Here is a 57311-nt window from a genome sequence, read left to right as displayed (position 1 = left end):
CTGATCGCCGACCGGGCGGCCGTGCGCGAGGCCGCCCTCTCCGGGGAGGCGGGCACGCCCGTCGCCGACCTGGTCGTCCTCTCGCCGGTAACCACTCCCTGCCGGGTGGTCGCCCAGATGGTCAACTACCGCAGCCACGCCCGCGACTCGGGCTTCACCGGCGACATCCCGCCCGCCTTCTTCCGCAAGGCGTCCGGGTCGGTGAGTGGCCCGGGAGAGGCGATCGTCCGGCCGTCGCACGTGAGGTTCCTCGACTACGAGGTCGAACTCGGGCTCGTCATGGGCGCACCCCTGCCCGTCGGCACCGTGGTCGAGGAGCGTGACCTGCCGTCGTACGTCGCGGGGCTGGTGATCACGAACGACGTCAGCGCGCGCGACGTCCAGCTGACCAAGACGCAGTTCTACGAGAGCAAGTCGTACCCGACCTTCACGCCGACCGGGCCCTACCTGGCGCTGCTGGAGCCCGAGGATTTCGTCCATCTCCTCGATCTGCGGCTGAAGCTGTCGGTCAACGGCGAGCTGCGTCAGGACCGCACCCTCGCCGACATGATCGTCCGCCCGGCACAGGCGCTGACCTTGCTGGCCCGCTTCCAGACCCTCGACCCCGGCGACCTGCTGCTCACCGGCACCCCCGGCGGCACGGCCCTCAAGGCCCCGCCCAAAGCGGTCGAGAAGATCGGCGCGCTGCTGCCGCCCGCCGTGAAGTGGAAGGCGTTCTTCAAGAGCCAGGCCCGTAACCCGCACTACCTGCACCCGGGTGACGTGATCACGGCGACCATCTCTACCGCCGACGGGCGGATCGACCTCGGCGAGCAGCGCACGCCCGTCACGGACGCCGGGGGTACCCCCTGCTCGAAGAGCTTGGGGGAAGGACCCGAGGTGAGCCGCACATGACCGCCGACCAGGCCGGACCCCGGAGCACCCCATCCGCGTCCGCACGGACAGACCCTGCACGGACAGACCCCGCACGGACAGACCCCGCACGGACAGACCCCGCACGGACAGACCCCGTACCCGTCGTGATCATCGGCGCCGGGCCGGTGGGTGTGACCGCCGCCCTCCTCCTCGCCCGGCGCGGTATCCGCACCGTCGTCCTGGAACGCCACCAGGACGTCTACCCCCTCCCGCGCGCCGTCGCCACCGACGACGAGGTGCGCCGCATCCTCCAGGCCGCGGGCGTGGGAGAGGAGTTCGCCGCGATCGCCCGCCCCGCGCACGGACTTCGGCTGCTGGACGCCCGGCACCGGGTCATGGCCGAGTTCCGGCGCTCCGAGCACGGCCACCACGGCTACCCGCAGACCAGCATGTTCGACCAGCCCGAGCTGGAACGACTGCTGCGCGACGCCCTCGCCCAGCGCCCGGAGTGCGAGCTGCGGGGCGGTGTCGAGGTCACCGGCGTCGGCCCGGACCTGGCCGGCCCCGTGCGCGTGACCTACCGCGACGACGACGGTGAGCATCAGCTGTGGGCCGAGGCGGTCCTCGGCTGCGACGGCGCGGGCAGCCTCACCCGTGCCGCCGTCGGCGCCGCATGGGAGGACCTGCGCTTCGAGGAACGCTGGACCGTCATCGACGTCCGCACGAAGGCCGACGTCCGCTGCTGGGAAGGCGTCGACCAGGTCTGCGACCCGCACCGGCCGACGACGTTCATGCGCGTCGGTGAGGACCGCTACCGCTGGGAGTTCCGGCTGCAAGAAGGGCAGCAACCGGTCCGCGAACTGATCGCCCCGTGGCTGTCGCCCTCGTACGACGGGGACTTCGACGTCGTACGGGAGACGCACTACACCTTCCGGGCGCGGGTGGCCGACCGTTGGCGCAGCGGACGCGTCTTCCTCCTCGGCGACGCCGCCCACCTCACCCCGCCGTTCATCGGGCAGGGGCTGTGCTCGGGCCTGCGTGATGCCTACAACCTCACCTGGAAGCTGGCCCGCGTCCTGGGCCAGGGCGGCGACGAGCGCCTGCTGGACACGTACGAGAGCGAGCGCAAGCCGCACGCACGGCAGCTGATCCGGCTCGCGGTCGCCATGGGCTGGGCCATGACCGGCGGCCAGGACGGCGCCGCCGCACTGCGCCGCAGGACCCTGGCCGCGGCCTGCCGCATACCCGGCCTCACCGCGGCGGCGGGCCGCGACCTCAGCCCACGCCTGACCGCCGGGCCCCTCGTACGGCGCCGTATGCGCAGGAGCCTTGGGGGCACCCACTGCCCGCAACCATGGGTGGTGGGCGCTGACGCCCGGCGTTCCCGTCTCGACGAACTGCTCGGCGAAGGCTTCACCGTCCTGACCGCCGCCGAACCCTGGCCCTCGCTGCGCGCCCTCGCCCACGGGCTCGGCGTCCCCGCGATCCCCGTGGCCGACCTCCGTGACGACGGCACGCTCGCCGCCTGGCTGCGCGCCGGCCGGGTGGACGCCGTCCTGCTGCGCCCCGACCGCGTCGTCATGGACGTCGTCCCGGCCGGAAGGAACGACTTCACCGACACCGCCGCCTGGGCGTCTCTCCTGCACACCACGCGCAGCCCCGCCCCTTCCCCACGGACCGTGGAGAACAGCCTGCCGAGGAGCGCCACACGATGACCATCCCGGAACCCTTCACTACGCCCGATCCGCAGGCCGTCGCCGACAGCCGCATCATGGACTTCGCCCGCCACGCCGGCGTGGACGGCACCGACTACGCCACCCTGCACCGCTGGTCGGTCACCGACCTGGAAGGCTTCTGGGGCGCGGTGTGGGACTACTTCGGCATCGACGCGGACTCCCCGTACGAGCAGGTGCTCGCGGAGGAGCGGATGCCGGGCGCCCGCTGGTTCCCCGGCGCCACCCTCAACTACACCCATCACGCCCTGCGCAACCTCACCGACGACACCGTGGCGATCATCGCCCTCGACGAGACCGGCTCCAGCCACGAGGTGACGGGCAACCGGCTGCGTGCCCAGGTCGCCTCCGTCGCCACCACCCTGCGCGAGCTGGGCGTCGGCAAGGGGGACCGGGTCGTCGGCTACCTCCCGAACACCCCGCACGCGATCGTCGCTTTCCTCGCCGCCGCGAGCCTGGGCGCGGTGTGGTCGGTGTGCGGGCAGGACTACGCCCCCAAGGCCGCCGCCGACCGCTTCGCCCAGCTCGAACCCACCGTCCTGATATCCGCCGACGGCTACCTCTTCAACGGCACCACCCACGACCGCCGCGAGGCCACCCTCGAACTCGCCGGCGAGCTGCCGACACTGAAGGCCACCCTGCTGGTGGACCACGTGGGCCTGCCGTGGCCATCCCAGGCGTACCCGTCGCCGGCGGTGCCGTGGGAAGAGGCCGCCACCCGCACCGAGGAACTCACCTGCACTCCGGTGCCGTTCGACCACCCCCTGTGGGTCGTGTTCTCCTCGGGCACCACGGGCCTGCCCAAGGGCATCGTCCACGGCCACGGCGGCGTCCTGCTCGAACACCTCAAGACCCTCGGCCTCCACTCCGACCTCGGCCCCGGCGACCGCCTCCTGTGGTACACCACCACCCACTGGATGATGTGGAACCTGGTCGCCTCCACACTGCTCACCGGCGCCACCACGTGCACCTACGACGGCAGTCCGGCGCCCTTCGCCAAGCTCGACGTCCTGTGGGAGCTGGCCGCGCGCCACCAGGTGACCGTCTTCGGCACCAGCCCCCAGTACCTGCTGGGCATGGCCAAGTACGGCATCGACCCCTCGGCGCACGACCTGTCGTCGATCCGCGTGGTCGGCTGCACCGGCTCCGCACTGCCGGCCTCCGCCTATCCCTGGGTCCGCCACCACGTCGGCGACCACGTCCTGCTCGCTTCCATCAGCGGCGGCACGGACGTCGTCTCCGGTTTCGCCGGAAGCGCCCCCAACACACCGGTGTGGGCAGGAGAGCTCTCAGCACCCCACCTGGGCGTGGCCCTGGCCGCGTACGACGCCGAGGGCCTCCGGACCGTGGACCAGGTCGGCGAACTGGTCGTCACCCGACCGATGCCGTCCATGCCGCTGTACTTCTGGAACGACCCCGACGGCACCCGCTACCGCGACGCCTACTTCTCCTCCCACCCCGGCGTGTGGCGGCACGGCGACTGGATCACCGTCACCGGACACGGCTCCGTGATCGTCCACGGCCGATCCGACAGCACCCTGAACCGCAACGGTGTACGCCTGGGCAGCGCCGACATCCACGACGTCGTCGAACGCCTCCCCGAGATCACCGAGGCCCTCGTCATCGGTGCGGAAGAACCCGAGGGCGGCTACTGGATGCCCCTTTTCGTGGTCCTCACCGCCGGCGCGGTCCTGGACGACCCGCTCCGCGAGAAGATCAAGGAGGCGATCCGGACCGGGGCCTCACCCCGCCACGTCCCCGACGAGATCCTCGAAGTCCCCGGCATCCCGCACACCCGTACCGGCAAGAAACTCGAAGTCCCCGTCAAGCGCCTCCTGCAGGGCGCCCCCGTCGAGCAGGTCGTGAACCCGGCGGCCGTGGACGCCCCCGACCTCATCGACCACTTCGCCCGCCTGGGTGCCGAACGCCGGGGCCGGTCGACATGACAGCCGCGGAGCTCCGACCCGCCGCTGACCGCCGTCGACCTCCGCCCCGCCGAGTACGGCAGGACCTGTGCCGAGCTCCTGTGCTCTCGTCGGGCGCGGCCGCCCCGACACGGCCCGCCGCCACGACGGGGCCCTCGAAACCCGGGCCTCCACCCGTCTCGGCGCATGACGGGGAGGGCACCGGCGCGGTCGGCCGGTGCCCGGCTCAGCGCTTGGAGATGCGGACCACTCCGGTTTCGGTGCCCTGGTAGAGGGTGCCGTCCGGGGCGGCCGTCCCTCGCATCTGGAGCGGGTTGTAGACCAGCCCGATGCCCAGGAAGGAGCTGGTGAGCTGGGCGCCGGTGGCCGGATCGATGACGGAGTGGTGGTACTGGGCGAAGGTGTTCAGCCCGGCGCTGCCCGTCGGCCCGGTCACGGAGACGGTGTAGATCTTCCCGTCGGCCAGGGAGAGCCGGGGCAGAGCGGCGGACTTGACCGGGCTGTCCCACACCACCGAGCACCCCGTTCCCCCGGCGTTGACGTCGATCCGGCTGAGACCGCCCTCGAAGCTCGCTGAGGAGGGCTGGCTCGCCGGAGCGCCCTCGGGGAGGGCCGGGTAGGGGTAGCCGTAGGTGTTGGTGACGAAGACGCTGCGGCCGGAGGCGATGACGGCGTCCTCGGTGCCGCTGCGGGCGTACCGGGTGAGCACGGGGATCCGGCAGATCGGGTCCGGTCCGCCGGCCACCCGGTAGACGAGCAGGTTCCCGTGCGGGTCGGCGTTGTCGACGATGGTGACGTACTCGGTGCCGCTGCCCGGCCCGAAGAAGCTCGGGGTGGTGCCGGTGCCCCAACTGAGCTGGCCGGGCTTGCGGGCCGGACCCCGGTCGTACGGCGCCCGCCAGTCCACCACGGGGGTACCGTCCGGGCCGGCCGACAGCAGGTAGAGCGCGTGGTCGGTGGCGACGGCGGTCCGGCCGGGGACGGTGGAGATGCTGTTCTGGACGCCCTCGCCGGTGCTGATGCTGCGCACCGCCCCGGTGTCGGTGTCCACGGTCCCGATCACACCGCCGCTGGTGGCGAACCAGACCCTGCCCTCCCAGTCGGGGGTCAGGCCGACGATGTTGTCCCCGGCGGGGACGGCGTTGCCGAGCGGGGTGGACTGCTCGATCCGGAGGGTCCATCCGGAGCCGGCGCGGCGGTGGCCGACGCGCACGAGGTTGTTGTTGCCGTCGACCACGACCAGCCGGTCACCGTTGTCGAGGTAGGCGTACACGCCGCCGAAGAGGCTGCCCTTGGGCAGGGCCAGGGAGGCGAGGTCGGCCCCGCTGGCGGGGTCGAGCAGGTGCACGGTCGGCGTCTGGCCGAAGATGGTGGTGCAGAGCGTGATCACGTAGCCGTCGCTGCCCACGACCACGGTCGGGCAGGCCGAAGCCAGCGCCGTGCGGGAGTAGTCGATGGCGGACGTCCCGGGCCCCGGGTGGGGCGTGGTACCGCTCGAGGCACTGTCGCCATGCATGGTCGCGGCGCCGTTGGCCGCGGTGGCCGGGTTCTGCGGCGCCTGCGGACCGAACGGGGAAGCCGGGTCGGCGGCGGCGGGGGCGCTGCCGAGCGCAACGGTGAGGGAGAGGGCGAGCACGGCAAGGCGCCCGCCCGCGGGCAGGGAGAACGGCATCAGGGGGTCCTCGTGACTGGAGGGGGAGGGAACTGCTGCGGAGCGAGGAGCCGGCTGCCTCACCGGGTGCCGCGGCTCCCCAGGGGTCGGCCGGCGTGATGAGAACGGCCGACGGGGCGGCTGCCGATGGTGCGGCCCGGCCCTTGCTTCCGTGGAGCGGTTGCTCCCCGGAACGGCTCTGACCGCGACGCTATCCGCTGCCCCCGCGGGACGGATCTTTCCCTTGCGGCCCGCCACAGCTTGTTCACGCAGTTCACGTTCCCGCAGTACGCGGGCAACCCGCGGCGGGGGCGTACGGACCTCCGCCGGTGTCGCGGCCGGTCTCGCGATCAGCCGTCACGGGCCGGGAACGGCTCCGCCGCGCATGATCTCGGTGAGACGGCCGCGCAGCCGGGCGAACTCGGGTGAGGCCCGCAGCGCGGACACGTCCGTGCCGGGCCCCCTGTCCAGGTCCACCGGCAGCTCCGCCACCACCCGGCCGGGCCCCGCGGCCATGACCAGCACCCGGGAGCCCAACAGCACCGCCTCCTCCGCCGAGTGCGTCACGAACAGCACCGTCGTGCCGAGCCGCCCGGCCAAGGCCCGCACCTCCTCCTGGAGCCGCTCCCGGGTCAGGGCGTCGAGCGCGGCGAACGGCTCGTCCATGAGCAGGAGTTCGGGCTCTGCGGCCAGCGCCCTGGCCAGCGCCACCCGCTGCTGCTGACCGCCCGAAAGCTCCCACGTGCGCCGGCCCGCCATCCCGGGCAGTCCCACCCCCTCCAGAAGCCCGGCGATCCGGTCGGGCCGGTCGGATCGCGGCACGCCCAGCCGGGCCAGCGCGAAGGCGAGGTTCCCGCCCACCGTGCGCCAAGGGAACAGCCGGGGCTGCTGGAACACCACCCCCGCCCCCGCGCCCGGCCGGGGAAGCGCGCCCCGGACCCGGGCATGGCCCGCGGCGGGCCGCTCGAAGCCCGCCACCACGCGCAGCAGGCTCGTCTTCCCGCAGCCGGACGGCCCGACCAGGACGACGAACTCGCCCGCGTGGACCCGTACGTCCACGCCGGCGAGCGCTGTCACCGGCGCCTTCGCCGACCCGTACCGGACCGACACGCCCGCCAGCTCGACGACCGCGGTCCGCGCGTCAGGCTCGTCAGTTCGCGGCACGGCCGAGCTCCTCCACCGCGAGCGCCCGCCCGAAGACCGCCTCGTCCGGCACGGTGTCGACCGCCTTCTGCCCCTTCAGGAACACGGCGGCGTCGTGCAGGTTCGCCGCGAGCTTGCCGGGGGCGCCCGGCGTACCCAGGTAGTCGGGTCCGGTCTGCTCCTTCGCGCTGAGCAGCACCAGTTCCGACAGCTGCCGCTTCGCCTCCTCCGTCGGCAGCCCGAGCTCCGCCCCGATGGACTTCGCGGCCTGGTCCGGTGCGGTACGCGCCTGTGCGACGGCCGTGTCCTGCGCCTTGATCCAGGCCGTGACCACTTCCGGGTGCTTGGCCGCGAACGCGTTCGTCACCACGCCCAGGTCGGCCGTCGGCTTGCCCTGCTTGGCCAGTTCACGGCTGGTGACGAGCACCTTGCCGTCCTTGGTCAGTTCGCTCAGCGTCGGCGTCCACACGTAGGCGGCGTCGATGTCCCCGCGCTTCCACGCGGCGAGCGCGTCCTGCGGCTGGAGGTCGATGATCCGCACGGACGACGGCTCGACACCCGCCGTCGTCAGCGCGGCGAGCAGCGAATAGTGGGCCGTCGACCCGAAGGGAGCGGCCACCTTCTTGCCCACCAGGTCCTTCACCGAACCGATCCCGGGCTTGGCGACGAGCGCCTCGTTGTCCCCGATCAGGTCGTGGATCCACACCACCTTGTACGGGATGTTCAGGGGCGCGGACAGCCCCTTGGTGACGGGGCTCGACCCGGCCAGACCCAGGTCGACCGACCCGGCGATGACGGCCGTGTTGACGTCGCCACCGGACTCGAACTTCACCCATTCCACGTCGACTCCGGGAAGGGCCTGCTCCAGCAGCCGCTGGTTCTTCACCACCAGGTCGGCGTTGGGTATCGCCTGGTAGGCGATCCGTACGGTGGTCCGCCCCGAGGATCCGCCGGCCGTGTCGCCGTCACCTCCGCAGGCGGTGGTGACGGAGGCCGTCAGGGCGACGGCCGCGGTGAGCAGGAGGGTGCGGCGGGACAGACGTGCGGGCATGGACGATCTCCGGTCTGAGGTCGGACGGCGAAGGAATGAGGGAAGAAGGGGAACGACGGGAAAGCGGCGGGAATCAGGCGCGGCCGCGCCACGGCACGGCGATCCGCTCGACGAGCCGCAGCAGCGCGTCCAGCACGATCCCGGACAGGCCGATGGCGAGGATGCCCGCAATCACCAGCGCGGTCTGGTTGTAGCGCTGCGCATCGCGGATCATGCCGCCGATCCCGGGCACACCGTTGATGGTCTCCGCCGCGACGACCGAGGTGTAGGCGACACCGACGGCGATGCGGACACCGGTGAGGATCTCGGGTAGGGCGGAGGGCAGCCGTACGGACAGCAGCAGCGCCGTCGGCCCCGACCCCAGCGCCCGTGCGGCCTCGACGAGCCGGTCGGGCACCGTGCGTACGGCCGCCGCGGTGGCCGCGGCGATCGGTGGCAGGGCCGCGATGACCAGCAGCCAGATCTTCGGTGCCTCGTCGATGCCGAACCAGATGACGAGCAGCGAGAGGTACGCCAGCGGCGGTAGCGTCCGCAGGAACGTCACCGCGGGCTCCAGCACGACGGCCAGCGGCCGGACCGTACCGATCAGCAGCCCCAGCGGCACCCCGGCCAGCACGGCGTACGCGGAGCCGGTGCCGATCCTGCCCAGGCTGACGCCCAGATGCTCGATCAGCAGATGGCCGCCGTAGCCGCGCACCCCGTCGTGCACCGTGGAGGCGAGGACGAACTGCCGCCACACGTCGCCGGGCGAGGGAACCAGGACCCGCGGCCACACCTCGGCGGAGACCGCCGCCTGCCAGGCGCCGAGGAGCACGGCGAGGGCGACGAGCCGCAGCCCGCCCCACCGGAAGGCTTCGCGCAGGCGGTCCCGTCGCGGGGAATCGGCCCTGGCCCCGGCCACGGGCCCGGTTCCGGTACCGGACGGTTCGGGGGCGGTGTGCGGGAGCCGGTCCGGACCGGCTCCCGCCGCCGTGGGCGTCGTGGGAGCGCTCACGGGGCTTCCGCCCCGGTCAGGGCGCGCAGCCGCGGGGCCACTTCCTCGCCGACCCGGTACGCCTCTTCGAGGTGCGGGTAGCCGGAGAGGACGAACTCGTCGATGCCCAGGGCGTGGTACTCGGCGAGCCGTGAGGCCACCTCGTCGTGCGAGCCGACCAGCGCGGTCCCGGCGCCTTCGCGGACCAGGCCGATGCCCGCCCACAGGTTCGGCGCCACCGTGAGGCGGGCGGCGTCCGCGACCCCGCCGTGCAGCGCGGTCATCCGGGCCTGCCCGGTGGAGTCCATGCCGGCGAACCGCTCCTGGCTCGCCCGTACGGCCTCCGGGTCGAACCCGGCGAGGACCCGGTCCGCCTCGGACCAGGCCTCGGCGGCGGTGTCCCGGCTGATGACGTGCAGCCGCAGGCCGAACCGGACGGTGCGGCCCGCCGCCCGGGCCCGCTCCCGCAGCCGGGTGACGCGTGCGGCGACGGCGGCGGGCGGCTCGCCCCACAGCAGTTGTACGTCGGCCTGCCGCGCGGCGACCTCCTCGGCGGCGGGGGAGGCCCCGCCGAAATACAGGGGCACGGGGTGGCGCAGGTCCGGATCGGTGAGCCGGGCGCCTGAGATCCGAAGGTGGGCCCCGTGGTGGTCGGCGGTCTTGCCGTCCAACAGGGTGCGGAGGACCGCCATCACCTCCTCGGTCCGGGCGTACCGCGCGTCGTGCTCCAACCAGTCACCGTACGACCGCTGTTCGGCCGGGTCGCCGCCGGTCACCACGTTGAGCGCGAGCCTGCCTCCCGCGAACCGGCGGAAGGCGTCGGCCTGCTGGGCGAGCAGTGTCGGACTGGCGAATCCGGCGCGGAACGCCACCAGGAACGCGATCCGGGTGGTGTGCTGTGCGAGCGCGGCGGTGAGGATCCAGGGATCCACGCAACCGAGCCCCACGGGCGTGAGCAGCGAGTGGAACCCGGCCTGCTCGGCGGCACGGGCCACCTGGGCCAGGTAAGGGATGTCCGCGGGCCGCCGGGTGGCGGATCCGGTACGGCCCTGGACGGCGGTTACACCGCCGGGGTCGCGGCCGTCCCCGCCGGTGGGCAGGAACCAGTGGAGCAGGAGGGGGTTTTCCGGCATGAGGGGACCTCGTCGAAGCAGCAGCACGGCACGCGCCACCACCGAGGGGAGGTGACACGTGTACGTGAGCAGAGGGGAAGACGGAAGGAGGCGCGAAGGGGGGCGCGGTTGTTCCGTGCGGCATCAGGAGCGGCGGACCGCCTGGTCCTCAGCGGACCTGCGGATCAACAGCCGCGCGCACGAGGGAAATCGGCCCGACACAGCATGGTCGAGACACGCAGCAGATCTACGTGACGACGCGATACGAGTACGGGGGCCATGGCCGCATCCTGTCGGGGCGGCTCCGGAGCGTGCAAGCGGTGTTCGAATGCTGGATTACCCCGTTCCGCATGCCGAGATGCGTCGCCACGGCGGCCACGCCCGCCACGGCGGCCGGTGCCGCGGAGTTGTGGCCGCAGCATGGCGAACGGACCGTCGTGGACCTCCGCACCACGGGCGAGTTTGCGCAGGGGACCGTGGGACGAGGGGGACGAGTTTTCCGGTCCCTGGGGTGGCCTGGGCGGCTGGCTGTGCAACGGGGGACAACGTACTGAATGTCCGATTCTCTTATGATGGCCAGAGGGCGAAGCCAGAAATGGACCGATGCCGATGAGCGGACCCGTGAACGCCGAGGGGGCCGGTGCGGGAGAAGGAGGCCTGTCGCAGGATCCCTGTCCCGCCACCGCCTGGGTGGACCGGGTGGGCACCCTCCAGCTGTGGAGTGCGGAGGCGGAAGCCCTCCTCGGATACCCGGCGAGCGAAGTCTGCGGCACACCGGCGGTGGAGCTGCTGACCACGCGCGGGGACCGCGAAGCGGCGCTGGCCGGGCGCGACCGGCCTGAGACCGGCCAGAGCTGGGACGGCGTTCTCGCCCTGCGGCACCGTGACGGACACGAGGTGAGGGTCGGGCTGCGCGTGCGCCCGCTCACGGACCGGGAGGGCCCGGCGGGATGGGCGGTCTCCGCAGGAGACGCCCGGCGGATCGAGCGGGAAGACATCGACCGGGCGATGATGCGGGCCCTGTTCGAGCAGTATCCCGCCCCCATCGCCATCATGGACGACGCTGCGCGGTACCGGTTGCTGAACGAGGCGGCGGAGCGGGCCCTCGGCCACCCCGGAAACCAGCTCATCGGCCGGCACGTCGGCACGGACACCTCCCACGTCGACTCCGGAACGATCGACCGGGTGCTGCGGCAGGTGCGGGAAACCGGTGAGTCCGTCCTCGGCCTTCCGGTGCGCGGGAGCCGCCCGTCCGGGCCGGACCGTGACCGGATGTGGTCGCTGTCCACGTTCCGACTGACCGACCCGACCGACCGTCCCCTCGGCACGTGCCAGACGTACGTCGACATCACGGACGGGTACCGGGCCGAGCGGCGACTGGAACTGCTGACCAAGGCCGGAGCGGGCATCGGTGCCACGCTGGACGTGGCGCGCACCGCGCAGGAGCTGGCGGACGTCCTCGTGCCGGCCCTCGGTGACGTGGCCTGGGTGGCCCTGTCCGAGGCCGTGCTCGAGGGGGACGAGCCCCCGAAGATGTCCGGCCCCGGGCAGTGGAACCTGCGCCGGATCGGCGTGGCCCCGCCGGGTGAGGGCTGGCCCACCGGCCTCCTGGCCGCGGGCGCGCTCCCGCCCGCACTGCCGAACCACCCGCTCCTACGGAGGATCGGGCAGGGGGAGACCGTCCTGCTGCCCGACCGTGACAGCGTGATCGCCGCGGCCGAGGGGTACTCGGAGCTGGCTCCTCTGTTCGTCCCCGAGCACGGCCACTCGGCGATCGCGGCTCCGCTGTTCGCCCGGGGCCTCGTCCTCGGCACCGTGGTCGTCTGGCGCACCCGCCGACCAGGCCCCTTCGGCCAGGAGGACGCCGACCTGCTGACGGAGATAGCGTCCCGGGCCGCACTCGGCGTGGACAACGCCCGCCGTTACACGCGCGAGCACCGGGCGGCCGTCGCCCTGCAGCAGCGCCTGCTCCCCGCGGCCACCACCGACACTTCCGCGGCGGAGACCGTGGGGTTCTACGTGCCCGCGGGAGGCGGGGCGGAGATCGGCGGCGACTGGTACGACGTCATAGCCCTCCCGTCCTTCCGCGTCGCCCTCGTCGCGGGCGACGTCACGGGACACGGTCTGCCCGCCACCGCCACGATGGGCCGGCTGCGCACGGCCGTCGACACCCTGGCCGATCTGGAACTGGACCCGGACGAACTCCTCACCCATCTCGACGATCTCGTCCAGCAGCTTCAGGGCGAGGCACCCCACCAAGGGGACACCGTCGGGGCCGGCTGTCTGTACGCCGTCTACGACCCCGTCACCTGCCAGTGCACCCTGGCCAGCGCCGGACACCCGCCACCCCTCGTGATCCGGCCCGACGGCAGCGTCGAATCCGTCGAGGTCTCGCCCGGACCGCTGCTCGGTGTGGGCGGGATGCCGTTCGAGGCGACCACGTTCGACCTCGAGCCCGGGAGCGTCATCGCGGTGTACACGAAGGGCGTCATCTACCGAGACGACCACGATCCCGACGCCGGCCTGCGGCGGCTGACCGACCGTCTCGCGCGGTCCGCCGCCCCCGGCCGTGATCTGGACGGCGTGGGACACGAGCTTCTCCGGAGCCTGGGCGATGCTCCGGCCCGCGACGACATGGCCCTGCTCCTGGCGCGCACGCGTGCCGTCGCTCCGGAGAACACCGCGACCTGGGAATTCCCCGCGGACGTGTCCGTCGCCGCCGCCGCACGCAAGGCGGCGGCCGGGCAGCTGGCCGCGTGGGGACTGGACGAGCTGTCCTTCACCACCGAGCTGGTCGTCAGCGAACTCGTCACCAACGCCGTCCGGTACGCGGGCGGCCCCATCGGCCTGCGACTCATCCGGGGAGACGTGCTGGTCTGCGAGGTCAACGACCCCAGCAACACCCAGCCACGGCTGCGCCGGGCCCGTTGGTCCGACGAGGGGGGCCGAGGTCTGTTCCTCATCGCCCAGCTCACCGACCGTTGGGGCAGCCGCTACACCCGGAGCGGAAAGACCATCTGGACCGAACAATCCCTCACCGCCGGTCTCGGCCTGCTCGACCTGCCGCCGTGATCGCGGCCGGAGTCGGCTTCTAGGCGATGCGGGGCTGGAGCCCGACGTCATGCCCGGACATGAGGGCAACGATGCCCTGGTCGGTGACGGACACGGACCGGAGTGCGAGCCCTTCGGGCAGGTTGTCGAGCGGGGCCTGACGCTCCAAGGCCTTCTCCAGCAGGGTGCGTGCCGCAGGAGGCACGTTCCCGGAGAGCCGGACGTCGTCGACTCCGATGGCTCTCGAGCCGGCGACGCCGACGTGCGCGGAGGCCGAGACCTGCCCAAGCAGCGGGACATGAGTGGTCGCTATCACTTGGTCGTCGCCGTTGCCTCGGTTGATGTCGACCCCGTAGAAGGCCGAGAGGTCTTCGTACGCAATGGTCGCCGTGACCTCGGCTTCGTCAGCCTGCTCCCGCCCGCCCTGCGTTTGGCGTATTCCGTGCAGATGGATGGCGAGATCCTGAATGGTCAGGACGCGGCCGTTCAGGGCGGCTGGAACCTGTGCGGCGTCGATGTCCGCCTCGGTGATCACCTTTCGAGCCAGCTGAAGTGACACGGGAAAGCCGTTCACGTGCACCTGGGGAGCGGAGTCGAGGCCGATGTCCCGCCGAACCGAATCGGCGATGCGGTCCTGCGCGTACTGCGTGGCCAACACCTCGCTGCCAGTGGCGGCGAGCAGCGTCAGGGCGGCCGCCATCAACCCGTTCCGGCGACGCCTGCGCCGCATTGCCCGGCCGTTCTCTGGTCCGTTCATGCTCTCTCCTTCTCGAGACCCCGCAGCCTTGTGCCGCGCGTCTACGTGAGCCGTCATAGGATCTGATTGCCCATCAGGCGAGTGCCGCGGGACATGACGGTTGGTCGCGGCGGCGTCGGCCTGTCAGCGGTGGATCAGCGGCCTGCGGATCACCGGGTCGGTGCTGGTGGTCGTGGGTGACGCCGAGGAGCTGGGGCTGCTGCTTGGCGACTCGCTCGTCGGAGTGGCACTGGCGGATGCCTCGGTGTCGGTCCGGGTGGCGAGGAGAACGGTGTCGCCGCGGTTCAACTGCGTACCGGCAGATGGGAGGGTTGCGATCACGGTGCTGGTGCCGGCGGCACTGGAGCGGGGAGTGAGTGCGATGTTCAGGCCCAGCTCGGCCAGGTCTGCTCTGGCTTGTGCGAGGGTCTTTCCGACCAGGTTTCCCGGGACGGCGACGGTTGGGGTCGTGGGCTCCGTCGATGCATGAGGGCTCATCGGGCCGGCGCCGCTGCTGGGGCGGGTGGTGCCTACCAGACCACTGGCGGAGGGCTCTGGCTCGGGCGAAGGGCTTGCGGAGGAGGAAGGCGAGGTCTGCGTGCTGGGACCGGTGGCGTGGGTCGCATCCGGAGCCGCAGCGATGACAGCAGTGACGACTGCGCCTGCGCCGAGAAGGGCCAACGCGACGAGGGCCGTCCGCTGGGGACCGCGGGACCCCCTGGAGGCCCTGAGCGCCGCTGTCGCCTGTTTCTCCGAAAAGGTGGGCGCTCCCGGGAGCGTAGTGTCCTGAGAAGGCGCGAAGTCGTGACTTCCAGGGGTGAGCAATGCGTCACGCATGGCCGCCGCGTCGGCGAACCGGTCGTCGGGGCTCTTGGCCATGGCGCGGACAAGAGCCGCCTGGACGTGCGGGGGCAGTTCCACCCCGAGGTCCCTCGGGGCCGGCGGGTCCTCGCACATGTGCTGGTAGGCGATGGCGAACGGGCTGTCCCCGGTGAAGGGCAGGCGGCCGGTGAGGAGCTCGTAGAGCATGCAGCCGGTCGAGTAGAGGTCGGAGCGGGCGTCGACGGGCCGGCCCTGGGCCTGCTCGGGGGACATGTACGCGGTGGTGCCGACCGAGATGCCCGTGCCGGTCACGCTCGTGTCGTGCCCGTCGGAGATGTGGGCGATCCCGAAGTCCATGACCTTGACCGACCCGTCGGCGGTGATCATGACATTGGCCGGTTTGATGTCCCGGTGGACCAGCCCGGCCGCGTGGGCGCAGGCGAGTGCTTCCAGCGTTCCCGCGACCCAGGCGACCGCTTCCTGCGTCGAGGGTGGGGCCGACCTCAGCCGTTCGGCGGCCGTGTGTCCGGGAACGTACTCCATGACCAGGAAGGGACGCGGGGGCGCTGTCGGAAGCCAGCCGGCGTCGTAGACGGCTGCGACGCACGGGTGGTTGAGGGAGGCGGCCGCGCGGACCTCGCGCTGGAAGCGGCTCTGGGCGACGGCGTCGAGGGCGAGCTGGGTGTGCAGCAGCTTCACGGCGACCGCGCGGCGCAGGACCAGGTCGTCGGCCAACCAGACCTCGCCCATGCCGCCGCGGCCGATCATCTCGCGCAGCGCGTACCGGTCGCCGATCAGGCCGGCCCACGCGTCGTAGAGGGGGTACTGCATGACGGTACCTGCGGTCCTTCGGAGGGTCGGGCTGACGGGGAGGGTTGCGGTGGTGCCCGGCACGGACTGCCGGAAGCCGCGTGGGGCTGTCTCCCACTCGGCGACGGGAGGAGATCGCACGGGTCCACCGACTCTCGTGCGACGCCTCGGACAGCGCCATCCGGGTGAACGAGAGCGGCTGAGGTGCGCCCTTGCTGCGGCGGGCGGCACCGTTCGGAGCCGAAGGCCTTGTGCGACCAGAGGTCTGCGGGACATCCGGTCGCCGGCGATTCAGTCCGACGTCGGCGGTGTCTTCGGCGCGCGGAACAGACACCCGACGGCTGCGGCGAGAACGATGACGCCGACGGCGACGAGCGAGGCGGACAGGCCGTCCATGAAGGCGGACTTGACGCCGTCCGCCAGTGCCGCGCCCCGGGCACCGAGCTGATCGGCGACGTGCAGGCCCGCCGCGGCGGAGTCGCGTGCGGCCTCGGCGGCTTCGGGGGGAAGCCGGTCGAGGGAGTCGGGCAGGTTCGAGCGGTAGTGGCTCCCGTAGATCGAGCCCATCAGGGCGATGCCGACGGCCGAGCCGACCTCGCGGGTGGTGTCGTTCATCGCGGAGGCGACTCCCTGCTGGCCGCGGCCGAGCGAGCCGGTGATGGCGGAGGTGCCCACGGCTCCGGACAGGCCGATGCCGAAGCCCGCCAGGACGAGTCCGCCGAGGAACGGCAGGTAACCGGAGCCGACGTCCAGCCGGGAGATGACGAACAGTCCGGCGCTCAGCAGGAGCAGCCCGACGGTCATGGTGACCTTCATCCCGACCCGTCGCACCAGGTGGGGGGTGGCTTGGGAGGTGGGGAGGACGACGACGGCGACGGGTACGAGGGCCGCGGCGGCCTTGAGCGGGCTGTAGCCGAGGATGAGTTGCAGGTACTGCAGGCCGACGAAGAAGAACCCGAAGACGGCCATGAACTGTACGAGGACGACGATCGCCCCGGCCCGGAAGCCGCGGATGCCGAACAGCGCGGGATCGAGCAAAGGGTGCTCACGCCGCAGGCCGAGCCAGGCGTACGCGGTGAAGGCCAGCACCGTGACCACGAGGGCGGCGATCACGACAGGCTCCGTCCAGCCCCGCTCGTTGCCTTCGATGATGGCGAAGACGAGGGTGCCGATCCCGACGGCGGTGCAGACGGCCCCGGGCACGTCGGGCGGGGAGGGGTGTTCGTCCTTGGTGTCGGGCGCCAGGAGGAGGGCGGCGACGGCGGCCAGGAGGGCGACCGCGGCGCTGGTGACGAAGATCGACCGCCATGAGAACCACTCCAGCAGGGCCCCCGCGGCGAGCATGCCGATGATGGCTCCGGCGGCGGCGAATCCGGACCAGGTGGCCACGCCCTTGACGCGCTGCTCGGGAGGGAAGGCGGCGGTGATCGTGGACAGGGTGCCCGGCATGATCATCGCGGCCCCCAGGCCCATGACGACTCGCCAGACGATGAGCGTGGTCGTGGAGTCGGCGAAGGAAGCGGCCAGGGATGCGGCGCCGAAGACGACGGTGCCCGCGACGAGGACGTTGCGGCGCCCGATGCGGTCGCCGATGGCACCGAGGGGCAGGACGAGCGCGGCCAGGGCGACGGTGTAGCCGTCGGCGATCCAGGTCAGCGAGGCGTTGGTGGCCGACAGGTCGATGGCGAGGTCGGGCAGGGCGAGGTTGAGCGCGGAGACGGAGGCGACGACGAGGACCAGGGACAGGCACATGGCGAAGAGGACGCCGTTGTGGCCGGCCCGGCCGGTCGCGACGGCGTCCTGCCGGCCTTCGGGCTGGTCGTCGGAGGTGCGGTGGGGGCTGGTGGACATGAGGAACTCGTCTCAGTCGTTGCCGGGCTGGAGCAGTTTGAAGACCAGGCGCGCGGCGGAGCGCTGCACCGCGTGGCGCAGGCGCACCGGGGCCGGCAGGGCCGGGGGCGGCGTCGGGGGAGTGGCCGCCAGGCGGGGGAAGAGCGCTTCGGCGTTGGTGCGGTTGACGGCCTTGAGCGTGGCCGTGTCGACGTTGCCGTCGAGGCCGCCCGCGAAGTACTGCCCGGCGGGAGTGGGGGCGAAGGGCCAGTCGCTGCCGAAGAGCACGTGTCCGGGGCGGGCGAAGGCGAGCAGGGTGGGCAGGGCGGCAGGGCTGGAGGACAGGGCGGTGTCGAAGTGGAAGGAGCGGAAGTCGTCCAGTACGTCGAGCGGGCTGCGCGCGGTGTCATTGGCGATGGTGAGGGCCATGCGGTGTGAGGAGTACGGCACGAAGCCACCGGCGTGGCTGAGGATGAACCGAATCCTCGGGTAACGCCGCAGGATGCCGTTGCGGACCAGGAGATAGGCGGCGCGGGTGGTGTCCAGAAGGAAGTCGGCGGCGAAGGCGGGAATGCCGTCGACCGGGGGAGCGGGCAGCTCGGCCGGGTGTATGAAGACCACCGCGCCACGGTCGTTGAGCGTCTGCCACAGCGCGTCCTGGCCGTCCACGCCGAGGTAGGTGCCCCGGTTGTTGGCGAGCAGGGTGACGCCGTCGGCGCGCAGCTCGTCCAGTGCGCGCGCGGCCTCGGTGGCCGAGGCCGCGGCGTCGGGCATGGGCAGGGTGGCGAAGAAGCCGAAGCGGCCGGGGTGGTCGGAGACCAGGGCCGCGGAGTGGTCGTTGAGGCGTCGGGCCAGGTCGGCGGCCTCGGCGGGTGCAGTGAGAAAGCCGGTGCCGGGCGTGGAAACGGAGAGGATCGACGTGGTAGTGCCGAGCAGGTCCATCAGTTGCAGGGCGGACTCGGGGTTCCAGGCGGGCAGGGCGCGGCCGCCGGCGTCGGCGATGCCGGCCTCGGCGAGCTCGTCGCGGTAGAAGTCGGGCACCACATGCTGGTGGACGTCGATGCGCTGTGCCGAAGGGGACATGAAGGGGCCTTTCATGCGTTCTACGGGTTATGGCGGGGAGTGCTTCCGGCCGGCGCCCGTGCACTGTCGACCCACCCGGCGCTCCGGGCATCGGGGTCCAGGGCGGCGAAGGAGTCCGGTCCGGCGGTGGCGCAGGGCCTGTGGATGACCGGAAGAAGAGATCGGGGAGGGATCGGACGGTCAGGGAGTCGCCAGTGTGGTTCGCGACGTCTCAGAGGGGACGGGCCGTCGTCAGATGAAAGACACCGACACGGAGCCGAGCGCTCCGAAACCTGCCTCTGCCTTCTGGCCGACGCCGATGAAGGGGGCTGTGGTTAGCGCCGGGCAGGATCGCGTACCCGGCCTCCAGTCTTTTGCCGTAGGCGGCGAGAGCGTTGGCCGGCCAGGCGACTGCGGCGGCCGGATGGCCCATGACTTCCTTGCTGCTGCCGGTCGCCACGCGGCTTCCGTCGACGAGCAGGTCCACGTTCACCGCCGCGAGGTCGGGTGCGTAGGCCATCGGCGTCCAGGAGCCGCGGACCGGTCCCGCGGAGCCGGCGTTGTCCGCGAGGGCGTCGGCCGGAGCGATCCGCCAGTCGCGGATGCGGCTGTCGACGATCTCCAGGGCGGGCGCGACCGCATCGGTGGCGGTCAGGACGTCACTGATGGTCACGCCGGGGCCGCGCAGCGTCCGGGCGAGGCGGAAGCAGATCTCGGGTTCGACGCGTGGGGCACAGTACCGGGCGGCGCGTACCGTCCCGCCGTCGCGATGGACCATGTCGTCCAGCAGATGACCGAAGTCCGGCTCGTATACGCCGAGGAGCTCCCGCATCGGGACCGAGGTGAGACCGACCTTGTGGCCGATCACCGTCGACCCGGAGGTCAGGTGGCGGGCGACGTTGTCCTGCTGGACGGCGTAGGCATCGGCGCGATCGAGACCGGGCCACGTCGTGGTGAGCGGTTCGACGGGCGCCGTGCGGTGTTCGGCCTCGCGTAGGAGTCGGGCGGCCTCCATGCGTCGCCGGGTGGCCGTCGGCCTCATGTCCTGCTCCTCGCCGCCAGACGTGTCGCCGCCTCGTAGACCAGCTGGGCGTGCAGTTCGAACATCGCCACGAGGTCGACGTCGTCACCATTGATCTCCCGCTGGACGAAGAGCCCGTCGGCGCCCGCGACGGCGTAGGTCGTCAGGGCGTGCACGGACTCCTCGTCGAGGTCCGGGACGAGTGCCTGGGCCATTTCGGCGATCTTGGCGCGCGCGATGTCGCGGACCTGGAGGAACACCGTCCGGCCGCGGGGTTCGGCAGGACGCCGTTCCAGCGCGAGCATCAGGCCGAGACGGAGGAAGTCGGGGGCGTCGATCAGCGACTTCCCCACGTTTCCCGCCATGGCGGTGACCCGTTCCAGCGGGGTCCCCGTCTCTTCGCTCGGAAGCTCCACGGCGGCGAGCCACGTCTCGAAGCTGCGCTCGATGACTGCGGCGATCAAGTCGTCCTTGTCCTTGAAATGCCAGTAGATCGAGCTGGCGGGCAGTCCGCATTTGGCGCTGACGGCCGCGATGGAGGTGCCTTCGTACCCTCGCTCGCCCGCGATCTCCACGGCGGCGTCGAGGATGCGCTGCCGCGACTCCACTCCGTTCGCGCGCTTCTTGCGGGTCGTCTGCGGCTTCGTCATGGCAGGTGCCCCTCTGGTGTGCGCTTCTCGCCGGCTGCTTGACCCTATCCGGCAATGAGCCTACCGTAGCACTCGTTCCAATTGGAGTGAACACTACGGTAAGAATCGTGCAGCGCGATCGACAGTGAGGTGGCCTGATGAGCGAGACCGCGGCCGGGGTAGAGGCCGAGGACAGTGCCTACGACGTGGCGGTGATCGGTTACGGGCCCACGGGCGTGACCGCGGCGAACCTGCTGGGCGCGATGGGGCTGCGCGTCGTCGTCCTGGAGCGGGATGCCGAGATCTTCACGCGCGCCCGGGCCATCTCCACCGACGAGGAGGTCGTCCGCATCTGGCAGCGGATCGGACTGGCCGAACGCCTCAAGCAGGACATGCTGACCGAGCGGCCGGTGGACTTCGTCGACGCCGACGGCCGTACGTTCCTCAGCGCCTCCCCCACATCACGCGGCCACGGCCACCCACCGCAGATGTTCATCTACCAGCCGGCCCTCGAGCAGGTCCTGCGTGACGGTGTCGACCGCTACCCGAACGTGAAGATCCTGCTGCGCCACGAGTGCCTGCGCCTGCGCCAGGACGCCGCCGGGGTGGAGCTGACCGTGGTCGGCACGGCCGACGACTCGGTCCACCGGCTGCGCGCCTCCTACGTGATCGCGGCCGACGGCGGCTCCAGCCTCACCCGCGCGCAGCTGAACGTCGGGTACGAGGGGCGGACGTACGAGGACCGCTGGATCGTCATCGACACCAAGATGCTCCAGCCCTGGCCCGACCACGACAAGCTGCGCTTCCACTGCGACCCGGCCCGCCCGGCCGTCGACTGCCCGACCCCACTGGACCACCACCGCTACGAGTTCCCCCTCCTGCCCGGGGACGACGAGAAGCAGCTGGTCACCGAAGACGCCGTGTACCGGCTGATCTCCCGGTACGGGATCGGCCGCGACAGCATCAAGGTCCTGCGCGCCACCGTCTACAGCCACCACGTCCGGTTCGCCTCGCGCTTCCGCGTCGGCCGGGTGTTCCTCGCCGGTGACGCCGCGCACGCCATGCCGCCGTGGATCGGCCAGGGCATGGCCGCCGGCGTGCGGGACGTGGCCAACCTCTGCTGGAAGCTGAACTCCGTCATCCACGGTGAACTGCCCGAAAGCGTCCTCGACAGCTATGAGACCGAGCGCAAACCGCACGTCAGGGAGGTCACCAGGCGAGCGGTGTTCGTCGGCCGCATGATCACTGAACGTCGGCGCCCGGTCGCCCGTGTCCGCAACGGTGCCCTGCGCGCCCTGGACCGCATACCGGGCTTCGGCGACTGGCTGCAGGACTCGAACTGGATCCCCGTGGCCCGCTACGACGACGGCCTGCAGGCCGGCCCCCGTACCAAGGCGACCGGGCACCAGATTCCGCAGCCCTGGGTGACCGGTTCCGACGGGAAACGCGTACGGCTGGACGACGCGCTCGGCGGCCGCTGGCTGCTGCTGCATCTCGGGCTGCCCACCACACAGCGCGCGTGGGAGCGCCTCGGCGTCGAGTCGCTGGCCGTTCTGCCGGTGGGCTCGCGCCCGGCCGACGGCGCGGTCGTCGACAGTGAGGGCGTCCTGCTCCCCTGGCTGGCCGAGCGCGGTGTCACCACCGTGGCCCTGCGCCCCGACGCCTACGTCTACGCCGCCGCCCCCGCCGGTGCCCCGCTCCCGCCTCCTCCGGCCGGATTCGCCCCCGCGTCACGGCCGGCCACGACCACCGCTCAGTGAGGACCACCATGACCGCACCCACCGAAGTCCCCGCGATGCGCGAGCGCCTGCTCGATGTCGACGGCAAGAAGATCTTCGTCGCCGAGGCGGGGCAGGGAGCGCCCGTCCTGCTGCTGCACGGCGGCGGCCCCGGCGCATCCGGCGTCTCCAACTACAGCCGCAACATCGCGGAGCTGGCCAAGGAGTTCCGGGTCATCGTGCCCGACCTGCCCGGTTACGGCCGCAGCAGCAAGGGCATCGACCTCGCCGACCCCTTCGGCGCCCTGGCCGTCGGCATCCGCGGCGTGCTCGACCAGCTCGGCCTGGAGAAGGCCCACTTCGTCGGCAACTCCTACGGCGGTGCCTGCGCCCTGCGCCTCGCGCTTGACACCCCCCAGCGGGTCGACCGCATGGTGCTCATGGGCCCCGGCGGCATCGGTACCACCCGCGCGCTGCCCACGCCCGGCCTGAACAGTCTCCTGAACTACTACACGGGGGACGGGCCCTCGCGGCCGAAGCTGGAGAAGTTCATCCGCGACTACCTGGTCTTCAACGCCGCCCACGTACCCGACTCGATCATCGACGCGCGCTACCGGGACAGCATCGACCCCGAGGTCGTCGCCGCCCCGCCGCTCAGGCGCCCGAAGTCGCCGCGCGCGCTGTGGAAGATGGACTTCACCCGCGACAAGCGCCTGAACCGGCTGGCCGTGCCCACCCTGGTGCTGTGGGGCGCCGCGGACAAGGTCAACCGGCCGTCGGGGGGCCGGATGCTGGCCGAGCGCATGCCCAACTGCGACCTGTACGAGGTCGCCAACACGGGGCACTGGGTGCAGTGGGAGCGCGCAGAGCTGTTCAACCAGCTCTGCGCCGACTTCCTGGCGGGCCGCCGATGAACACCACCCCCTCGGTCTTCGGCTCCGTCCACCTCGGGTACGTCGTCGTCGAGTCCAACCGCTTCGCCGACTGGCGCCGGTTCGGCACCGACGCCATCGGCATGCACCACGACGACATCTCCCGTGACGTGATGCGCTTTCGCCTCGACGACCACGAGTGCCGCTTCCTGTTCCGGCGCGGCCCCGCCGAGGACGTGGTGGCGATCGGCTGGCACATCGACGACCACGCCTCCTTCGAGCAGATCGAGACCCGCATCCGGGCCCACGGCGTCCCTGTCGTGCGGGGTTCCGACGAAGAGGCGGCCCTGCGCGGCGTGGAACGCCTGCTGCGTTTCCCCGGCCCCAAGGGCCTCGTGCAGGAGATCTACACCACCCCGGTCGTCTCGTCCGAGCCACTGCGGATGCTCGCCTCCGGCTGGGTCACCGGCGACTCGGGCATGGGACACGTCGCGATCACCTCCGCCAAGCCCACCCTGATGCGCGGCTACTACCACACGGTCTTCGACGCCCGCCTGACCGACTACATCGACGAGACGATCAGCGGCGTCAAGCTCAAGATCCGCTTCCTGCGCGTCAACGAACGCCATCACTCCATCGCGATCGCCGCCGTCCGAGGCCTGCCGATCGACCCGATCCGCACCCGCGTCCAGCACCTCAACATCCAGGCCGACAGCCTGGACGACCTGGCCCACAGCTACGAGCGCGTGCACGAACTCGGCTTCGACATGGCCCTGTCGGTGGGCCAGCACACCAACGACAAGGAACTCTCCTACTACGCCCGCACTCCCTCGGGCTTCGAGTGGGAGGTCGGCTGGAACCCCCTCGTCATCGACGAGAGCACCTGGGAGCCCTCCACCCACCAGGGCATCAGCATCTGGGGCCACAAGCCCGTCGGCCAGACGATCGTCGACAAGCTCGACCAGTTCCGGCTCGGCGCCCGTTCCCTCGTCCGGCCGGAGAAAACCGTCCCCGCGCTCAGCGGCGCCGGCATCCCCGACGACTGACCCGGCACGGTCACCCCGCCGCCCGGCGGGGTGACCGTCCTCGCTCGATCCACGGCAGCGCGGCGGAACACCGCCGCCGGCCCTCTCGCCCGGTCGCACATCCCTCGCACTGGGGTTTCAACAGGCACCTGGCCTCGCGGCCTGATCACGGGCGAACTCCTGCGGGTCCGGCAATCCCGGACGCCCGCGGTTCCTCGTGCCTGCCCGTCGCCGTCCCGCACTGCTCCGGTCCGTCCGGCACGCCGCCCGTCGTGCTTCCCGTCACGGGACGCCGGGAACCGTGCTGCCGGGCCCCGGTGAGTGACCATCCACCTCGCGAGAGGATCCCCTTCATGTCCGTCCCGCCTCTCCGGCCCGGCAGCGGGCCCCCACCGTACGACCGGCCCCATGAGGCCGCCGGGAGCGCCCCGCGGCAAGTGCCCCGCACACTTTCCGAAGCGCGTCGGCGGTTCCTGGCAGCCAATGGCGCCGCCTTCCTGGTCTCCGCCGTGCTGTCCGGCACGGCCGGCGAGCTGTTCGCCACCCGTCCGGCGGGCACGATGCCCTTGGGCATCGTGTTCGGCGCTCTGCAGCTGACGGTGCTGCTGCTGTCCTCCTGGTGGTACGACCGCGCGCTCAGCCGCCATGTCGATCCACTCCTCGACCTGATGCGACGTCGTGCCGAACTCGCACACCCGTCACCGCCTCGGCCGGGCCCGGCAGGGGGCATGTCCCGATGGCCGCACTCGTCGCAGGGGAGGCGGAGATGACCGGGCTGTCGCTCGCCGCGGGGTTCACGTCGGTCTCGGGCAGTTCCGACGACCGGACGATGGTGCTGATCGGCTTCATGGCGTTCATCGTCCTGTCCCTGTTGTTGTGCGTTCTGGCCGGCCCCGAGGACGACACCGCGGCCGACTTCTACACCGGCAACCGGTCACTGACGCCGGTGCAGAACGCGCTGGCGCTCACCGGGGACTACATATCGGCCGCCACGCTCCTGGGCGTGTCCGGCCTGGTGGCCGTGGTCGGATACGACGGCATCTCCCTGGCGGTCAGCAGCTGCCTGGCCGTCGGGGTGTTCCTGCTCCTCGCCGGTCCGCTGCGCAATGCCGGCCGCTACACCCTGGGCGACGTCTTCGCGCTGCGTTCGCCGGGTTCGTCGTCCCGTATCGCCGCCGCCACGGCCACCTTGGCCGTCTGCCTGCCCTTTCTCGTCCTTCAACTGGCCGGAGCCGGCAGTGCCACGGCGCTGCTGCTCGGACTGACCAGTCTGGGAGCCGAACAGGTGTGTACCGTCTTCGTCGGAGCGCTGATGATCTGCTACGCGGTGCTCGGCGGCATGAGAGGGACGAGCCTCGTCCAGATCGTCAAGGTGGCCGTGGTGTTCACCACCATGGTGCTCCTCGCCCTTCTGGTACTGCGGCACCACGACTTCGACCCGGGCGCCCTGCTGACCGCGGCCGAGCGGGGGAGCGGGCTTCACGACCGCTACTTCGAACCGGGTCACGCCCTGGGGGACAGCGCGGTCGGCCGCCTCGACTTCCTGAGCCTGCAACTGTCCGTGGTCCTGGGCGGCGCGTGCATGCCACACGTCCTGATGAGGATCAACTCGGCCGCCGACGGTGCCACCGCCCGCCGAGCCACCCGCTACGCCATCGCCATCATGGCCGTCTTCTTCCTCTGCGTCGTCATCGCGGGACTCGGCGCCGCCGGCATCGTGGGAGGCCAGAAGATCCGCGCCGTCGACAGCACCGGCCAGACGGCCCTTTTCCTCCTGGCCGGGGAGCTGGGCGGCGGTACCTCCGGCCTCGCGGGCAACGTGCTGTACACCGCTGTCGCGTGCTCCGTCTTCGTCACCGTACTGGCGGTGGTCGCCGGCATCGCACTGAGCGCCGCGGCCGCCCTGGCGCACGACCTGCACGCGCACGTGGCACGCGGGGGACGCATGTCCGAGCGTCGGGAATTCCGATCGGCCAGATGGGCGGTAGGAGCCGTGGGCGGGCTCGGCATCTTCCTGGCGGCAATGGCCCAGGGACGGGACCTTCAGTCCCTGACCTATCTGGCACTCGCTCTCGCCGCCTCCACGGTCCTGCCCGCCTGTCTGTACGGACTGTTCTGGAGCCGGTACAACCGGACCGGGCTGCTGTGGACCGTGTACGGCGGCATTTTCTGCACGACCGTCCTGTACGCGTGCTCCCTCTCCTTCTCGGGCACGCCCACCTCGCTGCTGTCGGGACACGACTTCCACCTCATCGGGCTGCAGTCGACCGCCGTGATGGCCATTCCCGCGGGTTTCCTGCTCGGGTGGGTCGGCAGCGCCGTCGGACGGCGTGCACGGCCCGTGGAAGAAGCCGGGGCGGACCTCGGATGGCGTGAACGGGTTCTCGTCGGAGCGCGAGAGTAATGACGTGTGCCGCGGCCCGGCAGTTCGGCCGGGCCGCGGCCCATGCCGCGCACTCACCTACGGCAACAGAAGGGGCTCACCGTCGCCGGGCCCGGGCTCAAACCTGCTCGGCCCCGATCCTGGCGGCCAGTGCGGGGAACTGGGCCAGCGCGTTGGACCGCTCGACGGCCAGTCGCTCAGCAGGCGAGAAGGTCTCGTCCAGCTGTGGCGCGGGGTCTCCGGCCGCGAGGAACAGGGCGCTGGTGAACGGCCAGTCGGTGGCGAAGAGGACGTGCTCGGTTCCGGCCAGCTCGCGCACGGACTTCATCGCCTGGGGTGCCGGGGACAAGGCGGTGTCGTAGAAGAGCCTGCGGAAGGACGGGCTGCTGTCGTCCAGGCCGGCGGCCCCCACCTGCTGCGCGATCGCCGGGGTCAGGGTCAGCAGGCTGGTGCGGTAGGAGATGTACGGCAGGGTGCCGCCGGCGTGCGCGGCCAGCCACCGGATGCGCGGGTAGCGCCGGTAGACGCCCTTGTAGAGCATGTTGACCAGTGCGCGGGTGGTGTCGAACGTGAACTCGTACAAGAACGGCGGCAACCCGAGGTCCGGGTAGGTCTGCGGGGTCGAGGGGTGGATGAACACCATGGCGCCCAGGTCGTCGAGCGCCTTCATCAGCGGCGCGAACACGGGATCCCCCAGGTACTTTCCGCCGTAGCTGCTGAAGATGCCCACGCCGTCCATCTTCAGCTCTCGTACGGCTCGTCGAACCTCGGTGACGGCGTGGGAGACGTCCTGCTCGTCGACGGTGTCGCCCAGGGGCAGGACGGCGAATCCGCCGAAGCGGCCCTTCAGGCGCGCGGACGTCGTGTGGACCAGGTCCCGGCTCGTGTAGGTGTTCAGACGCTGTGCCATCGCCACCCGGTCCGCCGCGGAGGACAGGTAGGTGACGCCCGGCTCGGAGACGGAGACCACCTGGGTCTGGATGCCGTAGCGGTTCATGAAGTTCACCGCGAGGTCCGGGCTCCACGTGGGGACCGGCACGCCTCCGATGTCGGTGATGCCGTGCGCCGCCAGGTCCCGGCGGTAGAAGTCCGGAATCAGATGACAGTGCACGTCGATGCGGTCTCTGCCGCGGCGTACCGGAGCGCCGGAAGGGGCGTTGCCGGTCGCGGTCGCGGTCGCGGTCGCGGCCGCGGTCGCCGGCCAAGCGCCGAGGGCTGTCGCGGTGGCTCCCAGCGGCAACGCCGCCTTGAGCAGTCCGCGCCGTCTCATGCCGCGTGAGTCGGCTTGTCCTGGAGCAGCCATGAAAACACCTCACCGAAGGGGGGATGGGGGAAGGTGCGTCCGCTGGAGGATCCACGCGGACACCGGGCAGCCACAGGTGACCGGAGCGGCGGCGGTGGCCGCACCGGCTTCTTGTAGTGTTCACTACGGTGGCTGGAATGACCGCTACGGTAAGAGGGGCGGGGGTGGGCGTCAAGGATCGCGGCAGTGGTGATTCACGGAGGTGCGGGCCTGCCGGGTCCGCCTGCCACCCACGGGCCGGTAGCACTGTGCCCGGCTCAGGAGGAGGTGCCGCCCACCGATCCGCTGCCCGAGCGCAGCACGCGGGACAGGCCCAGAGCGGCTGTCCGCACGGCGGGTGCCAGTTGGGCGGGGTGGAACCGGCCACGCGGTACGGCGACGGACAGGGCGGCCACCGCCGTCGGCCCGTCGAAGACCGGCGAGGCGATGCAGTTGACGCCGAGGGCGGCCTCCTGCTCCTCGTACGCGAGACCGGAGACCTGGATCTGCTCCAGGGTGGTACGCAGCCGTGCCGGGTCGGTGACCGAGTGCGGGGTGAGACGGGGCAGGGGCCCGGCCAGCACCTCGTCCGCCAGCTCGGAGCCGGAGAAGGCCAGCAGTGCCTTGCCGACGCCCGTGCAGGTCAGGGGGAGGCGCCCCCCGATGCGTGAGGGCAGCGTCAGGGTCTGGTGGCCGTGGATCCGCTCGACGTAGACCACGTCGTGCCCTTCCCGGATGCCGAGGTGCACGGTTTCGTGGGTTGCCTCGAAGAGGTCCTGGAGGTACGGCAGCGCGGCCTCCCGCAGATCGAGCCGGCGTGGCACCAGTGAACCCAGCTCGAATAGCTTGCCGCCGAGCCGGTAGGTCTCTCCGGTGCGTTCGAGCAGACCGAGGCGCACCAGGTCGGCGCAGAGGCGGAACGCGGTCGTCTTGGTCAGTCCCGTGCGGGCGGTGATTTCCGTGAGACGGAACGTACCGCCGTCCGGGCGGAAGCAGTCGAGGACGGCAGCCGCCTTGTCGAGCATGTTCCCCTGCGCGCTGTTCCGTGTCATGGAACGTATTTTGCCGCCGCTCGAACCGTACGCCTATACCTGTCGTGGATCGACGGACGGCCACCGCCGCCTCTCCGACAGCCCACCACTCTCCGCCCGGAGGTACCCGCATGTTCGCTCCGCACCGACCCACCAGTGCCCGCCGGGGGCGACCGTGAGCCCACACAAGCCCGCCGACGCCGTGACCGAGGCGGCCGCCGTCCTGGAGGAGGCCGCCCGCACCGGCGTCCCATGCGCACCGGTGCGCTCGCTCCTGCCCGAAGCGGACATCGAAGCCGCGTACGCCGTGCAGCGTCTGCACGTGGAACGCGGGATCACCGCCGGGCGGCGGCTGGTGGGCCGCAAGATCGGCCTGACCTCACCCGCCGTGCAGCGGCAGCTCGGCGTGGACCGGCCGGACTTCGGCGCGCTGTTCGCCGACATGGCGGTGCCCGAGGGACAGCCGATCGCCCCCGGCCGACTCCTCCAGCCCAAGGTCGAAGCCGAGGTCGCCCTGGTCCTTGGCGCGGACCTGCCGCATCGCGACCCGACCGTCGCCGACCTGCTGCGCGCCACGGCGTTCGCGCTGCCCGCGCTGGAGATCGTCGACAGCCGCATCGCCGACTGGGACATCACCATCGTCGACACCGTCGCCGACAACGCCTCCTGCGGCCTGTACGTCCTGGGCGGCACCCCCGTCCCCCTGGACCGCGTCGACCTGCGGGCCGTGACGATGACCCTCGCCAAGAACGGCGAGACGGTCTCCGAGGGCACCGGATCCGACTGCCTGGGCAGCCCGCTCACAGCCGCCCTCTGGCTCGCCTCCACCCTCGCCGGCCTCGGCGACCCGCTGCGGGCCGGCGACATCGTCCTGACCGGTGCGCTCGGTCCGATGGCCGTCGCCGGCGAGGGAGACGAGTTCACCGCGCACATCGAAGGGCTCGGCACGGTCACGACCACGTTCGCGTCCACCGCCACGGAAGGAGCCGCGGCATGAGCACGAAGGTCGCCGTCATCGGATCGGGCAACATCGGCACCGACCTGATGATCAAGATCCTGCGGCTCTCCGACTCCTTGGAGATCGCCGCCATGGCCGGGATCGATCCCGACTCCGACGGCCTGGCCCGCGCCCGCCGCCTGAAGGTCGCCACCACCCACGAGGGCGTCGACGGCCTGGTGGAGCTGGACGAGTTCGCGGACGTCGAGATCGTCTTCGACGCCACCTCGGCCGGTGCGCACCGCCGCCACGACGAGGTACTGCGCTCGCTGGGACGCAGGGTCGTGGACCTGACGCCCGCCGCGCTCGGCCCGTACGTCGTCCCGCCGGTCAACGGCGACGACCACCTCGACGCACCGAACGTCAACATGGTCACCTGCGGCGGCCAGGCCACCATTCCGATCGTGGCCGCCGTCGCGGCCGTGACGCCCGTCCACTACGGCGAGATCGTCGCCTCGATCTCCTCCCGTTCGGCCGGCCCCGGCACCCGGGCCAACATCGACGAGTTCACCGAGACGACCTCGTCCGCCATCGAGAAGGTGGGCGGCGCCGCCCGGGGCAAGGCGATCATCGTCCTGAACCCGGCCGAACCCCCGCTGATCATGCGCGACACCGTGTACTGCCTGGTCGGCGAGTGCGACGACGCCGCGGTGACCGCTTCGGTGGAGGAGATGGTCGCCCGAGTCCAGGCGTACGTGCCCGGATACCGCCTCAAGCAGAAGGTCCAGTTCGAGCGCGTCGCCGGCGACGACCCCCTGCGCTCGCTGCTGCCCGCCGGCGCGCGGTCCACCGCAGCGAAGGTCTCGGTCTTCCTGGAGGTCGAGGGCGCCGCCCACTACCTGCCCGCCTACGCCGGGAACCTCGACATCATGACCTCGGCCGCCCTGCGCACCGCCGAGCGCATGGCCGCCGCGCAGCCCCTCACGGAGGTGGTCTCCCGATGACCGCGAACCAGCCCCCCGCCCTGTACGTACAGGACGTGACCCTGCGGGACGGAATGCACGCCGTACGCCACCGCTACACCGTCGACCAGGCCCGCACCATCGCCTCCGCGCTGGACGACGCCGGGGTCGCCGCCATCGAAATCGCCCACGGCGACGGCCTGTCCGGCTCCAGCATCACCTACGGCGTCGGCGCGCACACCGACTGGGAGTGGATCGAAGCCGTCTGCGACAGCGTGCGCCACGCGGTGCCCACCACGCTCCTCCTGCCCGGCATCGGCACCCTGCACGACCTGCGACAGGCCCACGCCCTCGGCATCCGCTCGGTCCGTGTCGCCACCCACTGCACCGAGGCCGACATCTCCGCCCAGCACATCGGGGCCGCCCGCGACCTGGGCATGGACGTGGCCGGGTTCCTGATGATGTCCCACATGGCCGAACCCGCCGAACTGGCCCGCCAGGCCCAGCTGATGGAGTCCTACGGAGCCCGGTGCGTCTACGTCACCGACTCCGGTGGCCGCCTGACCATGGACGGCGTCCGCGATCGCGTCCGCGCCTATCGCGACGTCCTCGCCCCCGACACGGGGATCGGCATCCACGCCCACCACAACCTGGGCCTGGGCGTCGCCAACTCCGTCGTCGCCGTCGAGAACGGTGTCACCCGCGTCGACGCCTCCCTCGCGGGTCAGGGCGCCGGAGCCGGAAACTGCCCGCTGGAGGCGTTCATCGCGGTCGCCGACCTGATCGGCTGGGAGCACGGCTGCGACCTGTTCCCCCTGATGGACGCCGCCGACGACGTCGTACGCCCCCTGCAGGACCGTGAAGTCCGCGTCGACCGCGAGACCCTCACCCTCGGCTACGCGGGCGTGTACTCCAGCTTCCTGCGCCACGCCGAGGCCGCCGCCCGCCGACACGGCCTCGACACGCGCGCGATCCTCGTCGAGGTCGGCCGGCGCAAGATGGTCGGCGGTCAGGAGGACATGATCACGGACATCGCCCTCGACCTCGCGGCCGGCTCCGCCGGCTGACCGGGAGTGGTCGGCGCCGATGACCCGTCGCCGTTCGACGGAGACGGCGCGAGCGCATTCGGCAGGGGGCGAGCCCCGCCGCACCACCAGCGGGAGGCGCCTGCCGGGCCTGAACCCGGGTCAGACGTCCCTCTGTGCCGCTAGAAGAACCCGAGCTTCTTGGGACTGTAGCTCTGCAGGATGTTCTTCGTCTGCTGGTAGTGGTCCAGCATCATCTTGTGGGTCTCGCGGCCCACGCCCGACTGCTTGTAGCCGCCGAAGGCCGCGTGGGCCGGGTAGGCGTGGTAGCAGTTGGTCCAGACACGGCCGGCCTGGATGGCGCGGCCGGCCCGGTAGGCGGTGGTGGTGTCGCGGGTCCAGACGCCGGCGCCGAGGCCGTAGAGGGTGTCGTTGGCCGTGTGGACGGCGTCGTCGAAGTCCGCGAAGGAGGTGACGGCGACGACCGGGCCGAAGATCTCCTCCTGGAAAACGCGCATCCGGTTGTCGCCCTCGAAGATCGTGGGCTGGACGTAGTACCCGCCCGCCAGATCGCCGTCGTACTCGATACGCTGACCTCCCGTCAGGACCTTCGCGCCCTCCTGCCGGCCGATCTCCAGGTACGACAGGATCTTCTTCAGCTGGTCGCCGGAGGCCTGGGCGCCGATCATCGTGTCGGTGTCCAGCGGGTGGCCGGGGACGATGCGTTCCGTACGGGCGATCGCCGCCTCCAGGAACTCGTGGTAGATGCCGCGCTGGACCAGGGCGCGGGAGGGGCACGTGCACACCTCGCCCTGGTTGAGCGCGAACATCGTGAAGCCCTCCAGGGCCTTGTCGCGGAAGTCGTCGTCCGCCGCCCACACGTCGTCGAAGAAGATGTTCGGCGACTTGCCGCCCAGCTCCAGGGTGACCGGCTTGATGTTCTCCGCCGCGTACTTCATGATCAGCCGGCCCGTCGACGTCTCGCCCGTGAAGGCGATCTTCGCCACGCGGGGGGAGGAGGCCAGGGGCTTGCCCGCCTCCTCGCCGAAGCCGTTCACGATGTTGACGACGCCCGGCGGCAGCAGGTCGGCCACCAGGCTCATCCAGAAGTGGACGGAGGCCGGCGTCTGCTCGGCGGGCTTCAGGACGACCGCGTTGCCCGCCGCCAGGGCGGGCGCCAGCTTCCAGACGGCCATCAGGATCGGGAAGTTCCACGGGATGATCTGCGCGACCACGCCCAGCGGCTCGTGGAAGTGATAGGCGACGGTGTCCTCGTCGATCTCGCTGAGCGCGCCCTCCTGGGCGCGCAGCGCGCCCGCGAAGTAGCGGAAGTGGTCGATGGCCAGCGGGATGTCGGCGGCCAGCGTCTCGCGCACCGGCTTGCCGTTCTCCCAGCTCTCCGCGACCGCCAGCGCCTCCAGCGACGCCTCCATGCGGTCCGCGATCCGGAGCAGGACCTGGGCGCGGTCCGCGGGAGGCGTGCGGCCCCAGCCGGGTGCCGCCGCATGCGCCGCGTCGAGCGCGCGCTCCACGTCCTCCTCGGTGCCGCGGGCCATCTCCGTGAACGGACGGCCGTCGACCGGGCTCGGGTTCTCGAAGTACCGCCCGCGGGCCGGCGCGACGTACGCACCACCGATCCAGTGGTCGTAGCGGGCAACGTACGACATGGGCGAACCCTCGGTACCTGGTGCGGCGTAACGGGTCATGAGCATGGCCTCCCTCGGACCGCGCCCGCCGTCCCTGGCCGGCGCTCAGCGGCGAGTGTGCGCCGCCCGACGTTGCAACCCCGTTGCACCCGAGGTCAGTTCGGCGTCGAGAGCGGCCAGCCCGGCCCGCGCGACCGCGGCCCGGTCCGCCGGCACCGCCATGGCCAGCGCCCGCCACACCGGCAGGTCGTCCTCGCCCCACGCGCTGTACGCCCAGTCCGCGAGCAGCCCCGGGTCCCCCCGGTCCACCAGGGCCGCCCGCAGCCGCCCGGCGAGCCGCTCGCGCAGCCGCACCACCCCCGGTGCCCGCGAACCGGGCAGCAGGGGGCCCGCGTAGCCGGCGAGCGCCGTCGCCAGCGCCCCGGAGGCCAAGCGCCGGTCCACGGTCGCGAAGTCCGCGTCCACGTCCTCCGTCAGCCGGTAGGGGCGCGAGGCCAGCAGCTCCGCGCCGAGGATGCCGCGCAGCCGGGACAGTTCCGCCCGCAGCGTCACCGGGGTCACCGACTCGTCCTCGTAGAGCAGGGTGAGGAGCTCGTCGCCGCCGATCCCCTCCGGCCGGTGCGCCAGGACCACCAGGATCTCGCTGTGCCGACGGCTCAGCCGCAGCCGCCGTCCCGCGAGGTGCAGCAGCGCCTCGTCCCTGCCGAGTGCCGTGAGCCGCGGCCGGCCGGTGGCGGGCGGGGCGGGGGAGATGAGGGCGAGCTGCGACTCGGCGGCCCGCGCCACCGCCTGCACGAACGCCAGGCTGTGCGGGTGGGCGAGCCCGTCCCCGCCGGTGATGTCCACCGCCCCGAGCAGGCGACCGCTGTGCGGGTCGTGCACCGGCGCCGCCGCGCAGGTCCACTCCCGCACCGGCCGTCGGAAGTGCTCCGCCGCACACACCTGCACCGGCCGGCCGACGGCGAGGGCGGTCCCCGGCGCGTTCGTCCCGGCCGCCGTCTCGGACCAGCGCGCCCCCGCGACGAAGTTCATCCCGCGCGCCTTCCGCAGCGTGCCCGGATGCCCTTCCACCCACAGCATCCGCCCGGCCGCGTCGCACACGGCGAGCAGGTGCTCGCCGTCCCGCGCGTACGCCCCCACCAGCTCGCGGATCAGCGGCATCACCGCTGCCAGCGGATGGCCCTCCCGGTGCCCGGCCAGCTCCTCCTCGTCCAGCTCGACCCGCGCCGCGCCGTCCGGGCTCACCCGCGCCCTCTCGGAGCGCCGCCACGACTCGGCGACCAGCGGCCGGACGGGCGCCTGCGCCGGCCGCGCGGCCGTTCCGGCCCGGCCTCGACCCACCGGGAACGCCTCGTGCGCCGACCGCACAGCGGCCCGCCCCGTTCCGGTCCGTGTACCGGTTTTTGCCCTGACATCTCCGGGATTCCCGGTGTCGCCCGTCGCCCCGGCCTCTTGCGCTCCGGTCCGTGTCGTACCGGTTCTCGCCCTGGCCTCTCCCGTTCCGGTCCGTGTCGTACCGGCTTCCGCCCCGGCTCCTCCCGCTTTCCCGGTGTCGCCCGTCGCTCCGGCCGCTCCGGCGGCTCCCGCCGTCCCGGCGGCTTCCGTGCCTGCCGCCCATCCGTCGCTCAACTCGGCCTCCCCGGCGAGGTCGTTCGTCACATGGGCGTCATCGTCGTGCCCCCGCGGCCCGTCGACAAGCCGCCGGACAGGCCCGCGCACGCGCCCTGACCGGTACCGGCCGGACCCGGTCACGTACAGTGGTGCCCGGGCCGTGACTGGCGCTTGAGGTGGATCACCACCGGGGAGCGGCCCGGCGGACGCGCGGCTCCCGCGTGAACGTGTCGCAGCCGTGCGCCTGGGCGAACCACCGTTCCTCGACGACGCCCAGGAGTGGCCCATGTCCACCAGCACCGCACGCCTCATGGACGGCACCGCGCTCGCCCGCCGCACGGTCGAGGAGACCGCCGTACGCGCCGCCGAGATCACCCGCCGCACCGGCGTCACCCCCTGCCTCGCGACCGTCCTCGTCGGCGCCGACCCGGCCTCCGTCACGTACGTCAAGATGAAGCAGAACCGCTGCGCGAAGGCCGGAATCCGCTCCCAGCACGTCGAACTGCCGGCCGAGACGACGACCGAGGAGCTCGTCGCCGCGATCAGCGCCCTGTCCGCGGACCCCGAGGTCCACGGCATCCTGCTCCAGCACCCGGTCGGCCCGCACATCGACGAGCGCGCCGCCTTCGAGGCCATCGCACCGGAGAAGGACGTCGACGGCGTCACCATGGCCTCGTTCGCCGCCATGGGCTTCGGCCTCCCCGGCTTCGAGTCCTGTACCCCCGGCGGCATCATGCGGCTGCTCGACGCGTACGACGTCGAGCTCAGCGGCAAGCGCGCCGTGGTCGTCGGACGCAGCGCCATCCTCGGCAAGCCGGCCGGCCTGCTGCTCCTCGGTCGCGACGCCACCGTCACCTACTGCCACTCCCGCACCACCGACCTCTCCGCCGCGATCCGTGAGGCCGACATCCTGGTCGCCGCCGTCGGCAAGCCGCAGTTCATCAAGGGCGAGGACATCAAGCCCGGCGCGGTCGTCATCGACGCCGGCTACAACCCGGGCAACGTCGGCGACGTCGACTTCGACAGCGCCGCCGAGCGTGCCTCCCTCATCACGCCCGTCCCCGGCGGCGTCGGCCCGATGACCATCGCCGTGCTGCTCGCACAGACCGTCGAGGCGGCCGAGCGCCAGCTGGGCCTGTAGGCACACGTGCGGCGGGCTCCGGGTCTCGTGCGAGCAGCGGGATTGTCACGGTTCTGTACGAGCGGCGACCAACTCACCGGTATCGCTCGCCACACGCGCGCAGGCGGGCGACCCTGAATCCCATGCTCCGCCCGTCGACGGAAACCCCGTCCCGCGACGCCCGGCCACCGAGACGGCCGGGCGTCGTCGTCCTGCCGGTCGCCGCACTCGCCGCGATCCTCGCCCTGTCCGTCGCCGTCACCGCACACGGCGGTGGCGGTCCGGGCGACGGCGACGTGCGCGGCGCGCCGTCCGTACCGGCCGTGACCGGGTCCGACACGCCGGACGCGTCGGACGGCGACGCCGCTGACGCGGAGTCCTCCGGCGGGCCGGGGCAGCAGCCCTCCGCCCAGGGCGAGAGCCCCTCTCCGCTGCCCACCCGCACGGCCCGCCGCACCGCGCCACCCGGTACGGATCCGGACCCCACGGGCACGCCGGCCCCGGGCTCGCCCACCGCCTCCGCCGAGCCCTCCGGCACCGTACGCCCCCGGCCGACCGCCACCCGGCGCGGCGCGGCGACGCCCGCCCCGACGCCGTACGACGGACTGCGTGTCGGCGCCTGCTTCGACATCGACCGCGACGCGCTCGGCACCGTCGTCCGCCGTCGCTGCGACACGCCGCACGACGCCGAACTCGTCGCCCGGCTCCGCCTCTCCGGCCGTTTCGCCGACGACCGTGCCGTCCGGGACGCGGCGGCCGCCCTCTGCCGGGGGCCGCTGCGGGTCAAGGCCGCCGACCAGCCGCTCGGCACCCGCTGGACGACCTTCGTCCAGTATCCTTACCGCACCAGCTATCTCCTCGGCACGGACACGGTCGCCTGCAGCCTGGCCGTCCCGTCCGGCACGGGCCGGAAGCTGACGTCGCGCCTGCAGTGACGTCGGCACGGGCCGGAAGCTGACCTCGCGCCTGCAGTGACGCCGGCACGGGCCGGAAGCTGACCTCGCGCCTGCAGTGATGCCGGCCGGGCCGCCCGCCCCCGAGGGGGTGCCCGACCCCGCCCCCCCGAGGAAGTGGCCGACCCCGCCCTCCCGAGGAAGTGCCCCGCCCCTCCCGTCCCGCCCTCGCCTACGGCGCCACCCGCACCGCCCCGGCCGCCAGTGCCGCCGCCGGGTCGTGTTCCGCCGGGCCCGCCGGGGCCCAGCGGTCGTGCTCCCTGCGGTAGGGCCACCACCGGCCGTCCTCGCCCAGGCGGAGCTGGGTGTCCGAGCCGACCACCGTCCAGTGGGTTGCGCGGCTCCGGTGGAGGGCGGGGCGCTCGTCCTCCTCCCAGGACTCCGCCAGACGGGCCTCGGCGCGCCGGAGGGCCTCGGGGCTCGGGGTCCACTCCTGCTCCAGGACCGCCAGGGCGGCCGGACCGCCGAACCGCCAGGCGCGTACGGCGAGGTCGAGGCCCGCACGCGTGCGCCCGGAGCCCTCGGCGAGGCGGCTCGTGATCCACGAGGCGGGGGCGCCGGCGGCGAGTCGTACCGCGTCCTGAGCAGCCGTCAGCGGCGGTTCGCCGGGCGTGGCCGCGCCGGAGAGCAGGCGGTGTGCCCGGGCCGCGGCGTCCGCGGCGAGGAACTCCAGGGCCGTCGGGTCGATTCCCGGTTCCGGGTCGGTGTCCGTGTCGAGGGACGGCGGCTCGCCCGGAGCCGCGGGCGCGGCCGGCGGGGCGGGCAGCGGCGGCAGGATGTCACGTGCCGCGAAGGCCTCCGCGGCGGACACGCCCGAACCGGCCCGCGCGGCGTCGCCGGGGTGCGGCGCGCCGTGCGTCTCCTCGACGCCCGCCGCACGCGCCGCGCTGCGCTCCTGCAGCGCCTCGACGACCGCCCGCTCCCCGCGCCCCCGCATCAGCAGGAGTACGAACGGGTCCTGGTCGAGCAGCCGCGCCATCTGGTAGCACAGGGCCGCCGTGTGGGGGCAGTGGTCCCAGGCCTCGCAACCGCACTGCGGCTCCAGATCGCCGATGCCCGGCAGCAGTTCGATCCCGGCCGCCGACGCGTCCTCGACGAGGTGGGGCGGCATCTCCCGGTCGAGGAGGGCCGCGATGTGTCCGGCGCTGTCGGCCGCGAGGTCGACGAGCCGGTCCCACTCCTCCTCGGACAGCTCCTGGAGCAGCACGTCGCTGCGGTGGGCCGTGCCGTCCCGGTCCTGCACCACGGCGGTGATCCGGCCCGGCCGCACCGACACCGCGCCGACCGCCCCGGCCCGCGCGTGTCGCCGCCCCGCCTTCAGCTGCCGGCCGTCGAGGGCCGTGTCCTCCAGAGCCTTCAGCCACGCCTGGCCCCACCAGGTGCGGGCGAAGGCACCGCCCTGTACCGGCGGCAGCGCCGCGAAGGTCCGCTCCTCGGCGTTCCCGTTTCCGTTGCCGTTTCCGCTCATCGTCCGTCCTCCCCACGCAGGCGCACCAGTTCGGCAAGCTCGCTGTCGGTCAGCTCCGTGAGGGCCGCCTCGCCCGAGCCGAGTACCGAGTCCGCGAGCGCCCGCTTGCGCTCCAGCATGTCCGCGATCCGGTCCTCGATCGTGCCCTCGGCGACCAGCCGGTGGACCTGCACCGGCTGCGTCTGCCCGATCCGGTACGCCCGGTCGGTGGCCTGTGCCTCGACGGCCGGGTTCCACCAGCGGTCGTAGTGCACGACATGACCGGCGCGCGTGAGGTTGAGGCCGGTGCCCGCCGCCTTGAGGGACAGCAGGAAGACCGGGACCTCGCCGTCCTGGAAGCGGGCGACCATGGCCTCGCGTGCGGCGACCGGCGTGCCGCCGTGCAGGAACTGGGTCGGCACGCCGCGCGCCGCCAGATGTTCCTCCAACAGCCGGGCCATCCCCACGTACTGCGTGAAGACGAGCACGCTCGCGCCCTCCGCGAGGATCGTGTCGAGGAGCTCGTCGAGCAGCTCCAGCTTGCCCGAGCGGCCGCTGATCTGCGGTCGGTCCTCCTTCAGGTACTGCGCGGGGTGGTTGCAGATCTGCTTGAGCCCCGTGAGCAGCTTGACCACCAGGCCGCGCCGTTCCATCCCGTCGGCCTCGGCGATCGCGGCCAGTGTCTCGCGCACCACCGCCTCGTAGAGCCCCGTCTGCTCCTTCGTGAGCGCGACGGCGTGGTCGGTCTCGGTCTTGGGCGGCAGCTCGGGCGCGATGCCCGGATCGGACTTGCGCCGCCGCAGCAGGAACGGCCGTACGAGCGCGGCGAGTCGCGCCGCCGCGCCCGGGTCGGCGCCGCCCTCGACGGCGGAGGCGTATCGCGTACGGAACGCGCCGAGTCCGCCGAGCAGGCCCGGGGTCGTCCAGTCGAGGATCGCCCACAGCTCGGACAGGTTGTTCTCGACCGGCGTGCCCGAGAGCGCCACCCGCGCCTTCGAGCCGATGGTGCGCAGGGCGCGCGCGGTCGCCGAGTACGGGTTCTTGACGTGCTGTGCCTCGTCCGCGACGACCAGCCCCCAGGGCACCTCGGCGAGACGGGCGGCGTCCAGCCGCATCGTGCCGTACGTGGTGAGGACGAAGCCGCTGTCGGCGAGGTCGCCGTCGGTGCCGGCGCCCGCCGTCAGTCGCTCCAGAGTGCGTGACGCGCCGTGGAAGCGCCGCACGGGTGTGCCCGGCGCGAACCTCTCGATCTCCCGCTGCCAGTTGCCCATCAGGGAGGTGGGGCAGACCACGAGGGTCGGCCCGGCCGTCGCGGGGTCGCTCCGCCGGTGGAGGTGGAGCGAGATCAGGGTGATCGTCTTGCCCAGGCCCATGTCGTCGGCGAGACAGCCGCCGAGCCCGAGCGAGGTCATCCGGTGCAGCCAGCCGAGGCCGCGCAGCTGGTAGTCGCGCAGTGTCGCGGCCAGGGCGGCGGGCTGGGCGATCTCCTGTTCGCCGCCCTCGGGGTCGGCGAGCCGTGCCCGCAGCCGCTCCATCCAGCCGGTCGCATGGACCTCGACCGGGCGCCCGTCGATCTCGGTGCTGCCGGTGAGGACGGCGCCCAGCGCGTCGACCGCGGTGAGTTTGCGATCCTGTTGCTCGCGGGCGCGGCGCACCTCGTCCGGGTCGACGAGCACCCACTGGTCGCGCAGCCGCACGAGCGGGCGCCCCGCCTCGGCGAGCCGGTCGAGCTCGGCGCGGCTGAGCTCCTCGTCGCCGATCGCGAAACGCCAGTTGAAGGCGAGCAGGGCGTCGGCGGACAGGAAGGACGGCAGGGCGTCGCCCCGGTCGCGGGATCCGGCCCCGGCGCCGTCCCGGTCGGGCGGGCCGATCACCGCGCGGGCGGTGAGGCGGTGCGCGAGTTCGCGCGGCCAGTGCACGCGGACGCCACAGGCGGCGAGCGCTCGGGCGGCCGGGCCGAGGAGTTCGGCGATCTCCTCGTCGGCGAGGTCGACGGCGTCCGGCACGGCGGCCGTGAGCAACGGGGACAGCGGCGGCCACGCACGCGCCGCCCGGCGCAGCGCGAGCAGTGCGTCCATCCGGGCCCGCGCGCCGAAGGCGGCCCCGGCCGGAGTCGTACCCGCCCACACCTCGGCGGCGTCCGCGACGAGGGCCGGGTCGGCGGCGCCGTGCATCTGCAGGACCACGCGGAAGGCGGGGGCGGAGGCGTCGTCGTACTCGCCGGCCACCTCGTAGGCGGTGGCCCCGTGGGTCTCCTCCGTCACGCCGGCCGCCCCGTCCGCCATCAGCTCGACGCGCAGCGACAGCCGTACCCCGGCGTCGTGGCCCGCCGCCACGTCCGCCGCCCAGGCACGTTGGTGCGGGAGGGCCTGCGGGGCGTGGTGCTCGTCGGCCGCGAAGGCGGGCCCGCCGGCGGCCAGCGGGGCGGCCGGAGTGCGTGGCAGGGTGTCGGCCACGGCGTCGGCGAACGCCCTGAGCAGGAGCTCGGGTTCGGGCAGCAGCGGGCCGCCGTCCTCGGCCGGTTCCGGCAGCGGTACGGCGTGGGCGGACGGCGGCATGGAGGCGGCGAGGTCGCGCAGCGCGGACAGTTCCTCCGGGCCGAGCGGCCCGACCCGCCAGGCGTCGAGATCGTCCGCGGTGAGACCCGGCAGCAGCAGGCCCCGGGCGACCAGGTCGAGCGCGAACAGCGAGGCCGCGCCCCAGAAGGCCGCCGAGGGCGTGGCGTCCCCGGCGAACCGGGCCCGCGCGAGGACGGGCAGGGCGTCCCGTACGGACAGCAGGAGCGCGGGGACGGTGACGGTCCGGACGTCGTCGTCGACGACCGTCAGCGCTGCGGGCGTCTCGTCGGCGGCGGGCGGTGTGTCGAGAGGGGCGTCGGGAGACCAGAAGGCGATCCGCCCCGCGCGGGGCGGATCGGCGGGCAGGAAGAGGGTGGAGCGGCGGGCGAGTTCATCGGGGCGGAAGGAGGACGAGGGCGACTGCGACAACGCATTCCTCAAATTTGACTACTAGGCCGAGCGGCCGAGGGTACAGGAACCCGACCCGTCACGCGTGCCTTGGAGACGTGATCCACGTCACGCGTCGTCAGTGGGTGCGCAGAGGGGTGGGGAAGGCCCCACCACCGCCCCTGGGGCGCCCCCCGAAGCGGTCCGGGTGGTGACGCCATGGCCCCGGACGATCACCGATCCGTACGTTTCATGGAGCCGGCGCGGCACGCGCGACGGCCTCTTCCACGGACACTTCCACGGACCCCGGAGACCGCCATGCCCCAGGCCACCGCGACGCTCACCGCGCCTCCCGCCGCAGACCCGGGCGGTCGCCCCGGTCCCGCCCGACGCCCGGGCGGGAACACCCGGGGGAAGGGCGGCGGCAGCGAGTTCGCCCCGCTCCTGCGCACCGTCAAGGAGCAGGGCCTCCTCGAACGCCGCCCCGGCTGGTACGCCCGCGGCATCGTGGCCAACCTCCTCGGTCTCGCCGCCGTGTTCGCCGGCCTCGCGTTCATCGGCCCCTCCTGGTGGGCCCTGCCGCTCGCCCTCCCGCTCGCCCTGTTCTCCGCACGCGCCGCCTTCGTGGGCCACGACGCCGGCCATTCCCAGATCACCGACCACCGCAGGCTCGGCCGGATCATCCAGCTCGTCCACGCCAACCTGCTCCTGGGGATGAGCCGGGAATGGTGGAACGACAAGCACAACCGCCACCACGCCAACCCCAACCACCTCGAGAAGGACCCGGACGTCGCCGCCGACGTCCTCGTCTTCGCCGCCCACCAGACCACCGACCGCACCGGACTGCGCCGCTGGCTCACCCGCCACCAGGCCTGGCTCTTCTTCCCGTTGACCACCCTGGAGGGCATCGCGCTCAAGGTGTACGGCATCCAGGCCCTGGTCTCCCGGACCGGCCCCTACCGCACCCGGGGCGAACGCCTCGTGGAGGGCGCCCTGCTCCTCGCGCACCTGGCCGGCTACGCGACCCTGCTGCTCACGCTGCTGACCCCGCTCCAGGCCCTCGTCTTCGCGCTGCTCCACCAGATGCTGCTCGGCGTCCACCTGGGCATGGCCTTCGCCCCCAACCACAAGGGCATGGAGATGCCCGACGCCCACCCGGACGGCGACTCCTGGGGCCACCTCCGCCGCCAGGTCCTCACCTCCCGCAACATCCGGGGCGGCGCCGTGACCGACTGGTTCCTCGGTGGCCTCAACTACCAGGTCGAGCACCACCTCTTCCCCAGCATGCCGCGCCCCCATCTGCGCCTCGCCCAGCCCGCGGTGCGTGCGCACTGCGCGGCGCTCGGCATCCCGTACACCGAGACCGGCTTCGTCGACTCCTACCGCCAGGCGCTCGGCCACCTCCACGAGGTGGGTGCCCCACTGCGGCTGGAGGGCCTCGCGTAGGGTCGGGGCCGCGACATCACCGCACGGACCAGGGGGACTGCATCTCATGAGCGCGGACACGGCCGAAGGCACCGTCACGACGGTCAGCAGCAACGGCGTCTATTCGTTCACCAAGCCCAACCGGGAGAGCATCACGCTCCTCGCCGGCCTGGGTGTGGAGGGTGACGTGCACGCGGGGGTGACCGTCAAGCACCGTTCCCGGGTGGCCAAGGACCCGACCGTGCCCAATCTGCGCCAGGTCCACCTGATCCACGCGGAGCTCTTCGACGACGTGGCCGGAGCCGGCTTCGAGGTCTCCCCGGGCGACCTCGGCGAGAACGTCACGACCCGCGGCATCGACCTGCTCGGCCTGCCGACCGGCACCCGGCTGCACCTCGGTGCCGAGGCCGTCGTGGAGGTCACCGGGCTGCGCAACCCGTGTGCGCAGATCGACGCCTTCTGCCACGGGCTGCTCAAGCAGGTCCTCGGCCGCGACGAGAACGGGCAGGTCGTCCGCAAGGCCGGGATCATGTCCGTCGTGCTGGCCGGCGGGGAGGTGCGGCCGGGCGACCCGATCCGGGTCGAACTGCCGGCGGAGCCGCACCGCCCACTGGAAATGGTCTGATCACCTCCGGTCCGGGCAACGGCGGCGGTCCGACCGCGCGCCTCAGCCCAGCGCGCAGGAGTTGACCAGGTCACCGCCCGCGGGCCGCGCGATCAGCCGGTCGGCGGGCGGCGTCACGTCCGCCTCCACCCACCGGGTCAGCGCGGTGAACGCCGAGCGGTAGCAGGGCAGGATCGGCCGCAGCCTCTCCGGGTAGGTGTCGTACAGACCGTCGGTGTGCGTCCCGTCCTGGACCGTGTAGTAGCGGTGCAGGGCGCCCCGCCCCCCGGTGTCGATCATCCGTGCGTACACGTCCGAGTCGGTCGCTATCGGCAGCAGCGTGTCCAGATCGCCGTGCAGGGTGATCAGCGGCTTCCCGATCCGGCCGGTGAGTGCGACCTTCGCCACCGCCTTCCGTACGGAAGCGGGGCGCGTCGCGTAGGCGTACGAGGCGTCCGAGGCGCACGGCGCGAGGATCTGCTCGACCGTCGAACCGGCCGTCGTGCCCGGGCAGGCGGGGTCGTACGAGGGGTCGAACTCGGCCCGGAAGATCTTCTGCGTCAGCCCCCAGTAGGCCTTCTCGTGGTACGGCCACAAGAAGCGCGAGCCCGGCGCGAAGCCCGCCCCGACGAGGTCCTCGTCGGTGGCCGACCCGAAGTGGCGGGCGACCGTGACGGGCAGGCTGGTGAGCAGGTTGGGGCCGCGGGTGGTCCACAGCACGCCCTCCCAGTCCACGCCGCCGTCGTACAGCTCGGGCCGGTTCTCCAGCTGCCAGCGGGTGAGATACCCGGCGTTGGAGATGCCCGTCATGTACGTGCGCCGCGGGCCGGTCCCGTACCGCTGCCGCACGGCCTTCTTCGCGGCCCTCGTGAGCTCGGTGACCCGCCGGTTCCACTCGGCGACGGCGTCGCCGGGTCCCCGTCCGTCCGTGAAGAAGTCCGGTCCCGTGTTGCCCTTGTCGGTGGCCGCGTACGCGAAACCCTGGGCGAGCACCTGGTCGGAGATCAGCGTGTCCGTGGAGTACTGGCGTCGGGTGCCGGGCGCGCCGGTCACGACCAGGCCGCCGTTCCAGTGGTCGGGCAGTCGGACGACGAACTGGGCGTCGTGGGCCCAGCCGTGGGTGGCGTTCAGCCGTGAGTCGTCCGGGAAGTAGCCGTCGATCTGGATTCCCGGCACGCCCGAGGGGTTGACCGTGCCCTTCGCGGAGAGGCCGGCCTGGTCGGCCAGGTCGGTGTACGGGGTGCCGGCCAGCCCCGCCGTCGTCAGATCGGGCAGACAGGCGGACTCCTGGTGCTCGGCGCCCGGCACGTCGAGCCGGTCCTGGCGGGCGCAGTGACCGGGTGGGTGTGCGCCGGCGGGTGCGGCGGGGCCGAGGACGGTGAGACCCGTCAGGAGCGCGGCGAGCAGGGGAACGCCTCGGGACAGGCGCATGGCGGCCTCCGATGGGACGACGGTGCGGATGGGGGCGCCCCGCCGAGGGGCGCGCCGCCACATCCTGCGGGCGCCCCGATCACCGGGCCATGGGCCCGCGCCACACCTCGCATGACCTCGTCGTGTGGGACGCGCTCAGCTCGGCCGGACCGCCATCGCGTCCAGCGCCTCCAGGAGCGCGGGCAGCCTGGGCCCCCGGGTCACCGGAAGGACCTCGTGCGGCTCGTCGTCCAGCAGCAGGAAGGCCATGTCGTCGGTCCGCGCGACCAGCGACCAGCCGGGGCCGTCCGCGCGCAGCATCCGTGCCTCGCCCCCGGCGAAGCTCGACCGCACCCGCCCGACCGGCGGTGCCTGCTCCAGATACCGGCTCAGCTCGTCGAGCGCGCGGCGGACTCCGGTATGCGGGGCGTGGCCCGTGGCGTTCCCGGCGGCGCCGTCGCCTTCGGGGGCCGCGCTCCCGGCGCCCTCGGGGCCGTCGTGGCCGCCGTCCACGGCCGGACCGGCGACCACGGCGACACCGTCCCCGCCCTCGTCCATCTGGGAGCGCCAGTCGGACCACTGCAGCGCCACCATGTCCGCGCCCAGGCGCCGCTGGGCCGGCCCCCACCGCTCGCCGTCCGGCGGCGCGAGCGGAGCCGGGTCGCCCTCCTCGGGCTCCGGGTCGTGCGGCGCGGGAAGGCCGGGCGCGGACGTCGCGACGGCGAGGGGCCAGCCGGGCAGTGCGGTCACGACGGACCGCTCGTCGGGGGACAGGTCGTACTCCATCCCGCAGTCCCAGGAGGCGATCGCGACCGCGACCAGCGAGACGTCGTCGACGACCACCGTCCACCGCGCGCCCCGGCCGTCCTGGCCGAGCACGAGCCCGTACCCCTCCGCATAGGGCTCGAGGTGCAGGGCGGCGCACGCCGCGGGGTAGTCGTCGCCGAGCACGGTCGGGAAGTGCGCGGGCGTGAGCAGCGCCGCCGTCAGTACGTACAGCGCGTCGTCGTCAGCGTCGCCGTGCTCCGCGCCGGTCGCGGCGGGTTCCGGTTCACCCACGTCAGCCTCCCCATCTGGTCGTCGGCGCACCCTAACCAGTGAGTAACCCGCCCGTCGAGAGCCGGCACGGGAACATCCCGACGAGCGGACGGCGGCCGCGGGGGAGGGGGGCGGACGGCGGGCCGGAGCTCGCGGCCTCGCGGCGGGCCGGATCCCCGGACGACCTCGGGGCGATTCCGGCATATCAGGCCCAAAGGGCCGGCGTCCCCGTGGTCACTCCGGGCGGCGCAGCGCCAGTGCGAGGTAGCGGTCGTCCTCGTCCGTGTACGCGGTCAGCTGCCATCCGGAACCGGCCAGGAGCGGCCGGAGGTTGTGCTCGGCCCGCAGGTCCCCGTCGGTGAGCTGCCGCCCGTGACGGGCGGCGAGGGCGGCGCGTCCGATCGGATGGAAGAGCGCGAGGAGCCCGCCCGGCCGCGTCACGCGGGCGAGCTCCCGCAGGTCACGGCCGGGATCCGCGAGATGCGAGACGAGGCCCGCGCCGAACACGGCATCCAGCCCGCCGTCCCGCAGCGGCAGCCGGGCGACGTCGGCGAGCACCAGTGCGCCGTCCCGGGCGCGCCCGGCCTTCGCCGCCTCGGCGAGCATCTCGGGCGTGAGGTCCGCGCCGATCACCGTGCCACCCGGCCCCACCGCCTCGCGCAGTGGGGGCAGCGCCCGGCCGGTGCCGCAGCCCGCGTCCAGGACGGCGTCGCCGGGGCACAGGCCGAGTTCGGCGACGGCGGCGGCATAGGCGGGGCCGTCGTCGGGGAACCGGGAGTCCCAGGGCGCGGCGCGGGCGCCGAAGAACTCCCGTACGCGTGTGGGGTCATCGCTCATGCGCCCCATGATCCCTCAGCTGAGCGTCACTCACAGGCGTGAGTCCCGGAGCCCTGCCTCGACGAGTTTCCCTCGGGGGAGTGAACGTTCTGCGCGCACGTTCGAGCCCGGCGCGATCGTTCAGGAACATCTCGACGTCATATTCCAACAGCTTTCGAAATGCGCCCCCGGTGCGCCCCCAGGAGCGCACTAGCGTCCCTGGGCCATGGGACACCTGGACCACGCCAGCTACGGCTGGCTGACACCTGTGCTGTCGTACGCGATGGCCTGCACAGGCGCCGCACTCGGCCTGCGCTGCACCGTACGCGCCCTCGACACGACCGGCCGGTCACGGCGCAACTGGCTGCTCACCGCGGCCTCCGCCCTCGGCACCGGCATCTGGACGATGCACTTCGTCGCGATGCTCGGCTTCGGCGTCACCGGCACCGCCATCCGCTACGACGCGCCGCTCATCCTGCTCAGCCTCGTGGTCGCGATGGCCGTGGTGGGCGTCGGCGTGTTCGTCGTCGGATACGGCCAGGACCGCGTCCGCTCGCTGCTGATCGGCGGCCTGTCGACCGGCGTCGGCGTGGCGAGCATGCACTACATGGGCATGGCGGCCCTGAGACTGCACGGGCGGGTGAGCTACGACCCGGCGCTCGTCGCCCTGTCCGTCGTCATCGCCGTGGTCGCCGCGACGGCGGCCCTCTGGGCGGCCCTCAACATCCACGCGCCCGCCGCCGTGGCGCTCGCCTCGCTCGTCATGGGCGCAGCGGTCACGAGCATGCACTACACCGGCATGTTCGCCGTACGCGTCGAGGTCACGCCCTCCGCGGCCGAGCTCCCGGGGGTCCCCGTCATGCAGTTCATCTTCCCGCTCGCCGTCGGCCTCGGCTCGTACCTCTTCATCACCTCCGCCTTCGTGGCCCTCTCGCCGACCGCGAGCGAACGCGCCGCCTCCGCCTCGGCCGTGCGCCTGAGCGAACCCGACGAGCGCGCGGTGGACGTCGCGCCGCCGGGGTTCCGGCCCGAGACGACGTCCCACAGACCACGGGAGAAGAACGGCGCACCGGCCTACGCCCATCCGTCCGGGCCGGTGCACGGAGCGGCGGACGCCTAGGGCGACGCGGCCGCCCTCGACCAGCCGGGAGGAACGGAGCCGAGGAGTCGTCGGCGGCGGCGTCGGGCTCCGGCCAGGCGTCGGTCCCCGTATGGCCCCCCAGTCGTGGGCCCTGGTCCCGCGCCCCGGGCCCCTAGCAGCCTCCCGGGCCCCCAGCAGCCTCCCGGCCCCCGTTCACGCCCCCGGACCGCGTCCGCCGGCCGCGGCGCCGGCCCCCCACCACGCGTCACCCCGCCTTACGCCCAGCACCGACGGACCAGGCCCGCTCCCCTCAGGTCCGTGAACGAAGGAACGAGGAGGCCATGCGAACTCCCCGCAGGACCCCGGACGCCGAGGCACCCGCGCAGCCGCCCACCGCTGCCCGCGGGCGCCGCGCGCACGCCGGACCGCCCGCCGACGAGACGACACCGCGCGAACGGGTCGCCGGGCCTGCGTCCGGCACGCTCGCGAGCGGTGCGCCCGCGTCCGGCACGCCCGCGTCCGGCCCGCCCGCGTCCGGTGCGCCCGCTGCCGACCGGCCTGCTCCCGATCCTTCCTTTCGCCGTGACGCGGCCCCCGAACCGGCGGCGCTGGTCCGGGGCCGGGGGCTGCGCCCCCGTACCGTCCGGGCCAAGATCGTCTCGCTGCTCATGGTCCCGGTCGTCTCCCTGCTCGCCCTGTGGGGATTCGCCACCGTCACCACCGCCCAGGACATCGCCCGGCTCCGGCTCCTGCAGGCCGTGGACACAGATGTACGGCAGCCCGTGGTCCTTGCGATCGTCGCTCTTCAGGACGAACGGCGGGCCGCCGTACGCCAGACGGCGGCCCCCGGCAGCGGGCGCGCCGCCGAGCTGAAGGAGCTGGTGCGGGCCACCGACGCCGCCGTCGCCCGGCTGCGCCTCGACCAGCGGCACACGGTCGGCGACGGCGGCAACCTGCCGGTCGACGCGTCCGCACGGGTCGCCGACTTCGTCGTCAAGGCCGAGGGCCTCGGCCGGCTGCGCACCGCCGCCGTCGACGGCCGAGCCGACGGGGACCAGATCTACGACGCGTACACGGCCGCCATCTCCGCCGGCTTCTCCGTCGGCGGCGCGCTTTCCGGGATCGAGGACACCGGGGCCGGCGCCGAGGCCCGTGTCCTGCTCGAACTCGCCCGCGCGGGCGAGATGCTCGCCCGCGAGGACGCGCTGCTCGGCTCCGCGTACCTCACCGGACAGCTCGACGCGGACGGGCTGCGGGAGTTCGGCGGCGTCGTCGAGGCCCGGCGCACCCTGACCGAGGCCGCCACCGCCGACCTGCCCGCGCCCCAGCGCACCGCGTGGCGCAACCTCACGGCCCAGCCGGCCTACCGGCAGCTGGAGACCGCCGAGGAACGGGTACGCGCCGCCGCCCCCGGCAGGCCCGCGGCTCAGGCCGTCACCTCCGAGGAATGGGACGCCGCCCACGCCTCCGTGAGCGACGGCATCGCCGGCGTCATCAAGGACGCCCGCGCCCGTGCCGCGGACCGCTACGACCCCTTCGGCGGAGGCGCCTTCAGCGCCGGCGGCGCCGCTGTCGTCTTCGGGTTCGTCGCCGTCCTGGCCTCCCTCGTGATCTCCGTCCGCATCGGTCGCGGTCTCGTCATCGAGCTCATCAGCCTCCGCAACGGCGCTCTGGAGATCGCCCGCCGCAAACTTCCCGCGGCCATGCGCCGCCTGCGGGCCGGCGAGGAGATCGACGTCCAGGCCGAGGCCCGGCCGGGACCCGCCCCCGTGGACGAGATCGGGCAGGTCCGCGAGGCGCTCACCACCGTCCACCGGGCCGCGCTCTCGGCAGCCGTCGAACGCGCCGAACTCGCCCATGGCATCTCCGGCGTCTTCGTCAACCTGGCCCGTCGGAGCCAGGTCCTGGTGCACCGTCAGCTCAACCTGCTCGACAGCATGGAGCGGCGCGCCGACGACCCTAACGAGCTCAGCGACCTCTTCCGGCTCGACCACCTCACCACCCGGATGCGCCGGCACGCCGAGAGCCTCATCATCCTCTCGGGCGCCGCCCCCGGCCGTGCCTGGCGCATGCCCGTCCCGCTCACCAACGTCGTCCGCGCCGCCGTCTCCGAAATCGAGGACTACGCGCGCGTGGAGCTCGGCCGGCTCCCCGACGCCGCCGTCGTCGGCGGCGGCGTCGCCGACCTCACGCACCTCCTCGCCGAACTCATCGAGAACGCGGCCCAGTTCTCACCGCCGCACACCAAGGTGCGCGTCAGCGGCGAACCCGTCGGCAACGGCTACGCCCTGGAGATCGAGGACCGCGGGCTGGGCATGGGCAAGGACAACCTCGCCGAGGCCAACGCCCGCATCGCCCAGTCCGAGGCGCTGGACCTCTTCGACAGCGACCGGCTCGGCCTGTTCGTCGTCAGCCGGCTCGCCTCGCGGCACGAGATCAAGGTCCATCTGCGCACCTCGCCCTACGGCGGCACCACCGCCGTCGTCCTGCTCCCCAACGACCTGCTGCAGGGCGCCCTCCCGCCCGGCCGGTCCACCGCACCCACCGCTCCCCCCGTCTCCGCACCGGCCGCCGACCCGGCGGTGCGCGCGGCCGCCGGGCCCGCACCCGGGGCCGCCTCGGTGCCCGGCCAGCGCCCGGCACCGGTCGTCACGGGCCCGGGCCACGAGCCTGCCGTCGGCGGTCCGCGACCGCCCCGCATCCCGGCCCTCTCGGCGCCGACGGAGCCGGCCCGGCCCCCGGCCGGTGTCACCGCCCTGCGTCAACGCGGCGCCCGCACGCTGCCCCCGGCCCCGCCGACTGCCCCCAAGTCGCCCGCCGCACCGGCTGCTCCGGTGGCGGGACCGGGTGCGCCGGGGGAGGACACGGGCGGCGACCTGCCACGGCGGGTCCGTCAGGCGAGCCTCGTGCCGCAGCTGCGCGAGGCGCCCCGACCCGCCCCGTACGGCGCACCGGCCGCTCTCGACGACGCCACCGAGCGCACCCCGGAGGAGGCCAGGGACCGGATGTCCGCCTACCGCGACGGCTGGCAGCGGGGCGGCGGGGCGGCCCCGGGCAGCCCGCGCCCCAACGGCGCGACGCTCACCGGTCCGCCGTCCGGCACCGGCACCCCGGGCGGCCTGCCTCCCGGCCCCCGGCGCACCCTCGGCACCGGCTACGGCCACGCACCCAGCGACCCCCGCAGCGAAGGAGACGACGAATGATCGACCACGAGAGGGTGTCCCACCAGCGCTCCGGCGAACTCGACTGGCTCCTCGACGACCTCGCGATGCGTGTCCGCGAGGTACGCCACACGGTCGTCCTGTCGAACGACGGCCTCGCCGTCGGCGCCTCCAGCGGACTCAGCCGCGAGGACGCCGAGCATCTGGCGGCCATAGCCTCCGGTTTCAACAGCCTGGCCAAGGGCGCCGGACGCCAGTTCCACACCGGCGGCGTGCGGCAGACCATGGTCGAGATGGACGACGGCTTCCTGTTCGTCGCCGCCGCCGGGGACGGCTCCTGTCTGGCCGTGCTCAGCGGGGTCAACGCCGACATCGGCCTCATCGCCTACGAGATGGCCCGCCTGGTGAAGCGGGTCGGCGAGCACCTGCACACCCCGCCGCGGCTCACGACGACCCCGCCTGCCGCCGGTTGACCGGAGAGACCCCATGAACGAAGACAGCACCGGCGACGGTCGGACCGTGCCGGGCGGTCGCTGGTACGACGCCGACGCCGGGCCGCTGGTCCGCCCGTACGCGATGACGGGCGGCCGTACCAAACCAGGGCCGAGCAACGTGCGGTTCGACCTCATCGCGCTCGTCGTCGTCGACGACCACGCGCCGGGCGCGGCCGAGGAGTCGCTCCTCGGTCCCGAACACCGGTCCCTGCTCACCCTGTGCCGCGCCGAGACCCAGTCGGTCGCCGAACTCGCCGCCGACGCCGACCTCCCCGTCGGGGTCGTCCGGGTCCTGCTGGGCGACCTCCTCGAAGCCGGCTTCGTGAACGTCAGCAGACCCGTACCGCCCGCACAACTCCCAGACGAACGGATCCTGAGGGAAGTCATCGATGGCCTACGAGCGCTCTGAGAGCACCCCGGCGGGCGGCGTGGACACCACGGCCCTCGCGCTGAAGATCCTGGTCGCTGGCGGATTCGGGGTCGGCAAGACCACCCTCGTGGGCGCCGTCAGCGAGATCCGGCCGCTGCGCACCGAGGAACAGCTCAGCCGCGCCGGGGAGTCCGTGGACGACACCGGCGGCGTCGACCAGAAGACCACCACGACCGTGGCCATGGATTTCGGCCGCATCACCATCCGCTCCGGACTCTCCCTCTACCTCTTCGGGACACCCGGGCAGGACCGCTTCTGGTTCCTGTGGGACGAGCTGTCGCAGGGCGCGCTCGGCGCCGTCGTCCTCGCCGACACCCGGCGTCTGGAGGACTGCTTCCCCGCGGTCGACTACTTCGAGCACCGCAAGATCCCGTTCGTCGTGGCCGTCAACTGCTTCGCAGGAGCCCGCACCTACGGAGCGCACGACGTCTCGCAGGCCCTGGACCTGGACCGGGGGACACCGGTGGTGCTGTGCGACGCGCGGGACCGGGACTCGGGCAAGGAGGTCCTCATCCGCCTGGTGGAGTACGCGGGACGCGTGCACACCGCGCGGCTCCTGGACTCGGTCGGCTGAGGGCGGGCGGACGGGATCGCGGGTCGGACCAGTCCGGCCCGCAGGCGGGAACGGCGCGCGGGCGGTGACGGGTCCTTGCCCTGTCCACGACAGTGCGTAAGGCTGATCGGAAGCATGCACCGCACAGGGGGAGGCACACATGGCGCTGGACCGGGAACTCGACTGGCTCTTGGACGATCTGACCCGCCGGGTCGACTCGATACAGCACGCACTGGTGCTGTCGAACGACGGCCTGGTGACGGGTGCGAGCAGCGGTCTGGAGCGTGAGGACGCCGAGCATCTGGCCGCCGTCTCGTCCGGGCTGCACAGCCTGGCCCGCGGCGCGGGCCGGCATTTCACGGCCGGCCGGGCGCGCCAGACGATGGTGGAGTTCGACGAGGCCCTTCTGTTCGTGACCGCGGCGGGGGAAGGCAGCTGCCTGTGCGTCCTGAGCGCCGCCGAGGCCGATGTCGGTCAGGTCGCCTACGAGATGACGCTGCTGGTGAACCGGGTCGGCGAGCACCTGGGTGTGGCGGCGCGGCAGCCCGGTGGCAGCGGCGGAGCGGACGACATCTGAGGTTGTCCACAGCCGGTTGTCCACAGGGTAGGCGGAGTGTCGTCACTGTGCGTTACGGTCATCACTGAAAGTGTTCGACGTGAACGCGACACGGGGGAGACCGACGCATGACCACACGAGAAGCGACGCATCAGCCGGCCCGAACGACTCCTCGGAGGGCGACCCGGAGCAAAGGGGCGCTCGACAAGGCTCCCGGCACGCCATCGGCGGCGCCCGGGACGGCCTGGCCGGGATGGGCGACGACGCGGAAACCGCCGGAGGATGCAACGGCCGCGCACGCCGTCAGGCTCGGCAGGGACGGCCCGCCTGCTGTGTCGCCGGGGCTTGCCGCACAGGAACTGGGGTTGAGGCGCGACGAGTTCCAGCTCGCCGTCGACCTGGGCATCGTCCGTACGCTGCCGGGCTCCGGGGGCACCGCGGACGTTGCCGCCGGCCCGACACGGCGACGGGTGGCGCGGAGCGAGATCGAGAGGCTCAGAGGGGCACCGGACTTCCCCGACGGACTGCGCGAGCGGGTCCGGTCCGTCGGAATGACCGAGGGCGCCCGGTTGCTCTCGGTCACCAAGGGCCGGTTCGCCCGGTTGGCCAAGACCGGGCACTTCAGCCCCGTGCGTTTCTACGTCAATCGCTACCGGGCCGTCGTATGGCTGTATCCGGCCGCCGAGCTGGGCGAGTTCGCCCTCACGCACGCCGGACTGCTCACGGGCAGGCTGCCGGTCGACGTCCGGACGAGGGCCGAGGGCTCCGAGGACTGGCGTCCCCGGAACTGGCGGGCCAGGCGCCTCGGGATGCTGCTGCGGGCGAGCGCCGACCCATGGGCCCGCACCGCGGCCATCGCCTCGCTCCTCGACCCCCTCGACGTGGCCGAGGTCGTCGACGATCCGTTCGAGCGGGCCTATCTGGAGCGGTTCCGCCCCGCGCCGCCCTCCTGGCGGCCGAACGCCCCGGCGGCCCGTGAGATCGCCGACCGCCTGCTTCTCGCGGACGACCCGGACGAGATCCTGTGGCACCGCATGAGCCTCGCCCTCGCCCTCGACGAGGCCCGCGCCGACCGGCAGGCCCCGCTGCCGGGAACGCCCGCACCCGCGCCCCTGCCCGTGAGCGCCCCCGTGCCCCCGACCTTCCCGGCGTGGACGGTGCGGCCGCGAGCGGCGCTCCCGGGCGCCGATGCGACGGGTGCCGGGACGGTCCTCGACCCACCATGGCTCGCAGGGCAGGACCTGGCACCCTCGGGCGCCGGCGAGCCCGGGGCTGCCGGGGAAGCGGCGTCGGCCGGAGGGAGGGCGCCCGGCCTGGGGCCGGGAGGGACGCTGCCGGCGGGGCCGGGAGGGACGCTGCCGCTGGGGCCGGCAGGACGGGCGTCGCCGGGACCGGCAGTGTCGGCCTCGCCCGGAGCGCCATGCCCCGCCTCGCCCGGACCGGCCGGGCTGCCATCACCCGGACCGGCAGGGTCGGCCCCGACCGGGCCGGCCGGGCTGCCGTCACCCGGACCGGCACGGGCGCCGGGTGGGACGCGGCCGCCGGGCAGGCGGACCCGGCGGAGTCTGCTGGACCGGCTCCGGAGGCGCAAGGAGGCCGGGCCCCGGCCGGGGGCCTGAGGCGCGGGTCGGGGTGCGGCGGGCGCGGCGCGCGGGCACCATGGGCGCATGCTCCTTGCCCGAGTCGCGGAGGTGTCGGGGCAGGTCGCCGCCACGTCGGCGCGGTCGCAGAAGATCGGACTGCTGGCCGAGCTGTTCGCGGAGGCCGATCCCGACGAGAGCCCGCTGGTCATCGCCTATCTCTCCGGGCGGCTCCCGCAGGGGCGGATCGGGGTCGGATGGAGCGTGCTGAAACACGTCCTGCCGCCGGCCGTGCCGCCGGTCGCCGAGCCGGAGCTGACGCTGGCCGGTGCCGACGCCGCCCTGTCCGAACTGGCCGGGGTCTCGGGAGCCGGGGCGCAGTCCAGGAGGGCCGGGCTCGTGCACGACCTGATGGCCGCGGCGACCCTCTCCGAACAGGAGTTCCTGCTGCGTCTGCTGTCAGGCGACGTGCGCCAGGGGGCGCTCGACGCCATCGCCCTCGAAGGTGTCGCCCGGGCGGCGGGGGTCGTGCCCGGGGAGTTGCGACGGGCCGTCATGCTCGAAGGCTCGCTGCCGCGGGTCGCCCGGGCCGTGCTCGCCGAAGGGCCGGCCGTCCTGGGCACCTTCACCCTCCGGGTCGGCAGCCCCGTGCAGCCGATGCTCGCCCACACGGCGGGCGGGGTCGCCGAGGCCGTCGCGGCGCTCGGGCCCTGTGTGGTGGAGGAGAAGCTCGACGGGATCCGGATCCAGGTGCACCGGCGAGGCGACGAGGTGCGGGTCTACACCCGCTCCCTCGACGACATCACGGGCCGGCTCCCCGAAGTGGTCACGACCGCGCGGGAGATCGCCGGGGACGAGTTCGTCCTGGACGGCGAGGTGATCGCCGTCGACCCGGCCGCGGGCCGGCCGCTCCCGTTCCAGGACATCGCCTCCCGGGTCGGTTCCCGGCTCGACGTGGTCGGCGCGGCCGCCGCCGTGCCGCTGTCGCCCGTGTTCTTCGACGTCCTCGCGGCGGACGGCGAGGTCCTGGTGGACCGGCCGGGGCGGGAGCGGCACGAGGTGCTCGCCCGGCTGCTGCCCGAGTCGCTGCGGGTGCGGCGGACCGTCGTCGCCGAGCCCGGCGACCCGGCGGCGGTCGAGGCGGCCGAGCGCTTCTTCCGGGACACCCTCGCCCGTGGCCACGAGGGAGTCCTGGTCAAGGCGATCGACGCGCCGTACGTCGCGGGGCGGCGGGGCCGGACCTGGCTGAAGGTGAAGCCGGTCCACACCCTCGACCTCGTCGTGCTCGCGGTGGAACGGGGGCACGGGCGGCGTACGGGGCTGCTGTCCAATCTGCATCTGGGCGCCCGGGCGGCGGACGGCACGTTCGTGATGCTGGGCAAGACGTTCAAGGGGCTCACGGACGAGATGCTGCGCTGGCAGACCGAGCGGCTCGGTGAACTCGCCGTGGCGGACGACGGCTTCACCGTGCGCGTGCGGCCGGAGCTCGTCGTCGAGATCGCCTACGACGGGCTGCAGCGATCCACCCGGTACCCGGCCGGGGTGACACTGCGGTTCGCCCGGGTCGTGCGGTACCGCCCCGACAAGTCCGCGGCAGAGGCCGACACGGTCGAGACGGTCCTCGCCGGCCGCTGAGCCGAGGACCGCCCGCGCGCGGCACCTCGTGCCCCGCCCTTCGTCCGACTCCCTCGTCCGACTCCCTCGTCCGACTCCCTCGTCCGGCTCCCTCGTCCGGCTCCTTCCTCCTCCTCCGCCCCCGTCGCTCCCTTCGCGGTCGTCACTCGTCCTGATCGTCGGCCGTGTGGCGGCGGCGCACCCACACCGGCAGGACGAACCAGCAGAGGAGGTACCAGGCGAGGATGCCGGCGACGAGCCAGGGGACGAAGGTCGCGCCGGTGGCCACGCGCAGCACGAGCAGCAGCGCCGAGCCCAGGGTGAGGAGGAGAAGGACGAGACCGACGAAGGTGAGGCGGGAGGCCCAGGAGACGGCCCGGGGCTTGATCCGGCGGCCCGCGACCATCCGGTGGAAGGGGACGGGGCCGATGAGCGCTCCGGTCGCGGCGGCGCCGAGGGAGACGGTGACGATGTAGATGGTCCGGTCGGTGTCGGACAGTTCGGGGAAGCGGGGGGTGAAGACGACCGTCAGGAGGAAGCCGAAGAGGATCTGCACGCCCGTCTGGGCGACCCGGATCTCCTGCATCAGTTCGTTCCAGCGTCGGTCCGCGCGCTCCTCGGGCGTCTCGTGTCGCCCCATGAAGAGCCCGGCCCCGTTCTGGTCCTGGGGGTCCGTGGACCTGCGTCCGTCTTCGGCCACACCGCCTCCCGTACTCCCCTCCACCGTCCCACGAACCTCGCGGGACGCCTCGCCGAGAGGGATGCTGGAAGCGAACCGGCACACGAGGAGATGAGCGACGTGTACGAATTGCACATCGACACCGATGTCACCGTGCAGCTGAGCGACTGCAGCCGGGAAGACGCCCAGGCGGTCTTCGACGTCCTCGACCACAGCTACCAGCTGGAGGACCTCGCGGCGCCGGGCCCGCAGGCGGCCTCCGTGCCCGCCCCCACCGTCTGGACGGCCACCTTCGACACGGCGGCCGGCCGGCACGAAGAGGCCGATCCCGCGCCGCTCACCGGCATGGTCGGAGCGGTGCTCACCGGTGGGTACCACGCCGTCGACGAGGTCGAGAAGGTGCTGGCCCGCGCCTTCGACATCCAGTCCCTGCAGTCCGTCTCCGGTGATCAGGAGACCGAGGCGCGCCTCCTCCTCGCGTCCCGCTGACGGGCGTGCCCCCCCGAGCC

At 72.9% G+C, this 57311-nt stretch carries 46 protein-coding genes and 1 riboswitch (1 of these 47 only partly in view); of the genes, 25 read left to right on the top strand and 21 right to left on the bottom strand.

Going from position 1 to position 57311, the window contains the following annotated elements:
• The 3 genes in view from ACIRQF_RS02920 to ACIRQF_RS02910 are tightly spaced (each overlapping or abutting the next) and all read left to right on the top strand, a layout consistent with a single transcriptional unit that may run on beyond the window.
• On the top strand, positions 1-894 hold the 3' portion of the coding sequence (locus ACIRQF_RS02920) for a fumarylacetoacetate hydrolase family protein (protein ID WP_404088282.1). The gene continues 135 nt to the left of window position 1, outside the view; 894 of the gene's 1029 nt are visible here — the last part of the coding sequence; its start codon lies off the left edge, out of view; it ends in the stop codon at positions 892-894.
• A complete protein-coding gene (locus ACIRQF_RS02915) occupies positions 891-2570 on the top strand; it encodes a bifunctional 3-(3-hydroxy-phenyl)propionate/3-hydroxycinnamic acid hydroxylase (protein ID WP_404088281.1) in 1680 nt (559 codons plus the stop codon). The genes ACIRQF_RS02920 and ACIRQF_RS02915 overlap by 4 nt, the downstream gene beginning before the upstream one ends.
• A complete protein-coding gene (locus ACIRQF_RS02910; RefSeq protein WP_404088279.1) occupies positions 2567-4534 on the top strand; it encodes an acetoacetate--CoA ligase in 1968 nt (655 codons plus the stop codon). Before ACIRQF_RS02915 ends, ACIRQF_RS02910 begins: the two co-directional genes overlap by 4 nt.
• Positions 4535-4739: 205 nt before the next feature.
• On the opposite strand, the gene ACIRQF_RS02905 is transcribed toward ACIRQF_RS02910, so the two are convergent.
• The 5 genes from ACIRQF_RS02905 to ACIRQF_RS02885 form a co-directional block, all read right to left on the bottom strand.
• Entirely contained in the window at positions 4740-6185 is a 1446-nt protein-coding gene (locus ACIRQF_RS02905; RefSeq protein WP_382479661.1) for a hypothetical protein, read from the bottom strand.
• 336 nt (positions 6186-6521) lie between these two features.
• On the bottom strand, positions 6522-7328 hold the full coding sequence (locus ACIRQF_RS02900; RefSeq protein WP_382479659.1) for an ABC transporter ATP-binding protein: 807 nt from the start codon (positions 7326-7328) through the stop codon (positions 6522-6524).
• Entirely contained in the window at positions 7315-8358 is a 1044-nt protein-coding gene (locus ACIRQF_RS02895; protein WP_382479657.1) for a glycine betaine ABC transporter substrate-binding protein, read from the bottom strand. The genes ACIRQF_RS02900 and ACIRQF_RS02895 overlap by 14 nt, the downstream gene beginning before the upstream one ends.
• A gap of 73 nt (positions 8359-8431) precedes the next feature.
• The gene (locus tag ACIRQF_RS02890) at positions 8432-9352 is read right to left on the bottom strand and encodes an ABC transporter permease (protein WP_404088276.1); all 921 of its coding nucleotides are present in this window, start codon (positions 9350-9352) and stop codon (positions 8432-8434) included.
• Complete coding sequence (locus ACIRQF_RS02885) at positions 9349-10464, bottom strand: LLM class flavin-dependent oxidoreductase (RefSeq protein ID WP_404088274.1); 1116 nt, start codon at positions 10462-10464, stop codon at positions 9349-9351. Before ACIRQF_RS02885 ends, ACIRQF_RS02890 begins: the two co-directional genes overlap by 4 nt.
• A gap of 588 nt (positions 10465-11052) precedes the next feature.
• On the opposite strand from ACIRQF_RS02885, the gene ACIRQF_RS02880 reads away from it, so the two are divergent.
• Positions 11053-13515, top strand: a complete 2463-nt coding sequence (locus tag ACIRQF_RS02880) for a SpoIIE family protein phosphatase (protein ID WP_404088272.1) — start codon at positions 11053-11055, stop codon at positions 13513-13515.
• Between the two features lie 19 nt (positions 13516-13534).
• On the opposite strand, the gene ACIRQF_RS02875 is transcribed toward ACIRQF_RS02880, so the two are convergent.
• The 6 genes from ACIRQF_RS02875 to ACIRQF_RS02850 all read right to left on the bottom strand — a co-directional run bounded on the left by ACIRQF_RS02875 (position 13535) and on the right by ACIRQF_RS02850 (position 20425).
• On the bottom strand, positions 13535-14251 hold the full coding sequence (locus ACIRQF_RS02875; protein WP_404088270.1) for a DUF2993 domain-containing protein: 717 nt from the start codon (positions 14249-14251) through the stop codon (positions 13535-13537).
• 123 nt (positions 14252-14374) lie between these two features.
• A complete protein-coding gene (locus ACIRQF_RS02870; protein WP_404088268.1) occupies positions 14375-15883 on the bottom strand; it encodes a protein kinase in 1509 nt (502 codons plus the stop codon).
• Between the two features lie 270 nt (positions 15884-16153).
• Positions 16154-17713 carry an MFS transporter gene (locus ACIRQF_RS02865; protein ID WP_404088266.1) on the bottom strand — a complete coding sequence of 520 codons (1560 nt, stop codon included), beginning with the start codon at positions 17711-17713 and terminating at the stop codon, positions 16154-16156.
• Positions 17714-17725: 12 nt separating this feature from the next.
• Entirely contained in the window at positions 17726-18775 is a 1050-nt protein-coding gene (locus tag ACIRQF_RS02860; protein WP_404088264.1) for an amidohydrolase family protein, read from the bottom strand.
• Positions 18776-18986: 211 nt separating this feature from the next.
• Positions 18987-19796 carry a 2-keto-4-pentenoate hydratase gene (locus tag ACIRQF_RS02855; RefSeq protein ID WP_404088262.1) on the bottom strand — a complete coding sequence of 270 codons (810 nt, stop codon included), beginning with the start codon at positions 19794-19796 and terminating at the stop codon, positions 18987-18989.
• Positions 19793-20425, bottom strand: coding sequence for a TetR/AcrR family transcriptional regulator (locus ACIRQF_RS02850; protein WP_359588728.1), 633 nt, complete (start codon positions 20423-20425; stop codon positions 19793-19795). The genes ACIRQF_RS02855 and ACIRQF_RS02850 overlap by 4 nt, the downstream gene beginning before the upstream one ends.
• A gap of 137 nt (positions 20426-20562) precedes the next feature.
• Between ACIRQF_RS02850 and ACIRQF_RS02845 the strand changes: the two genes are divergently transcribed.
• From ACIRQF_RS02845 to ACIRQF_RS02825, 5 genes are all read left to right on the top strand, one after another.
• Complete coding sequence (locus tag ACIRQF_RS02845) at positions 20563-22164, top strand: bifunctional 3-(3-hydroxy-phenyl)propionate/3-hydroxycinnamic acid hydroxylase (protein WP_404088260.1); 1602 nt, start codon at positions 20563-20565, stop codon at positions 22162-22164.
• Positions 22165-22172: 8 nt separating this feature from the next.
• Complete coding sequence (locus ACIRQF_RS02840) at positions 22173-23036, top strand: alpha/beta fold hydrolase (protein WP_404088258.1); 864 nt, start codon at positions 22173-22175, stop codon at positions 23034-23036.
• The gene (locus tag ACIRQF_RS02835) at positions 23033-24040 is read left to right on the top strand and encodes a VOC family protein (protein ID WP_404088256.1); all 1008 of its coding nucleotides are present in this window, start codon (positions 23033-23035) and stop codon (positions 24038-24040) included. Before ACIRQF_RS02840 ends, ACIRQF_RS02835 begins: the two co-directional genes overlap by 4 nt.
• Positions 24041-24456: 416 nt before the next feature.
• On the top strand, positions 24457-24789 hold the full coding sequence (locus ACIRQF_RS02830; protein WP_404088254.1) for a DUF485 domain-containing protein: 333 nt from the start codon (positions 24457-24459) through the stop codon (positions 24787-24789).
• Positions 24756-26423 (top strand): cation acetate symporter, encoded by a 1668-nt coding sequence (locus tag ACIRQF_RS02825; RefSeq protein ID WP_404088252.1) that lies wholly within the window; start codon positions 24756-24758, stop codon positions 26421-26423. Before ACIRQF_RS02830 ends, ACIRQF_RS02825 begins: the two co-directional genes overlap by 34 nt.
• A 97-nt stretch (positions 26424-26520) precedes the next feature.
• On the opposite strand, the gene ACIRQF_RS02820 is transcribed toward ACIRQF_RS02825, so the two are convergent.
• Positions 26521-27672 carry an amidohydrolase family protein gene (locus ACIRQF_RS02820; RefSeq protein WP_404088250.1) on the bottom strand — a complete coding sequence of 384 codons (1152 nt, stop codon included), beginning with the start codon at positions 27670-27672 and terminating at the stop codon, positions 26521-26523.
• Positions 27673-27962: 290 nt separating this feature from the next.
• Positions 27963-28709: an IclR family transcriptional regulator gene (locus ACIRQF_RS02815; protein ID WP_404089494.1), complete on the bottom strand. Its 747-nt coding sequence runs from the start codon at positions 28707-28709 to the stop codon at positions 27963-27965.
• A gap of 181 nt (positions 28710-28890) precedes the next feature.
• Here ACIRQF_RS02815 and mhpD point away from each other — a divergent pair, with 181 nt between their 5' ends.
• From mhpD to dmpG, 3 genes are read left to right on the top strand one after another with little or no spacing between them, the layout of a single operon-like run.
• On the top strand, positions 28891-29712 hold the full coding sequence (mhpD, locus tag ACIRQF_RS02810) for a 2-keto-4-pentenoate hydratase (protein WP_404088248.1): 822 nt from the start codon (positions 28891-28893) through the stop codon (positions 29710-29712).
• Positions 29709-30656 (top strand): acetaldehyde dehydrogenase (acetylating), encoded by a 948-nt coding sequence (locus ACIRQF_RS02805; protein WP_404088246.1) that lies wholly within the window; start codon positions 29709-29711, stop codon positions 30654-30656. The genes mhpD and ACIRQF_RS02805 overlap by 4 nt, the downstream gene beginning before the upstream one ends.
• A complete protein-coding gene (dmpG, locus tag ACIRQF_RS02800; RefSeq protein WP_404088244.1) occupies positions 30653-31681 on the top strand; it encodes a 4-hydroxy-2-oxovalerate aldolase in 1029 nt (342 codons plus the stop codon). Before ACIRQF_RS02805 ends, dmpG begins: the two co-directional genes overlap by 4 nt.
• Positions 31682-31821: 140 nt before the next feature.
• Here dmpG and ACIRQF_RS02795 read toward each other — a convergent pair whose 3' ends face one another.
• Both ACIRQF_RS02795 and ACIRQF_RS02790 read right to left on the bottom strand, forming a co-directional pair.
• Positions 31822-33345: an aldehyde dehydrogenase family protein gene (locus ACIRQF_RS02795; protein ID WP_404088242.1), complete on the bottom strand. Its 1524-nt coding sequence runs from the start codon at positions 33343-33345 to the stop codon at positions 31822-31824.
• A gap of 45 nt (positions 33346-33390) precedes the next feature.
• Complete coding sequence (locus tag ACIRQF_RS02790) at positions 33391-34653, bottom strand: GAF domain-containing protein (RefSeq protein WP_404088240.1); 1263 nt, start codon at positions 34651-34653, stop codon at positions 33391-33393.
• Between the two features lie 393 nt (positions 34654-35046).
• Positions 35047-35153, top strand: a riboswitch (ZMP/ZTP riboswitch).
• Positions 35154-35182: 29 nt separating this feature from the next.
• Between ACIRQF_RS02790 and ACIRQF_RS02785 the strand changes: the two genes are divergently transcribed.
• On the top strand, positions 35183-36037 hold the full coding sequence (locus tag ACIRQF_RS02785) for a bifunctional 5,10-methylenetetrahydrofolate dehydrogenase/5,10-methenyltetrahydrofolate cyclohydrolase (RefSeq protein ID WP_404088238.1): 855 nt from the start codon (positions 35183-35185) through the stop codon (positions 36035-36037).
• A 122-nt stretch (positions 36038-36159) separates the two neighbouring features.
• Positions 36160-36951 carry a hypothetical protein gene (locus ACIRQF_RS02780; protein WP_404088236.1) on the top strand — a complete coding sequence of 264 codons (792 nt, stop codon included), beginning with the start codon at positions 36160-36162 and terminating at the stop codon, positions 36949-36951.
• 190 nt (positions 36952-37141) lie between these two features.
• Here the strand turns inward: ACIRQF_RS02780 and ACIRQF_RS02775 are convergent, their stop codons facing one another.
• Positions 37142-38437 carry an SWF or SNF family helicase gene (locus tag ACIRQF_RS02775; protein WP_404088234.1) on the bottom strand — a complete coding sequence of 432 codons (1296 nt, stop codon included), beginning with the start codon at positions 38435-38437 and terminating at the stop codon, positions 37142-37144.
• Positions 38434-41403 (bottom strand): SNF2-related protein, encoded by a 2970-nt coding sequence (locus tag ACIRQF_RS02770; protein ID WP_404088232.1) that lies wholly within the window; start codon positions 41401-41403, stop codon positions 38434-38436. The genes ACIRQF_RS02775 and ACIRQF_RS02770 overlap by 4 nt, the downstream gene beginning before the upstream one ends.
• Before the next feature lie 276 nt (positions 41404-41679).
• On the opposite strand from ACIRQF_RS02770, the gene ACIRQF_RS02765 reads away from it, so the two are divergent.
• Positions 41680-42807, top strand: a complete 1128-nt coding sequence (locus tag ACIRQF_RS02765; RefSeq protein ID WP_404088231.1) for an acyl-CoA desaturase — start codon at positions 41680-41682, stop codon at positions 42805-42807.
• 46 nt (positions 42808-42853) lie between these two features.
• Positions 42854-43411, top strand: a complete 558-nt coding sequence (locus ACIRQF_RS02760; protein WP_404088230.1) for an MOSC domain-containing protein — start codon at positions 42854-42856, stop codon at positions 43409-43411.
• A 42-nt stretch (positions 43412-43453) separates the two neighbouring features.
• On the opposite strand, the gene ACIRQF_RS02755 is transcribed toward ACIRQF_RS02760, so the two are convergent.
• The 3 genes from ACIRQF_RS02755 to ACIRQF_RS02745 all read right to left on the bottom strand — a co-directional run bounded on the left by ACIRQF_RS02755 (position 43454) and on the right by ACIRQF_RS02745 (position 46675).
• Positions 43454-44821: a tannase/feruloyl esterase family alpha/beta hydrolase gene (locus ACIRQF_RS02755; protein ID WP_404088228.1), complete on the bottom strand. Its 1368-nt coding sequence runs from the start codon at positions 44819-44821 to the stop codon at positions 43454-43456.
• A 135-nt stretch (positions 44822-44956) separates the two neighbouring features.
• A complete protein-coding gene (locus tag ACIRQF_RS02750) occupies positions 44957-45859 on the bottom strand; it encodes a hypothetical protein (RefSeq protein WP_404088227.1) in 903 nt (300 codons plus the stop codon).
• 213 nt (positions 45860-46072) lie between these two features.
• Positions 46073-46675: a class I SAM-dependent methyltransferase gene (locus tag ACIRQF_RS02745; protein ID WP_404088225.1), complete on the bottom strand. Its 603-nt coding sequence runs from the start codon at positions 46673-46675 to the stop codon at positions 46073-46075.
• A 205-nt stretch (positions 46676-46880) separates the two neighbouring features.
• On the opposite strand from ACIRQF_RS02745, the gene ACIRQF_RS02740 reads away from it, so the two are divergent.
• The 8 genes from ACIRQF_RS02740 (at position 46881) to ACIRQF_RS02705 (ending at position 56144) form a co-directional block, all read left to right on the top strand.
• On the top strand, positions 46881-47774 hold the full coding sequence (locus ACIRQF_RS02740; RefSeq protein WP_376628087.1) for an MHYT domain-containing protein: 894 nt from the start codon (positions 46881-46883) through the stop codon (positions 47772-47774).
• Between the two features lie 302 nt (positions 47775-48076).
• Positions 48077-50938 (top strand): nitrate- and nitrite sensing domain-containing protein, encoded by a 2862-nt coding sequence (locus tag ACIRQF_RS02735; RefSeq protein WP_404088223.1) that lies wholly within the window; start codon positions 48077-48079, stop codon positions 50936-50938.
• On the top strand, positions 50935-51369 hold the full coding sequence (locus ACIRQF_RS02730) for a roadblock/LC7 domain-containing protein (RefSeq protein ID WP_376628083.1): 435 nt from the start codon (positions 50935-50937) through the stop codon (positions 51367-51369). Before ACIRQF_RS02735 ends, ACIRQF_RS02730 begins: the two co-directional genes overlap by 4 nt.
• A gap of 13 nt (positions 51370-51382) precedes the next feature.
• Positions 51383-51799, top strand: a complete 417-nt coding sequence (locus ACIRQF_RS02725) for a DUF742 domain-containing protein (protein ID WP_376628081.1) — start codon at positions 51383-51385, stop codon at positions 51797-51799.
• A complete protein-coding gene (locus ACIRQF_RS02720) occupies positions 51780-52394 on the top strand; it encodes an ATP/GTP-binding protein (RefSeq protein WP_376628079.1) in 615 nt (204 codons plus the stop codon). The genes ACIRQF_RS02725 and ACIRQF_RS02720 overlap by 20 nt, the downstream gene beginning before the upstream one ends.
• Positions 52395-52533: 139 nt before the next feature.
• Positions 52534-52950: a roadblock/LC7 domain-containing protein gene (locus ACIRQF_RS02715; protein WP_376628077.1), complete on the top strand. Its 417-nt coding sequence runs from the start codon at positions 52534-52536 to the stop codon at positions 52948-52950.
• Between the two features lie 344 nt (positions 52951-53294).
• Entirely contained in the window at positions 53295-54548 is a 1254-nt protein-coding gene (locus ACIRQF_RS02710) for a DUF6397 family protein (RefSeq protein ID WP_404088221.1), read from the top strand.
• 48 nt (positions 54549-54596) lie between these two features.
• Positions 54597-56144, top strand: coding sequence for an ATP-dependent DNA ligase (locus ACIRQF_RS02705; protein WP_404088219.1), 1548 nt, complete (start codon positions 54597-54599; stop codon positions 56142-56144).
• A gap of 142 nt (positions 56145-56286) precedes the next feature.
• On the opposite strand, the gene ACIRQF_RS02700 is transcribed toward ACIRQF_RS02705, so the two are convergent.
• Entirely contained in the window at positions 56287-56763 is a 477-nt protein-coding gene (locus ACIRQF_RS02700; protein WP_382479772.1) for a DUF6328 family protein, read from the bottom strand.
• A 150-nt stretch (positions 56764-56913) separates the two neighbouring features.
• Here ACIRQF_RS02700 and ACIRQF_RS02695 point away from each other — a divergent pair, with 150 nt between their 5' ends.
• Entirely contained in the window at positions 56914-57291 is a 378-nt protein-coding gene (locus ACIRQF_RS02695) for a hypothetical protein (protein WP_376628071.1), read from the top strand.
• Positions 57292-57311: the final 20 nt, after the last annotated feature.

This window comes from Streptomyces sp. NPDC101191, from assembly GCF_044767915.1.
GTDB lineage: Bacteria > Actinomycetota > Actinomycetes > Streptomycetales > Streptomycetaceae > Streptomyces.
Note: the sequence above shows the minus strand (reverse complement) of the source record. Positions and strands in the feature narration are given on the sequence as shown.

Coding starts and splice junctions, on each gene's coding strand:
- ACIRQF_RS02915 (WP_404088281.1), top strand. CDS start 891: ATGACCGCCGACCAGGCCGGACCCCGGAGCACCCCATCCGCGTCCGCA.
- ACIRQF_RS02910 (WP_404088279.1), top strand. CDS start 2,567: ATGACCATCCCGGAACCCTTCACTACGCCCGATCCGCAGGCCGTCGCC.
- ACIRQF_RS02905 (WP_382479661.1), bottom strand. CDS start 6,185: ATGCCGTTCTCCCTGCCCGCGGGCGGGCGCCTTGCCGTGCTCGCCCTC.
- ACIRQF_RS02895 (WP_382479657.1), bottom strand. CDS start 8,358: ATGCCCGCACGTCTGTCCCGCCGCACCCTCCTGCTCACCGCGGCCGTC.
- ACIRQF_RS02885 (WP_404088274.1), bottom strand. CDS start 10,464: ATGCCGGAAAACCCCCTCCTGCTCCACTGGTTCCTGCCCACCGGCGGG.
- ACIRQF_RS02880 (WP_404088272.1), top strand. CDS start 11,053: ATGAGCGGACCCGTGAACGCCGAGGGGGCCGGTGCGGGAGAAGGAGGC.
- ACIRQF_RS02875 (WP_404088270.1), bottom strand. CDS start 14,251: ATGAACGGACCAGAGAACGGCCGGGCAATGCGGCGCAGGCGTCGCCGG.
- ACIRQF_RS02870 (WP_404088268.1), bottom strand. CDS start 15,883: ATGCAGTACCCCCTCTACGACGCGTGGGCCGGCCTGATCGGCGACCGG.
- ACIRQF_RS02865 (WP_404088266.1), bottom strand. CDS start 17,713: ATGTCCACCAGCCCCCACCGCACCTCCGACGACCAGCCCGAAGGCCGG.
- ACIRQF_RS02860 (WP_404088264.1), bottom strand. CDS start 18,775: ATGTCCCCTTCGGCACAGCGCATCGACGTCCACCAGCATGTGGTGCCC.
- ACIRQF_RS02855 (WP_404088262.1), bottom strand. CDS start 19,796: ATGAGGCCGACGGCCACCCGGCGACGCATGGAGGCCGCCCGACTCCTA.
- ACIRQF_RS02850 (WP_359588728.1), bottom strand. CDS start 20,425: ATGACGAAGCCGCAGACGACCCGCAAGAAGCGCGCGAACGGAGTGGAG.
- ACIRQF_RS02845 (WP_404088260.1), top strand. CDS start 20,563: ATGAGCGAGACCGCGGCCGGGGTAGAGGCCGAGGACAGTGCCTACGAC.
- ACIRQF_RS02840 (WP_404088258.1), top strand. CDS start 22,173: ATGACCGCACCCACCGAAGTCCCCGCGATGCGCGAGCGCCTGCTCGAT.
- ACIRQF_RS02835 (WP_404088256.1), top strand. CDS start 23,033: ATGAACACCACCCCCTCGGTCTTCGGCTCCGTCCACCTCGGGTACGTC.
- ACIRQF_RS02825 (WP_404088252.1), top strand. CDS start 24,756: ATGGCCGCACTCGTCGCAGGGGAGGCGGAGATGACCGGGCTGTCGCTC.
- ACIRQF_RS02820 (WP_404088250.1), bottom strand. CDS start 27,672: ATGAGACGGCGCGGACTGCTCAAGGCGGCGTTGCCGCTGGGAGCCACC.
- ACIRQF_RS02815 (WP_404089494.1), bottom strand. CDS start 28,709: ATGCTCGACAAGGCGGCTGCCGTCCTCGACTGCTTCCGCCCGGACGGC.
- ACIRQF_RS02805 (WP_404088246.1), top strand. CDS start 29,709: ATGAGCACGAAGGTCGCCGTCATCGGATCGGGCAACATCGGCACCGAC.
- dmpG (WP_404088244.1), top strand. CDS start 30,653: ATGACCGCGAACCAGCCCCCCGCCCTGTACGTACAGGACGTGACCCTG.
- ACIRQF_RS02795 (WP_404088242.1), bottom strand. CDS start 33,345: ATGACCCGTTACGCCGCACCAGGTACCGAGGGTTCGCCCATGTCGTAC.
- ACIRQF_RS02785 (WP_404088238.1), top strand. CDS start 35,183: ATGTCCACCAGCACCGCACGCCTCATGGACGGCACCGCGCTCGCCCGC.
- ACIRQF_RS02780 (WP_404088236.1), top strand. CDS start 36,160: ATGCTCCGCCCGTCGACGGAAACCCCGTCCCGCGACGCCCGGCCACCG.
- ACIRQF_RS02775 (WP_404088234.1), bottom strand. CDS start 38,437: ATGAGCGGAAACGGCAACGGAAACGGGAACGCCGAGGAGCGGACCTTC.
- ACIRQF_RS02765 (WP_404088231.1), top strand. CDS start 41,680: ATGCCCCAGGCCACCGCGACGCTCACCGCGCCTCCCGCCGCAGACCCG.
- ACIRQF_RS02760 (WP_404088230.1), top strand. CDS start 42,854: ATGAGCGCGGACACGGCCGAAGGCACCGTCACGACGGTCAGCAGCAAC.
- ACIRQF_RS02755 (WP_404088228.1), bottom strand. CDS start 44,821: ATGCGCCTGTCCCGAGGCGTTCCCCTGCTCGCCGCGCTCCTGACGGGT.
- ACIRQF_RS02745 (WP_404088225.1), bottom strand. CDS start 46,675: ATGAGCGATGACCCCACACGCGTACGGGAGTTCTTCGGCGCCCGCGCC.
- ACIRQF_RS02740 (WP_376628087.1), top strand. CDS start 46,881: ATGGGACACCTGGACCACGCCAGCTACGGCTGGCTGACACCTGTGCTG.
- ACIRQF_RS02735 (WP_404088223.1), top strand. CDS start 48,077: ATGCGAACTCCCCGCAGGACCCCGGACGCCGAGGCACCCGCGCAGCCG.
- ACIRQF_RS02730 (WP_376628083.1), top strand. CDS start 50,935: ATGATCGACCACGAGAGGGTGTCCCACCAGCGCTCCGGCGAACTCGAC.
- ACIRQF_RS02725 (WP_376628081.1), top strand. CDS start 51,383: ATGAACGAAGACAGCACCGGCGACGGTCGGACCGTGCCGGGCGGTCGC.
- ACIRQF_RS02720 (WP_376628079.1), top strand. CDS start 51,780: ATGGCCTACGAGCGCTCTGAGAGCACCCCGGCGGGCGGCGTGGACACC.
- ACIRQF_RS02715 (WP_376628077.1), top strand. CDS start 52,534: ATGGCGCTGGACCGGGAACTCGACTGGCTCTTGGACGATCTGACCCGC.
- ACIRQF_RS02705 (WP_404088219.1), top strand. CDS start 54,597: ATGCTCCTTGCCCGAGTCGCGGAGGTGTCGGGGCAGGTCGCCGCCACG.
- ACIRQF_RS02700 (WP_382479772.1), bottom strand. CDS start 56,763: ATGGGGCGACACGAGACGCCCGAGGAGCGCGCGGACCGACGCTGGAAC.
- ACIRQF_RS02695 (WP_376628071.1), top strand. CDS start 56,914: ATGAGCGACGTGTACGAATTGCACATCGACACCGATGTCACCGTGCAG.